This is a genomic window from Mycobacterium ahvazicum (assembly GCF_900176255.2).
Classification (GTDB): Bacteria; Actinomycetota; Actinomycetes; order Mycobacteriales; family Mycobacteriaceae; genus Mycobacterium; species Mycobacterium ahvazicum.
In genome coordinates, this window is record NZ_FXEG02000006.1 from 113,366 (window position 1) to 171,036 (window position 57,671).

The following is a 57,671-nucleotide window of genomic DNA, read 5'->3' on the forward strand; positions in this document are numbered from 1 at the left end:
CAGTGCCTTGACCTCGCGGTGTGGTGCCGCGGCGATCGTCAGGTCGAGCATGGCCTGGAAGCTGGGGAACTCGCGCTCGCCCTGTACCAGCGCGACGGTGCCTTGCTGCTCGGTGGTCAGCTCGGCGTAGCGGTGCAATGCCGACGGAGTGACGTCGACGAGAACGAGTTCCCGCACCAGTTCCGGTGCGATCGCGCCGACCCGGATCCCGGTCAGCCCGCCCAGCGACATGCCCACGACCAGTTCGGCATCGGGTGCGAAGTCGCGCAGTACCGGCGCCACGGCATCGGCGTTGTGCTGCGGCGAGTAGTCGCCGTCTTCGCGCCAGCCGGAATGGCCGTGGCCGGGCAGGTCGACCGCCAGCGCCGGCACCCCGAGCCCGACGATGACGGTGTCCCAGGTGTGGGCGTTCTGTCCGCCACCGTGCAGAAAGACGATCCGTGGCGGAGTTCCGCCCCAGCGCAGCGCGCTGATGGAGCCCTGCGGCGTTTCGGCCTCGATCCGTTCCACGTCCGGCAGCGGACCGGTGACGCCGGCTTGCTCGGCGTTCTCGGACAGCAACGAGAATTCGGACAGCCCGGCCAGTTCGTCTTCGGAGATCTCGGTCACGATCTTCGACACTAGAGGAAGTAACGGCGCCGGATGCCGTGGAATCGCTCCCACATTGCGGCGCTGCGCTGCGCGGCGCCCACGGTCGCGGTGTCCGGCGGGAGCACCCGCGCGATGTCGTGGTGTTTGACGACTTTGGTCTCCAGCGCGGCGGGTTCGCCCTCGAGCATGTGGCGATAGGTCAGGTTCCCGCGCTCGAAGCCCTGGGTGTCCAGCCAGTTGTGGACATTCGGATCACGATGCGCCATGACCAGGCGGATGCGCCCGTCGCCGTCGGTTGTGGTGCGGCTCGGGGTGTAACTCACCGGGCGGTAGAGGTAGTCCATGCTGTTGAAGAAGACACCCATGTTGGTGAACATCCACAGTCCGTCGTGGGCGTCGAATTCGATGATCAGCGCCTCGTCGGGCGCGAGCTCCCAGTACATGTTGGCGGCGGCGCGGCCACGCCTGCTGTCCGCTTCAGGTGTGCCGGCTTTGGAGAGGGTGGGAAACGCATTGGGATGCTCGGCGTCGACGCCGCCGTAGGTGAACGGGAACTCGGGCCAGTCCGACATCAGGCCGGTGACGAAATCACCGGCCCATTCCATCGCCTCGATCATGGCCTGTGGGCTGGGCAGCGGTTTGGGGTCGGCCATGTCGACCCGTTCGATCCGCAGCCGCGCGGGCAGCTCATCCCAGGCGTCGAATCCCTGGCGGATGAACAGCTTTCGCGATTGCCCAGTGGTGGGTAGCCAGTTGGGGCCGCGCTCGGGCCCACCGATGTAGATCTCGAATTCACCGTTGTGGCCGACATTGAGTTGACGACCGAACAGGTTGGTCTCGGGCGCGTCACCGAACGGCTCGTGCAGCACGCCTGGCCCGGCGACTCGCTCGCCCTGCACGGTGACGTTGAAAAATGGTGCGGTTCCCCGGTTTCCGTGTAAGCGGTAGGTCGAGTGCCCGTTGATCCACACCTGCTGGTAGATGAAATCGGCACAGTCGCCCCCGAGCTTGCGGGTTGGACTACAGAACGTGTGCAGCACCGGGTAGCCGGTGTCGCGGGTCTCGAGCGACAGATCGAAGGCCTGGCCCAGGTTCTGCGTCAGGAAGCGGAACGCATCGACCCGCTGCGCCCCCGACGTGGCGTTGGCGTCTTTGAAGACCTGGTCGCCTGCCCGCGCCAGCTGCGTGCAGAACTCGACCCACGCCGAGCGCAGCGCCGCATCGTCCACACCGTCGCCGAAAGCCATTGTCACGCAGTCACTCTGTTTAACATCGCCCCGACGACAGCGCAGGCGCGGCGGGCGGATTCGAGGCGGCCCTCCTGCTCGATTCGCGGTCCGATCAGTTCCAGGTCGAACCCGTGTGAGTACCCGTTCGCCAGCGCGTTGGCGACGAAACCTTCGATCGGAATAGCGCCGTCGCCGGGGACCGCCCGGCCCGGCAGCGCACGATCGCCGAGCACGTAGTCGCTGAGCTGGATGAGCTCGGTTCGCGGCAGGGCGCGCTGCACCATGGCGTCGAAATCGCCCTCCGCCCAGCAGTGAAACACGTCGATGCAGACTCCCAGCCCACTCATCTCGGCCAGCGTAACGGTGTCGCGCAGGGTATGGGCCAGATGCAAGTCGGCATACAGGCTGGAGGCGTTCTCGACGGCCAACGCCACACCGGCCTGCTGTGCGTGCGCGACGCAGGGGGCGATCATCATGCGGAACCGGTCGGCGGCCCGGTTCCACGTGAGGGTGTCCCGGCCCCCGGTCAGCAGGTAGATCATTCGCGCGCCGACGCCGGCTGCGGCGTCGATCACCGGCGCCAGCGCGTCCTGTGCGGTCCGCGGATCGGACGTCAAGCGGCCGCCGGCGAACAGATGATAGACCGCCTCGACGGTATAATTGTTGCGCTGCAGCAGCGTTGGGAATTCCGGGTCGAGTAGTTGGCTATCCAGGACGCTCAGCCGGGATACCCCCAACTCGGCCCAATGGGTCGCCAGCTCGGCCAGGTCAGCACCGTAGAACGTCACATTGTGTACGGACAGGCGTGGGTGGGCCGGCATCGCGTCAGCCACGATTCTCGATCTCGACGCCGAATCGCTCACGGAATGGCCGGAATTCCGCATGCAGCGCATCGAGGTCTTCGCCGATGTCGATCAACAGCGTCGTGGAGTAGTGGAACTTGCCGTAGCGGTCGCCGCGATTGTTGGCCAGGTAGTCGCGCATCGCCGACTCGGCTTCCGGTGTGACCCGGCGCCCGGCGAACGCGTAGTAACGCCGCACCGCCGCCACCTGATCGGCGATGAAGTCGGTGTAGCGGACGTGCAGGATGCGCGGATCGTCCACCATCGGATTGGTCATCGTGTTGGCGACGCCGGCGCGGGTCAACTCCAGATGCATCTTGGCCAGGGCGTGCAGGTCGACCGGACCGACCATCCCTTCGGCGATGTCGGCCATCATCATGGTGCGCGACGCCGCGACCTGCACCGGGTCGCGGTGCAGCCAGACCAGGGTCGCGTCGGGGTACGCCTCGAACATCTCCTTGAGCCGGAACCCGTGAAAGCCCTTAAGCACCCAGTACTTTCGCGGACGGTTGTATTGCAGCTGTTGCAGCATCGCCTTGTGCAGCCGGTACTGCGCGCTCGCATCGGTGGCCAGGCCGCCGACCAGTGACTGCATCGGCACCCGCCACCACGCCGTCGGGGTCATGACCCGGAAGTCGAAGGCCCAGGTGCGTTCGTCCTCGGGCAGGCCGTCGCCCAGCATGTCGTTGTATGGGTGGCTGTGTAACCACTTGGGCATCTTCGCGTTGATCTCGCGCCAGTCGGCGTCGGCCCGCGCGCGACGCGGTTCGTCGTCGGCGGCCAGGCCCGGTGGCGGCGACGGGTACATCACCTCCCAGAAGCGCAGCGCCCGCGCGTGCGGATCGACGGACATCAGCGCATGCATCAGCGTTGTCCCCGAACGTGGTTCGCCGGTCACGAACATCGGCGCCTCGATCGCTTCGTCGCCGATCGGGTAGCGGTTGCGGTCCTCGATGAATTCCAGCCGCGACGTCAGCAGCCAGTGGCACACCTGCGCGGCCGCGGCGGCGCCCGCGGCGTCCATGCCGAGGCTGTTGAGATGACCGGCGGCCACGGCGAAGCGTTCCGGCAACGTCGGGTCGCCGTAGTCGTGCAGTCCGGTCTCGGCCTGCGCGGAACGCAGCAACTCGGCGGCGTCCAGGTGTGCGCTCACGACAGATCTCCGCACAGCTGCATCAGTTCATCCTCTGCGGCAACGACATTCGCGGCCGACGTGGCGGCATACGTCAGGCCGGCCATGGCGCCGTAGTCGAGGATCTTGGGCACCCGCAGTCCCGCGTCCACATAGGTCTTGATGATCTTCGCGACCTCGCGTGCAGTGCCGTGCGGTACGACGGCGAGCAGCATCTCGGGTTGCGTGTTGTCCAGAAACGTCAGGATCCGTTCGCGGGTGAGCACCGCGGGATCGATGTCCTGGAAGCCGCGCCAGCTCGGGCCCATCGGGTGTTCGAATCCGAAGCCGCGCAATGTCTCGGCCGATACCTGTAGCAGGAACGCCTTGACCAGCGGTGCCTGCAGGATCTCGGCGAGAGCGTCTTCGTTCTCGCCGATGAGGCACACCTGCATGAAGCCCGGCGTGATCGCCATCGGATCGCGGCCGGCGCGCTCGGCGGATCTCCTTACCGCCGAGAGCATCTCGGCGTAATGTTCGGGGGTCCACGCCCCGGCGGGCCACCAACCGTCGGCGTGACGGCCGGCGATATCGAGCATGCGCGGGCCGCTCGCGCCGATCCAGATCTGGGGGAACCGTCCTTGATACGGCTCGGTGTCCAACCGCGCGTGGTGCAACGTATAGAACCGTCCCGCGAAGTCGACCGGGCCGTCGCTCTCCCAGAGCAGCCGGATGACCGTCAGGGCTTCCTCGAAACGGCCGACGGGGCGGGAGAAGTCGAAGCCGTACGGCAACGTGTTCTCGCTCTCGCCACTGCCCAGGCCGAGGATGAAGCGCCCCTTCGAGAGATGGCCGATGGTCAGCGCGGTCTGGGCGAGCAACGACGGGTGGCGCCGCACGGTGTCGACCACCGCGCTCACCAGCGGGACGCGCTCGGTCAGCACGGCGGCCGCGGCCGCTACCGAGAGGCCGTCGAGGTGGCGATGCGGCGACGGCGACGCGGTGGCGAGGTCGGTGAACTCTGGCGTCCAGATTGACTCCGGCCAAAAGCTGACCATGTGATCGGGCAGCCAGATCGAGTGGTAACGCCCGCCGTCGAGCTCGGCGAGCCGGGACATGTCCAGGGGCAGGGTCGTACGCAGGAACGCGGCGGGCTGAACTTTCATCCGTGACTACGCCTGACTCGTCGGGGGTGCTCCGCGTAATGCTAAGCGACTGCACAGCAAACTGTTCACGGAGTGTGCAATCTCGGCTTCGAGTGTGCGGCCAGGGCGCGGATATCGGATATTTCAGCGGTGAGCACACACCGAAAACCGCCAGCGCACACTAGGCACAAAAAAGAGTGTGCGGTGAGGTCGCAGTTTCGTTGTGAGACGCGACCTCACCGCACACCCGATGAGTGAATCGAACTGCCCGGTGCGTTCGATTCCGCAGCGCACCGCAGGGCGGCGCACCAGGTCGAACTAGTCGGCGCCGATGATGAACTCTTCGAGCTGGGCCCGCGCGACATCGTCGGGAAGCTGCTTCGGGGGGCTCTTCATCAGATAGGCCGATGCCGGCACGACCGGTCCGCCGATGCCACGGTCCTTGGCGATCTTCGCTGCCCGCACCGCGTCGATGATGACGCCGGCCGAGTTCGGCGAGTCCCACACCTCGAGCTTGTACTCCAGGTTCAGCGGCACATCACCGAACGCACGGCCTTCCAGCCGCACGTAGGCCCACTTGCGGTCGTCGAGCCAGCCGACGTGATCGGACGGGCCGATGTGCACGTCCTTGGTCTTGAACTCGCGCTGCAGGTTTGAGGTCACGGCCTGCGTCTTGGAGATCTTCTTGGACTCCAGCCGCTCACGCTCGAGCATGTTGAGGAAGTCCATGTTGCCGCCGACGTTGAGCTGCATGGTGCGGTCCAACTGCACACCGCGGTCCTCGAACAGCTTGGCCATCACGCGGTGCGTGATCGTCGCGCCGACCTGGCTCTTGATGTCGTCACCGACGATCGGCACACCGGCGTCGGTGAACTTCTTGGCCCACACCGGGTCGGAGGCGATGAACACCGGCAGCGCGTTGACGAATGCCACGCCGGCGTCGATCGCACACTGTGCGTAGAACTTGTCGGCCTCCTCGGAGCCCACCGGCAGGTAGGACACCAGGACGTCGACCTTGGCCTCCTTGAGCACTTGGACCACGTCGACAGCCTCGGCGTCGGACACCTCGATGGTGTCGGCGTAGTACTTACCGATGCCGTCGAGTGTCGGGCCGCGCTGCACCGTCACATTCGTCGGCGGCACGTCGGCGATCTTGATCGTGTTGTTCTCCGACGCGAAGATCGCCTCCGACAGGTCGAAGCCGACCTTCTTGGCGTCCACGTCGAACGCGGCCACGAACTTGACGTCGCGGACGTGGTAGCGGCCGAAAGTCACGTGCATCAGACCGGGCACGGTGCTGTTCGGGTCGGCGTCGTAGTAGTACTGGACGCCCTGAACCAGCGACGACGCGCAGTTACCGACGCCGACGATGGCGACTCGAACCTCCGTCTGCGCTCCCGGCGCCCGGACGGGCTGGTGCTCACTCATAGGGCGTTCTCCTTACCTTCACTTACCTATGTCTCGAATGCCGTGGGTTGTTATGCCTGCTCGGTGAGCCCGGGTGCCGCGCGCTCGGCGGCGATGAGCTCGTTGAGCCACTTGACCTCGCGCTCGCTGGACTCGAGCCCGAGTTGGTGGAGCTGACGGGTGTAGCGGTCGAGTGAGTTGCTGGCCCGCGCAACGGCTTCACGCAGACCCTCCCGGCGTTCCTCGACTTGACGGCGGCGACCTTCGAGGATCCGCATCCGGGCCTCTGCCGGAGTGCGGTTGAAGAAGGCCAGGTGTACCCCGAAGCCGTCGTCGGTGTAGTTGTGCGGACCGGTGTCGGCCACCAACTCGCCGAAACGCTGCCGACCCTTCTCGGTCAGCTCGTAGACCCGACGGGCCCGCCGTACCGGAGTACCGGCCGGCGCCGCGTTCTCGGCGATCAGCCCATCCGCCTGCATGCGCCGTAGCGCCGGATAGAGCGAACCGTACGAAAACGCACGAAACGCGCCGAGTAGGCCGGTCAGCCGCTTGCGCAGCTCATAGCCATGCATCGGCGATTCGATCAGGAGCCCAAGGATCGCAAGCTCGAGCAATCGAATCACCTCCCTGAAAAGATTTGCATAACTGGTTACGTCCTGCCGACGCGTCGCGTAATAGTATCGCCTCGATATATTTGCCACAACACTACCGAGTGTTGGCATGCAGTTTGTCCCCCGGACAGGCACGGAAACCGCGGCGTCGGGTGCAAGCGTCTAAGCACGCTCAATGCCGCCAGCGCGCGCCGCGGCCGATTCAGCTGGAGGGATAGTTAACCCGCTTGACGGTGCCGTCACCAGCGAAATCAATCGAACCGCTGCCGTAGTCGCTGGAGACGTACACCGACAGCGTGAGCGATCCGGGCGCGGTCGGATCCTTGGCCGGTTCGACGATCAAGTACGTCGACTTGACCTCGGACGGCTTGATGCCCAACGTCTCGGGGGCGCCGCGCATGATGCCGACCGCCGTCTTGACGTCGAACTTGGCCAGGTCGGCCGCGACGGCCTTGGCGTCGGTCCTGGGGGATACGGTCGGGTCGTCCCAGCCGCCGCGGTAGTCGTAGTCCAGCACCCGGCGGTCGTCGGCCGGATCCGGGCGATAGAAGCTGGCATAGGTGGGGTAGACGAGAAGCCGGTAACCGACGGTGTCCCCGAATTTCTTGCGGGCCTGTTCCAGCAGACCGGTGAGGCCGCCGAGGGATTGCAGTTGTTTGGGTGGGGTCAACACCACGGCCGCGACGCCGTCGGGCTTGGCGCCCGGGTCGGAGGTGAAGTCCAGCGGTGAGCTGGTGTTCCCGTACAGCCCCCAGCCCAGGCCCATGCCGAACAACACCGACACGACCAATGCGGCGATCGCGATGCCGCGCGAGCGGACGGCCGGTGAGGTGGTGGACTTTGCCGCGCGCAGTCGCGCCGGGGTGCTGCCCTGCAGATCCTGCACCAGAAGCTTCAGGTCGCCGAGTGTCACCGCGTTGGTGGCCTTGCTGACGCGCTCGCGATGTTCCTCGCCGGACAGCTCGCCGTCGGCCAGGGCGTTGTCGAGCACCGTACAGGTGTCTTGCCGGTCGGTGTCTTTGGCGCGGGTCGCGGTGGTCACTCCGCCGCCGAGTGGTGCGCCCAGCCATTTCGCCATGCGGATGATCGTAGAAGTCACCTGTTGTTACCGCGGCGCAGCGGTGCCGACAGCCTCGGTTGCGTATCGGCGGTGCCGACGGCGACGTACTCTGGTGAACGTGCGACTGCAGCGACAAGTGGTGGACTATGCGCTTCGGCGCCGCTCACTGCTGGCCGAGGTGTACTCGGGCCGCACGGGTGTGACCGAGGTCTGCGATGCGAATCCCTATTTGCTGCGCGCCGCGAAGTTTCACGGCAAGACCAGCCAGGTGATGTGCCCGATCTGCCGGAAGGAACAGCTCACGCTGGTGTCCTGGGTGTTCGGTGATCACCTGGGCGCGGTGTCGGGTTCGGCCCGCACCGCAGAGGAGCTGGTCTTGCTGGCGATGAAGTTCACGGAGTTCTCGGTTCATGTGGTCGAGGTGTGCCGAACCTGCAGCTGGAACCACCTAGTCAAGTCGTATGTGCTCGGCGCGGAACGCCCTCCCAAGGGAACCCGCGGTCCGCGGACGGCACGCAACGGCGCCAGCGCGGCCATTGAATAACGAAGGGCGCCACGACCAGTCGCCCGACGACCCGAGCAGGTCCGCGACTGAGCGTATGAGCAAGGAACCCAACGCCGATCGTCCGGACGAGTCCGATCGTTCGGCGCATCGCGGCGACGCCGGGACCCGTCGCCGCGTTCCTCCCGACGATCGGCAGACGACGATCCTGCCGGCGGTCGCCGACGACGGTTCTCTCCGCCGGTCCGGCCCGATCGACGAGGTCAAAGCCGCGCTGGGTGGTCCCGGATCCAGGCCCGCGCCCCGCGATGCGATCGAGGAAGTGAAGGCCGCGCTCGACGGCCGGTCGTCGAGCCCGCCGAGGCGCGAGCGCCCGATGTCGGGCCGGCCGCCGGAAGGCCCTCCGCCGCCGCCTCCACCGCGACGGCCCGGCGACGCTGGGGGCCCCGATGTGCCGAGCCACCGGGCCACGGCGCCGAGTTGGGCCGAGCAGATCAACTGGCGCTGGGTCCGCCGCGCGGCCTACCTCAGCGCGGCGGTGCTGATCCTGTTGCCGATCGTCACCTTCACGATGGCGTACTTCATCGTCGACATTCCCAAACCGGGCAACATCCGCACCAACCAGGTCTCGACCATCCTGGCCAGCGACGGCTCGGAGATCGCGAAAATCGTGCCGCCCGAGGGCAATCGGGTTGACGTCAACATCAACCAGGTGCCGGTGCACGTGCGCCAGGCCGTCATCGCCGCCGAGGACCGTAACTTCTATTCGAACCCGGGGTTCGACTTCACCGGCTTCGCGCGCGCGGTTGAGAACAACCTGTTCGGCAGCGGCGGCCTGCAGGGCGGGTCGACGATCACGCAGCAGTACGTGAAGAACGCGCTCGTCGGCTCCGCGCAGCACGGGTTCGCGGGCCTGCTGCGTAAGGCCAAGGAACTCGTCATCGCCACCAAGATGTCGGGGGAGTGGTCCAAAGACGAAGTGCTGCAGGCCTACCTGAACATCATCTACTTCGGGCGCGGCGCCTACGGCATCTCGGCGGCGTCCAAGGCCTACTTCGACAAACCCGTCGACCAGCTGACGGTTTCCGAGGGAGCGCTGTTGGCGGCGCTGATTCGCCGGCCGTCATCGCTCGACCCGGCCGTGGATCCCAAGGGTGCCGAGGCCCGCTGGAACTGGGTGCTCGACGGCATGGTGGAAACCAAGGCGTTATCGCCGAGCGATCGTGCGGCACAGCAATTCCCCCAGACCGTCCCGCCCGATCAGGCTCGCGCACAGAATCAGACCACCGGTCCCAACGGCCTGATCGAACGTCAGGTCACCAAAGAGCTGATGGAGCTGTTCAACATCGACGAGCAGACCCTGAACACTCAGGGATTGCAGATCACCACCACGATCGATCCCAAGGCTCAGCAGGCCGCGGAGAAGGCCGTCTCGAAATACCTTGACGGACAAGACCCCGATATGCGCTCGGCGGTGGTGTCCATCGACCCGCACACCGGCGCGATCCGCGCCTACTACGGCGGCTCGGACGCCAACGGCTTCGACTTCGCGCAGGCTGGGCTGCAGACCGGATCGTCGTTCAAGGTGTTCGCATTGGTGGCAGCCCTCCAGCAGGGCATCGGGTTGGGATACCAAGTCGACAGCTCACCGCTGACGGTCGACGGCATCAAGATCACCAATGTCGACGGTGAAAACTGCGGCACTTGCAATATCGCCGAGGCGCTGAAGATGTCGCTGAACACCGCCTACTACCGGCTGATGCTCAAACTCAAGAACGGACCGGCCGCCGTCGCCGACGCCGCACACGAGGCCGGCGTCGCCAAGAGTTTCCCCGGCGTCCCACACACGTTGTCCGAGGACGGCAAGGGTGGTCCGCCGAACAACGGAATTGTGCTGGGCCAGTACCAAACTCGACCGGTCGACATGGCCTCGGCGTACGCCACGCTGGCCGCGTCCGGCGTGTACCACCCGCCGCACCTGGTGCAAAAGGTCGTCAATGCCGACGGCCAAGTGCTTTTCGACGCCGGAACCTCCGACAAGGGCGCCGATCAACGCATCGACAAGGCGGTCGCGGACAACACCACCGCGGCGATGCAACCGATCGCCTCGTATTCGCGGGGCCATGCCCTATCGGGCGGCCGGGCGTCGGCGGCCAAGACCGGCACGGTGCAGCTGGGCGACACCCAGGCCAATAAGGACGCGTGGATGGTCGGATACACCCCGTCCCTGTCGACGGCGGTGTGGGTCGGGACGGTCCAGGACAATGTGCCGCTGGTAACCGCTTCGGGCGCAGAGGTTTACGGCTCGGGGCTGCCGTCGGACATCTGGAAGTCGACGATGGACGGTGCGCTGAAGGGCACTCCCAACGAGACCTTCCCCAAACCGACCGAGATCGGCGGCTATGCCGGGGTTCCTGCCCCGCCGCCTCCGCCGCCCCAGGTGACCGTCATCCAGCCCACGATCGAGGTCGCCCCGGGCATCACCATCCCGGTGGGCCCCCCGACGACGATCACCGGGGCGCCGCCACCGCCGCCGGGACAGGCACCACCGCCCGAACCGGCTCCCCCGCCATTCGGACAACCGCCACCGTGACCGGCGCTCAGCAGGAGAGCGCCACCATTTCCCCTCGCACGCTGGCCGATGATCTGCGTAGCGCGGACAATCGCGATTGCCCCAGCCGCACAGACTCTTTGGGTGCCGCCTTGGCCGATGCGGTCGGCGGCCCGGTGGGGCGGCACGCGCTGATCGGCCGGGCTCGGCTGATGACGCCGGTGCGGGTGATGTTCGTGTTCGCTCTGATCTTCCTGGCGCTGGGCTGGTCGACGAAGGCGGCGTGCCTGCAGAGTTCCGGCACCGGAACCGGTGATCAGCGCGTGGCCAACTGGGACAATCAGCGCGCCTATTACGAGTTGTGTTATTCGGATACGGTCCCGCTGTACGGCGCGGAGTTGTTGAACCAGGGCAAGTTTCCGTACAAGTCGAGCTGGATCGAAACCGATTCCAGCGGTGCACCGCAGACCCGCTATGACGGCAAGCCCGCTGTGCGCTACATGGAGTATCCGGTGCTGACCGGGGTCTACCAGTACGTGTCGATGGCGCTGGCCAAGACCTACACCGCATTGAGCAAGCTGGCCCCGATTCCGGTGATCGCCGAGGTGGTGGTGTTCTTCGACATCGCCGCGTTCGGGTTGGCGTTGGCCTGGCTGGCGACCGTGTGGGCCACTGCGGGCCTGTCCGGTCGCCGCATCTGGGATGCGGCTCTGGTGGCCGCCTCGCCGCTGCTGATCTTCCAGATATTCACTAATTTCGATGCGCTCGCAACGGGGTTCGCGATGAGCGGGCTGCTCGCCTGGGCGCGACGCAAACCGGTGCTGGCCGGTGTGCTGATCGGGTTGGGCGCCGCGGCAAAGTTGTATCCGCTGTTGTTCTTGGGACCGATGCTGGTGCTGGCTGTTCGTACCGGTCGTGTTCGTGCGCTGGTTCGTACGGTGTTGGCCACCGTGCTCACCTGGGCACTGGTGAATCTCCCCGTGCTGGTGCTCTTTCCGCGCGGCTGGTCGGAGTTCTTCCGGCTCAACGCCCGCCGGGGCGACGACATGGACTCGGTGTACAACGTCGTCAAGTCGTTCACCGGCTGGCCGGGCTTCGATCCGAAGCTGGGCTTCTGGGAGCCGCCCGCGGTGCTCAACGCCGTGGTCGCCGTCTCGTTCGTCGTGTGTTGTGCCGCAATCACTTACATCGCGCTCACCGCTGGGCAACGGCCCCGCGTGGTGCAGTTGCTGTTTCTCGTCGTGGCCGCGTTCCTGTTGACCAACAAGGTGTGGAGCCCGCAGTTCTCGCTGTGGTTGGTGCCGCTTGCGGTGCTGGCGTTACCACATCGGCGGGTGCTGCTGACGTGGATGACGATCGACGCGGTGGTGTGGGTGCCGCGGATGTACTACCTGTACGGGAACCCGAATCGTTCGCTGCCCGAGCAGTTTTTCACCACGACGGTGTTGCTGCGTGACATCGCCGTTGTTGTGTTGTGCGCGTTGGTGATCCGCCAGATCTACCACCCCGAGGAGGACTTGGTGCGGTGGAACGGGCGCGTGGACGACCCGGCCGGCGGCGCGTTCGACCGCGCTCCCGATGCACCGCCCGGCTGGTTGCCGGACTGGCTGCGTCCGCACCGGGCGCGACGGCCAGTCATATCCGCGCCCACGCTCGACACCGATACCGGACTCGAGACGACAACCGGTCAGAGGCAGGCGTGATGCTGGTCGCAATCCCGTTGTTCCCACGCGTCACCGCACTTGACGCGGTCGGACCGTATGAAGTGCTGCAACGCATTCCGTCGATCGACGTGACGTTCGTCGGGGACCGGCGCGGCGAGGTGCGTACGGAGAACGGCATGCTCGGCGTCGCTTGCGACGCCACCTTCGACGAGATCGACGCCCCCGATGTCGTCGTCGTGCCCGGCGGCGTCGGGACCCGCAAGCTGATCCACGACGAGACCATCTCCGGGTGGTTGCGGGCGGTGCACCCGAGAACAATCTTCACGACCTCGGTGTGTACGGGTGCGCTGCTGCTCGCCGGTGCCGGACTGCTCGACGGCCTGACCGCGACGACGCATTGGCGCGCCGCGGATCTGCTCAACGAGTTGGGCGCGCGCTACGTGCCAGACCGCGTCGTGGAGCACCTGCCGGAACGCATCATCACTGCGGCCGGGGTGTCCAGCGGGATCGACATGGCGCTGCGGCTCACCGAGCTTCTCGTCGACCGCGTCGCCGCGCAGGCCGCGCAGCTGATCATCGAATACGACCCGCAGCCGCCGTTCGGCGCCGGTTCGCTGGCCAAGGCTGACGAGGCGACGGTGGCCCGGGCAACCGAATACCTGCAGGCACGGCAGTAACCACCCCTGTTCGGCAGCGGCCGAGAGTTTCGAAGCGCGGATTTCGCTGGTTGGCTGGTCGTCCGGTACCCTGGGGCGGTTGCCGACGCAGGCGACTCTCCTGCCACGGATCGACCGTGGCCGCTTAGACCAGAGGAGGTGGTGAGGTTTCCATGCGTCCATACGAAATCATGGTCATTCTTGACCCCACACTTGACGAGCGCACCGTTGCTCCGTCCCTGGAGACGTTCCTGAACGTCGTCCGCAAGGACGGCGGAACCGTCGACAAGGTGGACATCTGGGGCAAGCGCCGGCTGGCCTACGAGATCGCCAAGCACGCCGAAGGCATCTACGTAGTCGTCGACCTCAAGGCGGCCCCCGCCACGGTGTCCGAGCTCGACCGTCAGCTCAGCCTCAACGAGTCGGTGTTGCGCACCAAGGTGATGCGCACCGACAAGCACTGAGTTCCGGCCGTCGGCACGGCTGCGTAGGCTCAGCGAAACCACCGAGAACCAGGACAGACCCAGGAGGCACCAGTGGCTGGTGACACCACTATCACCGTTGTCGGAAACCTGACTGCCGACCCTGAACTGCGGTTCACGCCGTCGGGTGCTGCCGTCGCGAATTTCACCGTGGCGTCCACACCCCGGATGTACGACCGCCAAAGCGGGGAATGGAAAGACGGCGAGGCGCTGTTCTTGCGGTGCAACATCTGGCGCGAAGCCGCGGAGAATGTCGCGGAAAGCCTCACCCGTGGATCACGGGTGATCGTCACCGGACGGCTCAAGCAACGCTCGTTCGAAACCCGCGAAGGTGAGAAGCGCACCGTCGTCGAGGTTGAGGTCGACGAGATCGGGCCCTCGCTGCGCTACGCGACCGCCAAGGTCAACAAGGCCAGCCGCAGTGGCGGCGGAGGCGGCGGATTCGGCAGCGGCGGTGGCGGATCCCGCCAGTCGGCTCCCGCCCAGTCGGGCGGCGGCGCACCGGCGGACGACCCGTGGGGCAGTGCCCCGGCATCGGGTTCCTTCGCCGGCGGCGACGAAGAACCTCCGTTCTGACGTCAAACACCTTCGAACCACACAAGACCAGTAGCAAACGGAAAGTAAAAACACATGCCCAAGTCCACGAAACGGCGCCCGGCCCCGGAAAAGCCGATCAAGACGCGTAAGTGCGTCTTTTGCTCGAAGAAGGGGCAATCGATCGACTACAAGGACACGACACTGCTGCGCACCTACATCAGTGAGCGCGGCAAAATCCGGGCTCGCCGGGTCACCGGTAACTGCGTGCAGCACCAGCGCGACATCGCGATCGCGGTGAAGAACGCCCGCGAGGTGGCTCTGCTGCCCTTCACGTCGTCGGCGCGATAACCGCCGGACCCAACCGAAAGTACGAATAACGATGAAGCTGATTCTGACGGCCGACGTCGACCATCTCGGTACCGTCGGCGAGACTGTCGAGGTCAAGGACGGGTACGGCCGTAACTTCCTCCTTCCGCGTGGCCTGGCGATCGTTGCCTCACGTGGCGCACAGAAGCAGGCCGACGAGATCCGCCGGGCCCGCGAGACCAAGGCCGTGCGCGATCTCGGCCACGCCAACGAGATCAAGACGGCGATCGAGGCGCTCGGTCCGGTCTCACTGCCGGTGAAGACGGCGGCCGATTCGGGCAAGTTGTTCGGCTCGGTGACGGCCGGGGATGTCGCCGCAGCAATCAAGAAGGCCGGCGGCCCTAATCTCGACAAGCGCATTATTCGGCTGCCCAAGTCGCATATCAAGGCGGTCGGCACCCATTCGGTGGCGGTGCATCTGCACCCCGAGATCAATGTCGACGTTGCGCTGAACGTCGTCGCGGATAGCTAACTCAGCACCGTTCGTTCATATCCGGCGGCTGTCGTTAATCGGCGGCCGCCGGATTTTGTCGTGCCCGCAGAGCGCCGCCGGGTTCCCCTGTGGATGGTCGGCCTGGCGAACTATTTGGGTGACGTCCCAGGGTGCACCCCTTAACCCCCTCGTAACGCGGCGAAAATATGGCCGAAAGCCAACACGCCCGGCACAGTAACCTGCGACGACACGCCGAGGAGATTCTTCTCCACACGAATTCACCACCTCTGTACGACCCTTATCTGCAGGGATGTCGCAGCGCCGCGTTTTGTTCCACAGGTTCTCCACACCCCACTCAACACAGGTGTCGATGGATATGCACACACGATGCACAGCCTTATGAACAGCGGCCCTTTCAACAGCAGGCCAGCAACGTTTACGGTCTTCCCGGCGCAAGGCTTTGCGGGCGCATGGGACCGGACTGGGAGTGCCCTGATCGACGTTGTTGAGTGTCGCCTATCGAATGTATGTTCGTATCATGGTTACCTGAGGGAGGTGTGAGTCCGTGGCTGTCGTAGATGACCTGGCGCCCGGGATGGACTCGTCGCCGCCCAGCGAGGAGTTCAGCCGTCAGCCGCCGCAGGATCTGGCCGCCGAGCAGTCGGTGTTGGGCGGGATGCTGCTGAGCAAGGACGCCATCGCCGATGTGCTCGAGCGGGTGCGGCCCGGCGACTTCTATCGTCCCGCCCACCAGAACGTCTACGACGCGATCCTGGACTTGTACGGCCGCGGGGAGCCCGCCGACGCCGTGACGGTGGCCGCCGAACTGGACCGCCGTGGAATGCTGCGCAGGATCGGTGGAGCGCCTTATCTGCACACCCTGATTTCGACGGTGCCGACCGCCGCCAATGCCGGGTACTACGCGGACATCGTGGCCGAGAAGGCGCTGCTGCGTCGGCTTGTGGAGGCCGGCACGCGGGTCGTGCAGTACGGCTACGCCGGTGCCGAGGGTGCCGATGTCGCCGAAGTGGTGGACCGGGCCCAGGCGGAAATCTACGAGGTCGCCGAGCGGCGAACCTCGGAGGATTTCGTCCCGCTCGAGGACCTGCTGCAGCCGACGATGGACGAGATCGACGCCATCGCCTCGAACGGTGGAGTAGCGCGCGGCGTGCCGACCGGTTTCACCGAACTCGACGAGGTGACCAACGGTCTGCACGCCGGGCAGATGATCATCGTGGCGGCGAGGCCTGGAGTCGGGAAGGCGCTCGGACTCGACACGCCGCTGCCCACGCCGACCGGTTGGACGACCATGCGTGACGTCGCGGTCGGCGACCAGTTGATCGGCGACGACGGGCTGCCCACGCGCGTGGTGGCCGCCACCGAAATCATGCTCGGGCGCCCGTGCTACGAGGTGGAGTTCTCCGACGGGACGGTGATCATCGCCGACGCCGAGCACCAGTGGTTGACCGATACCCGCGCCTCCAGGAAGTCAGCACAAGCGGCGGCGGTCGGCTACAACCGTTGCAAGAATCAGCGCACCTTCGCGGCGGTGCGCACGACGGCCGAGATCGCGGCAACTCTGCGTTGCGACACGCTAGATCGTCGACTGAACCACAGCGTGGTCAACGCGCGCGCACTTGACCTGCCGGATCGCGAATTATTAGTCCCCGCATACACTCTCGGCGCCTGGCTTGGCGACCGCACAAGTGCCGCCGCTCAGATCACCACGGCCGATGCCGAAATCATCATGCGCATCGAAGCCGACGGCTTCGTGGCGGTTCCGTCGTCCTCGGCTCGATACCGCTACCAGCTGCGGTTGCCTGCCGAGGCCGAGACGGCGCCCCGCGCGTGCGTGGTCTGCGGCAAGCCCTTCGTTCCCCAGACCAGCCAGGTGCGCACCTGCGGACGCTCCTGCGGTGGACGGGCCAGGTTTGTCTCTGCGCCGGTGCCGGCTCCGAGCTGCGTTCGCTGTGGGGGGCCGTCGTGCGGGTTGCGTTTGTGCCAGAACTGCCATTCAGCGGTGGGGACGTTGCAGGCGCGACTGCGGACCCTGGGAGTGCTTGGTAGCAAGCACATTCCGATGCAATACCTGCGGGGGTCCGAGACACAGCGGCGCGCTCTGCTTGCGGGCCTGCTCGACACTGACGGAACGGTGACGGCGGGCGGGGCCGTCCAATTCTCGGTCACTAACCAGCGGCTTGCATCCGATGTCGCCGAGCTGGTCGTGAGCCTTGGCTATCGCTGCCAAACCTCGACGAAGCGGGTGCTAGGCCGCTGCGAGTCATCCAGCATCGCTTACACGCTGACGTTCTCCACCGACGACACGGTGTTCGGGTTGCAGCGGAAAACCCTGCTGCACAAGGAGCGTCGGGCCGCCGTCAACACCCAGCGCTCTGGATCACGCTTCATTGTGGACGTCCGCCGGATCGAGTCGGTTCCCGTGCGGTGCGTCGAAGTGGACAACGACAGCCACATGTACCTGGCGAGCAACGCCATGGTTCCGACGCATAACTCCACGCTGGGTCTGGATTTTTTGCGGTCGTGCTCCATCAAGCACCGGATGGCCAGCGTTATCTTCTCGCTGGAGATGAGTAAGTCCGAGATCGTCATGCGGCTGCTGTCGGCGGAAGCGAAAATCAAGCTCGCCGACATGCGTTCGGGCCGGATGAACGACGACGACTGGACGCGGCTGGCGCGGCGAATGAGCGAAATCAGCGAGGCGCCACTGTATATCGACGACTCGCCGAACCTGACCATGATGGAGATCCGCGCCAAGGCGCGCCGGCTCAAGCAGAAGGCCGACCTGCGGCTGGTCGTGGTCGATTATCTGCAGCTGATGTCGTCGGGCAAGAAGGTCGAGTCCCGCCAGCTCGAGGTGTCCGAATTCTCAAGGCATCTCAAACTGTTGGCCAAGGAGCTCGAGGTTCCCGTCGTCGCGATCAGTCAGCTGAACCGTGGTCCCGAGCAGCGCACCGACAAGAAGCCGATGCTGTCCGACCTTCGCGAGTCTGGATCGCTGGAGCAGGACGCAGACATGGTAATCCTGCTGAACCGGCCTGACGCTTTTGAGCGTGACGATCCGCGTGGGGGAGAGGCCGACTTCATCCTGGCCAAGCACCGCAACGGCCCGACCAAGACGGTCACCGTTGCGCATCAGCTGCACCTGTCGCGCTTCGCCAACATGGCGCGGTAACGACCGCACGTGTCGAGATGCAATGAAGATTAACAAGCGTGCACTTGTTGTTAAACAACAGCGACAGCCGACCTGAGTGTCTGGCAGACATAAGTGCAGGTCATGCTGGTAACTGTCGACTCGGTCTCAAGACCTTGTCAAAGTAGCTGCTCGAAATGAGAGTCGCGCGACGCTGGCTTCCGCTTCAGGTGCAACCTCTTGAGGGTGAATCGATCGATTCGTGGTTGGAGGCCAGCGCACGTGCAATGGGTGGCACCGTCGGAACTCTTGCGGCGGCCGCGAAGCTTCCGGCTACCGCGAAGCCGCATTGGTTGACCTGGCTGCTGCCGGAGCAGGAACAGTTGCTCGAGGCGGCCACCGGTGTACCGGCGGAGTCGTTCGAAGCGATGACGCTGAGCAAGTACGACGGGACCGCCTTGCATATTGATGCGTACACTGAGCGTCTCAATCCAAAGTTTCCCTTCGGAGCTCTGCCGAGGTCCCGGTTCTGCCCTGCATGCTTATGCGAAACGGGCGGCCGGTGGCAATTGCGCTGGCGCCTCGGTTGGTCCTTCGCGTGCCTGGAACACAATTGCCTCCTTGTTGACCAATGTCCTGGCTGCGGAAGCTATCAGCGATCGACCCAGTACTACCGCCGCATCCAGCCTCCAGCCACCTGCCGTTGCGGTCTTCCACTGGGAACGGTTCCAACGTTGCGGTGGACCGATAGACACAATTTTTCGTGGGCGCAGGAGGCGGTCAATGAGGTTATTGACGACGGCTACGCTGATTTCGGAATCTTTGACACCCACGTACGGCTTTTGCAGGAGGTCCTGGAGGCTGTCAGAAGCCTTGCCAACAGGATCTTGAACTATTCGTCGACCCACGGCCTGACGATTGAGGACGTTGAGGATGACCTGACGGGTGAGCATACGGTAGGTTTCGCGTCCTCACAGGCGCGAGAAACACTGAATAACAAAGCGCCGCTTCGTGCTCTGGATGTTGCAGTCGGTACCACATTGGCCTTGAAGGTGTTGTGGGACGCAAGCGTGACCGACTGTGGGATGGCCGCCCGATGGTTCATTGCAGGGCAGAACGCCACCAGCGGCCCAGCGGAAATCCGCTCATGCGCGCGAGATAGCGACATCGCCGCTGCCATCGTGTTGAAGGCGCGTAACGCCGATATGGGTCCTGAACTCCAGCTGCGATACCGCTCTGCAACGACGCTGCCGTGCGCACCGAGCCCGGGGCAGAAGCGAATCCAGAAGAAGGCTGCCCGGCTGCCGGCGGCAATCTGGTCGCAATGGGCGTCTGTGTTGCTATCGGGACGTCGCAAGACTTTGGTACTTCGCGAGACATTGTCGTGCGCCACACTGCTCGTGGGTGCAACCATCAGACCCGTTGCGGCAGTGCGCCTCCTAGGCGTCGTCGAGAGCCACAGCATTTTGAATAACAGGCTGTGGGTTTTGTGCGACTCAAGCTACTGGGAGCCGATGCAGCAGGCGCTCGTCCGGTTAAGCGACTTCCTAGAGCAGGGCGACGGTGGCCGGATCAACTACGAGCGCCGCCGCCAGCTCGATTACTCCCTGTTGGTCAGCGATGACTTCTGGCAGCAACAGGTAGAAGGCGATGCTGGCTCGCTGCCGACGGTGAGCTCGGTTGTGGCCGCGCGTTGTTATTTGATTGAACGAATAAGTGGGTCCCCGCGTCTCGCCCTTCATTTCCACCCCGAGTTGGACTACTGGAGTTTGACGAAGCTCGTGGCCGCTTTCACGGCGCACCTGACCGAGCCGACGGTGGCGGCGCTGGATCAGCGTGCACGGAGCTTCCTTGCGGAGCAGGGAGTCAGTGAACCGGTGTACTGGCACCCGCCTCTTAAACTGCTTGAGGGACTTGACTTCTCGTAGGTGGCACACGGAACCGTGAGTGCACAGCAAATGCTGTGCACGAGTGAAAATGCACGTAAAAGTTTCGAAAATCGACCCAGTAGCTACCTCCAAACTGCATATCGTGGCGCACCTGACCCTACGTCGAAGGTGGAGGTAAATCCGATGAGTCGCAACAATGCACGGCAAAATGGTCAAGGCGGAGCAGATGGCGTCGTGCAGCTTGAGTGGACACTGCGTTTCCGCGACGGTGTGAAAACCGTATGGCTATGGCAAGTCCAAGGTGCTCCACCACTGGACCTGCTGGCTCCGATCCGGACGCCTAGGTCGTCGGCGAGTAATCGCCATATCCCAGTGTCGGCTTACACATTTACCAATTCTGGTGTCGTACATCTGGAATCAGGGCTTGAGCACGACCTGGTTCGCATGCTCGATCGTGACTCCACCGTCTTACGAATAATTTCCCAACCATTCCGGTTGTCATGGCATACCGAAGAACCGGTTACCCACTTCCCCGACCTATTGACCCAGCACATCGATGGCAGTGTCACCGTATGGGATGTCAGACCGCAAGAAAAGCAAGACGACGACTTTCAGGCCAAGAGCGTCGTCACCCGCCGTGCCTGCGAGCGGGTCGGATGGCGCTACACGGTGTTCGCCGGAACGACCGTAACGGAACGAATGAACATGTTGTGGCTGCACGGATTTCGCCACAGGCCTCCATGGGCAACGCATTTCGAGGAACAGATACAGCAGCTGGCTGAATGTGGCGACACGACGGTGGGCTCGCTTCTTTCGGCAGATGACGGGACCGGCGAACTCAAAACGGTGGTCTGGCACATGGTGTGGACGGGCGCATTGGACATCGACATGACCGTGCCGTGGACGCTGCACACACCCGTTGTAGTGAGCAAGGAGATGAGCCATGTCTAGCGGCCGTACCAGCCTTGTCGAAGGAACACGCGTACTGACTTATCGAGGGTTCGCGGTCATCGACAAAGTCGAAGCAGCCGGCGTCATCTTGCAGCATGCCTCCGGCGACACAACGAAAACCGGTTATGCGGAAATTGATTCAATCCGCACCCTTGACAACGGCGAAGTGTCAGCCCTCTGCGAACCGCTTCGCCCACGGTGGGACGCCCTCAGCGACGAAGCCCGCGAGTCGGCGCTGTTCAAGTTGGGAATTGTTCAAGAGATCTTGACCGGTTACCGAGACGGCCATCCCGCTCTGGCACGTCCTGGCGAGCCGAGACCGCCGTTCGGTCCGAGTGGGGCTTCGGAGAGCCAGCGCTGCACTGCGATGGCCATGGAATTGAATCTTGGAGCGCAACTCGATCGCAAACCGCCCCGCCGAATCCAGGACGAGGATTGCAGCACAGCGCATTACAGCCCGGTCACGATCAGAAGCTGGGTACGCGGGTTCAAAGAGCGTGGCCTGCTCGCGCTGATCGACGCACGAAGTACTCGCCAAAGCAAGTCTTGGGAGTTGATCGACGAGCGATACCGCCAGGTGGCCACCCAGATAGTCGACACCTTGGACGGGGACCGATCGACCATCTCCAACCAGGAGGTCGATCGCCGAACCAGAGTTCGACTGAAGGAAAACGGGATTGAGGACTTCCAGGCACCGCAGAGAATCACCCGCCAGTTCCTGGCTGCCCTCAAACGGGAGCGAGGAGCAACGACGCGTGCACAAAAGAGCCGGAAGCTCCGCAAGGTTTCAGGCGCAAAACACTACCCGGCGATTCGCCCGGGCCAGGTGGTCGCCATCGACGTCACCCGCGCCGACAATCTCGTCTACGACACACTGACCGGCCGCGCATGCAGCGTGGAAATCATCACCGCCATCGATGTCGCGACCCGCGTGGTTCTCGCGCTACGCGTCGTTCCCAGAAGCGCCAATGGTATCGAGGCAGGGCTGCTGCTCTACGACATCTGCCGCCCCTTCTCATTGCTGGTCGAGGGCACGTCCATCAGTCAATGGAGGTGGGCGGGCCTGCCTGGGCAGCTCGACCTCCGCGGCGTGGCCGTACGGGTGGGCAAGCGCCTGCTGGCACCGGACTTCAGCACTCTGCAGGGCGAGCACGGCGTTCCGTCCGTGCTACCGGATGCCATCCGATGCGACCACGGATCAATCTTCGTCTCTCAACATTTCCGGGCGCTGCTAGCGACCCTGGGAATCGATCTGATGCTCAATCGCGGCGGCAAGGCCAACGACAACCCACATGTGGAACGTTGGCACGAAACCATTCAGCGTGGGTTGCAGCAGATCCCGGGATACAAGGGCCGCAACACCTCTGAGCGCGGCAGACTGGTTAGCGATGAGCCCCTGTTGACCGCATCGCAGCTGCGGGATCACTTACGTCGTTTCGTCGCACTCGATTACCACCGCAGCGCGCATGAGGGCCTGATCCTGCCCGGTGAAGAGGAGGCAAGGATGTGCCCTCTCGAGATGTGGGATGCGATGACTGAACTCACTGGGCGAATCGATGTGCCGCAAAATCCGGATCTGATCTACCAGTTCCTCCCGGTTCGATGGGGGACCATCAGCCACGCCGGTGTGGAGTTCAAGAACCTGGTGTACGACTCGCTGAAAGTCTTTGAGCCCTATCGTTCGGTGCCAGTCGGGCAGTTCCGACCTGAAGACCGCGCGGCACCCTTCTTCTACGATCCGCAAGATCTCTCGCGGATCTGGTTTCGCGATCCCGCGACGAACCGAGTCGAACCCATTGAATGGCGCGGCTCTGACCACACCGTCGCGCCAATGACAGCGGCGATCGTCGACGCCGCGCGGCGACGGATACGCCACCGAGGCGGAAACCTGGTCTTGAATCGGAATTCCGCCACGCGCCAGATCCTCGACGAACTCACCCAGATCACCGAGGCACCTGCAAAACCGAAACTACGCAAGAAGCTCATCGCTGCCCGGTTGCGGGTGGAGCAGGCCAAGGCCGATCACGCCGAGGCGCAGCAGCATCAAGACCAGGTGCAGCCCCCGCGGTCACACCCACGGCGGCCATCGCCGGCGCACGACCTGTGGCCCGAGCTTCCGGAAGGTGCCTAAACGTGGATGCCCAGCTATGGCACGACTACTGCACGATGCAGCCACCAGCAGAGCCCCAACCGGTCACCGTGCGGCAGTGGAAGGTAATGACACGTCAGCAACGGGCAGGCCACATCGACCATTTGACCGAATGGCTACAGAGCCTGTTTCTGCCCACCGGCGACGTGGTGGCGATCTACGACGCTATCGACCACATTGTTCGAATCAACAAGTTGACTCCACCGGGCGCGAAGAGCTTGCCCGCGCTCTCAGGACCGAACTACGCCGGCAAGAGCACGATGATGATGCGTTGGGCGCGCGAGAAGTACTTAGCGTGGATCGCTGACGCCGAACTGGACCCCTACGGGCGGCCGATCATCCGCCCCGAACCGGGGTGGGAAGTCGACCTGGATCCCGTTGTATGGATCGACCTCGACGCCGCTGCCCAGATTAAGGACGTCGACGCAGCAATCCTGGGGTTCTTCCACCTTTCGGCCGAGGGAGCAAAACGCGACATATCGATGGCGGCGATGGACGCGGTTCGAAGACACCGAACACAGATCGTCATTATCGATGACGTTCACCTGCTCAAGACGAACTGGAAATCGGGACGCGACGTGCTCGACCACATCAAGCACCTCAATACACGCCTTGGCCAGATCGGCGTCACACTTGTTCTCATCGGTGCCGATCTCGAAGCCCGAGACCTAGTGCATGACCCACAAATCGCGGCCCGTCTCCGGCTGAATCGGTTCGGGCCGTACGAGATCGACGATCTCGACGCCGATCGGATCGGTTGGCAAGTGATCGTGCGCGATTTCGAGAGACTGCTGCTGCCTCATCTGCCGCGAAGTCGACCGAACGAGCTGCACACCAAGCTTGCGGCCGAGCTCTACCACCGCACGCACGGCTACCTCGGAGACCTCAAAGCGCTGCTCTGCGAGGCGACGATCGGGGCAATCACTGATGGCACCCACAGGATCCTGCTCCGGCATCTCAACGTCGTGACGTTGAGCAAACGTGCAGAGGAACAACGTCTGGTACCCAGCTGAAAAGCTGGGCAACGCCAGCACAAAGTCACGGCGATGGTCCAGTGACCGCTGCGCCGATCGCACCTCCTCGACCGGAATGACGCGCGATGGCTGGTCGCAGGGCGTGTGGTGCGTTTACCGGTGTGCGGACCCAGGTTGAACCTCGAACATCGCAATGTCAACGTGATTTGGCTCCGGTTTGACGGCTTGATTTGGCCCCGGTCGTGTTGGGGGGTTTCGCGTTTCGTGCGTGGGCGAGTCGGTAGGAGGTGCTGCCGGTTTCGATGATCTGTCCGGCGAAGGTGAGCCGGTCGACGATGGCGGCGCAGAGTCGGGGGTCGGTGAAGGTCTTCGTCCAGGAGGAGAACGGCTCATTGGAGGCAATGGCGATCGCGGAGCGTTCTTCTCGTTCGGTGAGGACTTGGAAGAGCAGCTCGGCGCCGCGGCGGTCCAGTTGCAGGTATCCCAGTTCATCGACCAGGAGCAGATCGACGCGGCCGTAGCGGGTGATGAGTTTGGTCAGGTGTTTGTCATCGGCGGCTTCGACGAGTTCATTGACCAGCTTGCTGGCCAGGGTGTAGCGGACGGTGTAGCCGGCTTCGGCGGCCAGGGTGCCCAGGGCGATGAGTAGGTGACTTTTCCCGGTGCCGGAGTCACCGATCAAACACAAGGGGTATCCGGCTTTGACCCAGTCGCAGCTGGCCAGCTGGCCGATGATCGCGGGGTTGATGGCGGGGTTGGCCTCATAAAAGAAGTCCTCCAAGCGTTTAGGGCGGGGGAAGCCGGCGTCGCGGATACGCCGGTCCGCGCGGCGGCGGGTGCGGTCGTCGCATTCTGCAATCACCAACTCGGAGAGGAACTCGAGATAGGTCAGATGTTCACGTTGCGCGGGGGTGGCGGCGATCTCGCTGAACCGGTCACGGATGGTGGGCAGTCGCAGCATGCGGCAGCCCTGCTCAATGGCCGCGGTGGCGGCCTGCTCGGTGACTGCGCGTCGGGCGGTCATGAGGTCTCCCTGCCGAGCAGGATGTCGTATTTGTCCATGCAGGGCAGCGGCTGCGCGTGGGGGCACCCCGGCGCGGTGGGCGGCCAGGACCAGCACCTGCGCGCCGGGCTGAACCACATCGCCTGCAGGAAGCGTGGTTCGGCGCTCGGTGGCCTTGCGGGCCTCCAGGGCGACCACATCGGGGTTGACCGAGCCGACCGCCAGGGCGGCGGTGATCCCGGCGAGCCCGGTCGAGGTGACGGTGCAGCAACAGGACTTCCACTAGGGCACGGGTGCCCGCCGCGTCGCCGTGGGCCCTGCGGGCGGCGGCCCGGAATCGCTCGTGCCCGGCAGTGAACACCTTGGCCGCACGGGCCTGTGACAACGCGGTCGCCCCGGATAGCGCGCCGGGCTTGCGCAACAAGATCTCCAGATAGTGATCCAGATCAAGGACTTTGGCGCACTTGCCGATCGCCCGCTGATGGCGGGCCACCACCACAGTGCGGTCATGACGGTCACCGTCGAGGCCGACAGCTTCACCCGCAGCCGATGGCCGATGAAACGGGCCGGCACCGAGTACTGGTTGCACCGCACCATCACCTGCGCGTAGCGGTCCACCCGCGGGGTCAGGGTCAGCGTAGTGTCGAACGCCTCGCTGGGCAGCGACCGCAGCAGGGTCTGCTCCATCGCCCAGTCCTGGGCCACGCTGGTGGCCCGGTTGCCGATCCGGCGGGCGTCATCAGCGTCATCGGCGGCTTCCAGCAGGGCGTTGAGTTCATCGATGGAGTTCACCACCGGCATCGGCACGCAGTGGTTGCGGCGAAACCGCCCGCCCTCGTGTCCGGGCTGGCAGTACCAGGCCTCAAATCCGTAATGGGAGCGAAAGGCGATCCAGCGGTCGTTCTCCTGCCGCGAGCGCCCGAACAGCACCTGTTTGACCGCGCTGTTGAGGTTGTCGTAGCGGATCTTGTCCACCGGGACACCGCCGAGCCGTTCGAATGCATGAACGTGGCCCTCCAAAAACGCTTCCTGACCGGCGGTCACAGACACCCGATGCGCTGCCCGGCCCGAGTAGGACAACCTCAGTGTCAGGGTGAGGTTGCCGCTTGTTGCGGTGGTTGGATCCTGATCGCCTGGTGTTTGGCTCGTAGGCTCGTTGCCGCCTTCGGGTTGGCGTTCATGCGTTTTGTCGGCATCAGGTGTGAAGGACCGGCCGGCGTGACTTGATAGGAGCGTGGCATCGCCCCCACTGAGATGTGTCCGCCGACCGGCCCAACCGTCACCTCACAGTGAAGGAGGCAACCTCCATGGTTGTTGTTGGAGCCGATGTCCACAAGCGCACGCATACGTTTGTCGCCGTGGATCAGGTGGGCCGCAAAATCGGCGAGAAGGTCGTCGAGGCCACTACGGTAGGTCATCACCAGGCGATCCGATGGGCTCGCACTCAGTTCGGTGTCGAGCTGGTGTGGGCGATTGAGGATTGCCGACACTTGTCAGCGCGTTTAGAGCGCGATTTGTTGTCCGCCGATCAGAAGGTGGTACGAGTCCCGTCGAAGTTGATGGCCCAGACCCGGGCCTCGGCTCGTACGCGGGGCAAGTCTGATCCGATTGACGCGTTGGCCGTCGCGCGGGCCTACCTGCGTGAGCCCGATCTTCCGGTGGCTTCCCACGATGAACTGTCGCGGGAGTTGAAGCTGCTGGTGGATCGGCGTGAAGACCTTGTGGGGCAACGCACTTCGACGATCAACCGGTTGTTGTGGAGAGTGCACGAATTAGATCCTGGCCAGGCGCCGAAACCGGCGTCGCTGGATCTGGCCAAGCACCGCAGGATGCTCGGTGATTGGTTGGCCGCCCAGCCCGGTCTGGTGGCCGAGTTGGCCCGCGAGGAGTTGGCCGACATCACCCGACTCACCGAGGCCATCAATGCTTTGGCGAAACGGATCGGCGAGCGTGTCCGCGCGATCGCTCCGGCGTTGCTCGCCATGCCCGGCTGCGGCGAGCTCACCGCCGCCAAGATCATCGGCGAAACCGCCGGGGTCGCCCGCTTCAAAAGCGAAGCGGCGTTCGCCCGGCACACCGGCGTGGCGCCTATCCCGGTGTGGTCAGGCAACACCGTCGGCCGGGTCCGGATGACCCGCACCGGCAACCGCCAACTCAACGCCGCTCTGCACCGCATCGCGGTCACCCAGATCCGTCTCGACGGCCTGGGACAGGCCTACTACCGCAGCCGTCTGGCCGCTGGCGACTCCAGCACCGAGGCCCTGCGCTGCCTCAAACGCCGCCTCGCCAGAGTGGTCTTCCATCACCTCCACACCGACCACAACATCCGAACAAAGCCTTGCCAACCGGCAGCGGCTTGACATAGGAGAAACGCATGGTGAACAGCGCCGTTTTCGTCTTCACCCCAGCAAGAATCACCCACAGGTCGTGGAAGTCGACTTCGCCCTGAGCGGCCGGCTCGTAAGTCTGTGGGACGTACCCCAACTCCAACGGCCGGCCTGCTTCAGCCAGAATCTGCGGGCGCCGCTTGCGGACATGATCACGCACCGTCGAGTACGACAACGCCTGCGCGCCATGCTCATCGACCAACCTGGCCAAGACCCGCCGCGCGGTGTGGCGCTGCTTCTTAGGGGCGTCCAGATCGCTGCGCAACATCTCATCAATCGCCGCCTTGAACGGCTCCAACCGCGGCGCTGTCCGCGCCGCCGTCTTGCGCGGCGCCGGCACCGCCGACTCGAGCGCCTGGCGCACCGTGCGCCGATGCACCCCGTGCTTATCGGCCAACGCCCGGATCGACAACCCCTCGACCCGGTGATCACGCCGAATCGCCGCGAACTGCTCCACCTTCGACCTCGCCCTCCGCACGCCTCACACCTCCATGACCGGCAATCCGGACTATCCGGACACCGATCACGCTGGGGTGGGGCCAAATCAAGCCGTCGCAACCATCACGGCGTGTCGAACAAGTGGGGCCAAATCAGACCGTCACAACAACACTCCGTCGCCACACAGATGGGGCCAAATCAAGCCGCCCCCTGGGGCCAATTCAGACTGTCACGGCCATCGAACAGACGGGCAGCAGCCGCCCACTGAGGCCCGAAGGCGAAGACGCTTACGCCACAGCGAGATTAACCCCGTCATCCGACAAGCTGATCCAGTGCCGACTGGTCGAGCACAAGGGAGCGCAGTGCCGCACGCGCCGGCTCCGGAAGGCGATCGCGGAACACGCGGTAGGTCGCCTTAATCTCCCGGGCAGGCGGCGCTGGCCAGGCAGGGCTGACATCGAGTAAGCCTTGAGCCACCTCGCACCACATCCAGGTGATCGCGTAGGGCGACGAAGTGGGCCGCCGATGCGGTGTCATCGTCGTCCGCCAAGTTTCGAACCAACCGCCGGGATCTCGGGTCAATGCGCGGACCCGAGCCTCATGGTCGCGGAAATTGCGGCTGCACGAGAGCATGCCCATCGCGGTGTTGACGGCGTCGGCGAATACTTTTGGAGAGACCCGCAATCGGGCGCTGGATGCGCGGGCGGCGCGGACACCGACCACCGGGGCCAGACCGATGCTCACTGCGGCATCCGACCAATTGGCCACGTCGGCCACGAGTCTGACCATGCACAGTGACACATACAATCTGCCCGTCCATTCGTATCCACCGAGCATCTCGTCAAAACATGCGTGGTAGATGTCGGGGTCGATCAGCTGTGGAATGGCCGAGTCTTGAAGCAATTCACTGCGACGAACATTCTGAAGACGCCGCCCGACGTGGTGGCGTTGCCCAGCTGCGGTACTGATGAGCCGCTCCATCGTCGGTGTGCGTGTCGTGCGATTCACTAACCACGCGCACGGGCCGTTTTTCGCCTCGGCAATCAGACCCAGCCAGGGGCACAGTCGGGTAGCGGCGTCTTCAACGTGTATCTGCTGAAGGATGTCGGCAGCATCGGTGAGAACGTGCCCTCGGACCACCGCACTCTGGGGTGGGCTGATCCCCCAGCGTGGCCCGCGAAGGTTTGTTGTGCGATCACGGGCTTCGGCGTGGAGGACCTCGGCCCAGTTCCTTACCAGTGGCCCGTCTGGCCGCGACAGCAGGTGAAGCAACAAGGTTGCGAGATGCCGGATTTCAGCTAAGAAGAGTCGAGGGTCAACGCGCCTGCCTAGCATCGGCACGGTCTCGCCGGCCAGCGCTTCCGCCAAGATCGTTGCGGTGCTGAGCACTTGTGGTGGAGCTGACTCTGGAACGTGTCTAAGCAGCGATTGCCTGCATGGATTGCGTAGGCCGACAGGGTTCGCGCATAACTGTTGCGGACCGGCCAGGGGACGCAACGGCGAATAGCGGTGAGTGCGAAATCGATGACCGCAACCAATGCAGTGTGTCGTCAGGAAGACCCCGTGGCGAGGACACGTCGCGGCAAGAGGCAGTCGCCATTCCAACGCCCAGATGCCGTCCTCGGCCAGGCACAGGGGGCACAACTGCGAGCCGAACTGGGGAAACCAGCCCTGTGTCACCACGTGTCGGAAGGTGTGCCGACGAAGGGGATCCAGCCCGTCGAGATACAGCGGCAACCCGTCGTCGAACCGCAGGAGCGTGGCATCGGCAACGGAAGCCCCATCGACGCCAGTCAAACGGGCGATCCTGCTGATGATCAAAGGATCCGGTTTGATCATCATGAAAGCCGCACCGGGGGAGCCGGAATGCTCAGCCGCGGTAAGAAGCCGCAGCACCTGAGGTGGCGATAATCCGTTGGCGATGGCGAGCCGTTCCAGGAAGCTGTCAAGAGATTCTCGCTCGTCCAATGCTGGTCGACTCGGCAGCAGGCCTCGTGTAGCCACAGCAGGCCCCGCCTATGGTTCCAGCCATGCGGCACCGCGTCGGCACGAAGACCCACGACGGCACAGTTCAGCGCCCTCACCGACGACTGGTGCGGTCAAAACGACAGCTGGAGGTCGGCATCGAGGAGTACCAGCCACCAACGCAATGTACTACTAGTAGGGCATTAGGGGTGGATCGAGTGTGTAGTCAATCTACGAGGACGGCCGCTGGCGCACCGGGTCGATCACAAGCGCAAGGCCACGTCAACCGCAAGTTGTTCGCCACCGCTAGCCGCCCAGATAGGGGTCGAGGGCCTCCAGGGGCGCAATGGCAACCCGGCTCGGCAGCCGCCCCCGCGGCCCGTAAGGGTCTGTCATCGCTAAGTGCTGCCGGCCGCGATCGCATCGCACACCTGCCGTTGCGGAACAACTTCGCCGTGTTCAACGGGACGGTGCTGCGAGGGCGGGAAACAGCTGATCGCCACAAAACGCACAGAAAGCACTACTAGTAGGGCTGACATCTAGGGTTTGAGCGTGAGTACTGGATTGCGTGCCGACGCGCCCCAGTCAAAACGACCCCAAGCGCGTCGTCGCATGGGAGCGCCGACGTCGGATGGTCGGGACACGGATCCAAAGCTTGCGTATTGAACGCGGCTTAACTCAGGAACAACTGGCGCAGCTATCGGGGGTATCCCGCAACGTGTTGATGGATGTCGAGCACGGCCGCCGGGGAATACTGCATGAGCGGCTCTTCGACATCGCCACGGCATTGGGCGTACCAGCCGTCGATCTTCTCGAAGGCATTCGCTGAGAATCGGTCCGGAATACGACCCGCCAGGCTCGGCGAATGGCAATTCAACGTGAACCGTCGGCCACGGACCAATACCACTCCTTCTAAGTCGGTCAGGATGCCGTGTAGCTCAGCCCCGCTCACCCCGCCCTTTGCCGCCTGGTCGCATCGCTTCCCCGCTCCGATGTGCAACCCTGGCCGCGGATGCGGGGTAGGTGCGTGATTCCGCGAAACGGTGTCTCGGCCAAATGCGCTTAGCGAGCGGTGTGGTTCTTGGGCCGGCCAGAACGACGCCTTCTCTTTGGCCAACGACGTCACTTCCGTCCGGCCGGGTTAAGCGCGAAATCGTCCTTCCAATGGCTATAGTGCAGCTACGCTTACTAGCCCTACTAGTAGGGTTTTACGACGACGTGTGGAGGATCTTCCTGTTGCGGAGTGGGGCTCGACTCGGGGAAGACACAGAAGGCGACGGTATGGGGTCGGCGGCGGACAGTAGATTGTGAAAACAGCGAATCGCCGACGCAAAGCCGCGCGGCGCAGAGCGCGCCAGCTCGGGCGGAATGGGGCGGGTTGCCAGGCTCACCCAAGGACTTGCGACGATCGCCGGGCCGTCGATGCAAACCTTGACAAACTGTTGATTGACCGTGGCTGGATGCTGGTCGAACGTGGTTGGGCAGGCGACGTCTATGACTGGCCGGCTTCTGCGGCGAATCGTGGCCACGAGGTGACCTATCTGATTGCTGCAGCGGACGACAACCTGGACAGCGGCGCGCCGTACCGGGTGGCACTAATCGATGGAGAGTTAAGGGCTTACGACCATAAAGACCGCCTCGCCGCGGATCTCGAAGATATTGAGGCGCGGCGGTTCGGCTACTGATCCCGCGAATCTGCCAAATGTGACCTCATCGCGGCGGTTTCGGCGCAGCGACACGTAGTCGCTTGCGACCCTGTCCGGCGGCCGCGCAGTCACCGGTTGGAAAGGCGCTTTCCACAGGCGGGACACCACTTGATCTCGGCGCCGAACAGTGCCTCGATCGATGACAGATCGTCTTTGTGCAGCGTGCATTGCTTGCGGGCGAGGTGGATTCGGATGGTGTCGACGATGAACTGTGCCCGCTCAACAAGTGTGGTGCCATAGGCGTCGTCATCGATGGTGCCGTGGGCGATGATGTCTCCCTCGTCTAGCTCTTTTTGCCCGTATTGGGGTGTGCCGTCGCTGTTGGTGCCGGCGAGCGTGCGGGCGAAGCGGCCGCTGGGCCGAAGGTCGAGCTCGATGCGCCATTCGCCGTGGCGCTCGCGGAAGTAGAAGCTGTGCCCGTCGACTTCTCCATCCCACTGCTCAGGGACCAAGCCGACTGGCTACCCACGGTGACACCCTGTTGGACCGCCAGCCAGGCCTGCAGGTCGGCTTCAGCGGCTTGCTCGTCGGCCCGGATCTCTTGTCCCTCCGGCAATTCCCAAAACGCTTTGATGTCGTTGAGCCATTCGTGCCAGGAGCGGCGGCGATCCTCGCGGGTGCGGGCACAGGTGCAGGCGAATCCGTAGTCGTGCAGGTCAGATTCGGGTAGCCGCGCGCGTGACACCCGCACCGGCAGCGCTCGCCGCTATCGACGTAGCGCCAGACGGTGAGCGCATCGAGGGCCACGTTGGCGAGCACTACGGGTTGAGGGCACCGTGCAGGTCGAACACCGTCGTCAGGTGATCGCGGTAACGGCGGCGCGCCTCGGTGCGGGCACGCTCGAGCGCCTCCCGGTACTCGTCGGCGCCGGGAACGTTGGAGAAGTCGGTGACATAGAGCTCCGCGGGTTCCTCATCCACGCCCTCGAGGATGGCATGAGCGCACCGTGGTGTCGCCTCAATTCTCTTGGTCAGTGCAGCGGACCGACCATCGCGGCAAGCTGACTCAGCGCTTGCTGAAAAACAATGTTGACTACAGACCCGGCAGGGTGCGATTCTGTTCGGCTGCTCTTTTCCCGATGATGACAAATGAGGCAATGAACCGAACAGAGGACGAACTGAGCGACCTGACCGCCGACCCGGCCTACCGCGCGGGGGCTCATCGGCGACCCCTTACCGATGTCAACACGTGGCTGGAGAGCGTCGACGGTGGTGTGCGGCCCGCGCTGCGTGCCCTGGGCGAGCTGCTGGTCGGCGTCGCCGAGCACCATGGCGCCGAGAAACCGGAGAACGCCGACCAGTTCACCGCCCGATGCCTGGGAGTGGCGGGCTGCGGGGAACTGGTCGATGAGGAACGCAGCCTTAACCCGTTGTCGTGGGTCACCTTCGCGCTGGCGCTGGCCGGGTGGATCGATAAGTATGCGCAGGCTTGCGAGGTCGGCCCCGGTGAGTACGCCGACCCGCCGAAGTGGACGCAGACCCGGATCGGAGGTCAGGATTACCGCCACCCGCTATGTTTGCGGGTGTATTTTCCCGCCGGGACGCTGCTCGACGACGTCGGGTGTGTGATCGCCCTGCAGGGACGGCAAAGCATGCTGCGGTCGGTCGGTGTGAGCGCCTACGTGGCGCCGGGCCACCAGGACCGCGCCCGCGTGCTGCTGGACCGGCTCGCTGAACGCGCCAACGATCTCAACCCCTACCGAGGCCACGCGGTGCGCGCCACCCACACCGCCGGACTGACCTTGACCGTCATCGACTTGCCCTCGACCGCAACCCGAGAGAACGTCATTGTCGCCGACCAGGTCTGGACTGAGATTGATCTCGGCGTCCGCGCGGTGCGCGACCGCCACGACCTGCTCAACGCCCACAGGCTGGGTGCGCGCCGTGGTGTGCTGCTGTGCGGCCCGCCAGGCGCCGGGAAGTCGGCCGTGAGCGCCGTCGTGGCCCAAGAGGTCGTCGGGCAATTCACTGTCATCTACGTCGACGCCAAAGCTGGTACCCAGCTGCTCAGCGCCGTCGTGGAGGAAGCCCAGCGCCTCGGCGGCCCGGTGCTGCTCGTGCTCGAAGACATTGACCTGTGGTGCAAAGACCGCAGTACCGGCGGTGCCGGGTTGTCGGAATTGTTGCAGGCCATGGACATCCAGCCCGACGCCCGCATCCTGGCGCTGGCGTCCACCAACGACGCAGCCACCTTGGACCAGGCGGCCATCCGCACCGGGCGGTTCGACTCCATCGTCGAAGTCGGCTACCCCAACTCCACCGATGCTGCCCGGATTCTGGCGGCCCTGATCCGCGATCTACCTGGCGGCCACGCGGTCGACTGTGCGGGCGTGGTGGCGGCGCTTCCCGAGCGCACCAGCGGCAGCGACATCCGCGAGATCGTGCGCCGTGCCGTGCTCGCGGGCCGCGACGGACGCGTCAGCACCGCAACGCTTTTGGCGGAGGTAGGCAACGGACGCTACCGTGCCGCGATACCGGAAGGGATGTACCTCTAGGGAAGCGAAGACCACATGTTCGCCGGATTTATTGACCCGCAGAAGCCACTGCGGCGGGTCGCGGTACCCGACACCCGAGCGAATCTGCGATGGCACTGCGGCCAGCGAGAACATGTATGCCACTGTTAACGGCGCCCAGGCGGGAGGAGCACGACGCCGCGCGACGTCTTGCCGAACGCAGCGGGGGCGGCGAGGTGCGAGACCACCGCAAAGACAATAACCAGATTCGGAATGCGGATACCGTCGGAAAAACACCCGTACCCCCCGAAGGGCTGAGTCTGGCGCCGGGGCAGCACGCCGGGCGGCCAACCCGCGAGCTGCTGCCTCAGGTCTAAAGAATCGGGGTCGATCAAATTCTGATTCGAAATCTCCTGCCGCCGTTGGTGTCACATGTCGTCCTTGGTGATCGCGCGCGTTATTCAAGCAGTTAGGAAAGAACCCTCAAGTCCGCGAATGGGACGAAGTGATTGCCACTCTGGGGACCGCCCGAAGGTGTCTTTCGGCCGCGCCGCTCACCGGCTGACATCAGCGATGGCGCTGGGCGGCTACTTCGCGCCTCATAAACCAGTTAGCCGCCAACCGTCCCGCGCTGCAGCGTGGTATCAGCCGCTGCCCTTACCCGACATAGGCCCGCGGCAGAACCAAATCGGGTAAAATATCGAAGGTGGACTCACCGAACAAGAGTCGGAAGGAGCCTGAGATGCGCCAGCGAAAATCGCGCTGCCGCATGCGTACTACTTCAGGCGTCCGTAGCTCAGTCGGCAGAGCAGCTTCCTTTTAAGTAGCGGGTCGGGGTTCGATTCCCTCCGGGCGCACCGGCCGGTAACCAGACCGGCGACGCGAGAGGGCTCCTGCCAATAGTGTTCAGCATGGGGCATGCCATTGAAGAGCTGTGGGCGATCTGTCATCGATCGAAGCGCTGCTCGGCGCCGAGATCAGCTGCTGTATGGCCTGTGGCACCCGCCAATCCACGGCGATGACCGAGGGAGCGCCGATGTGCGTTTCCCCTCAGGTTTCGTACCCTGTGGGCGGTGCGTCATCTTGAGGTTGTTCAACTGATTTGGACTGTACTGATGATTATTAACGACTGTGATCATCGACGTGGGCAAAAAGCGAACCCACGGTGGTCGCTTCGCGGAGACACGTCGAGGACGCACACAGACCGTTGGTTCGTAGGCGCAGGGCGATGATGTCGCCCTCGTCTAGCTCCTTTTCCCCGTATTGGGGTGTGCCGTCGCTGTTGGTGCCGGCGAGTGTGCGGGCGAAGTGGCCGCTGGGGCGAAGGTCAAGTTCGATGCGCCATTCGCCGTGGCGCTCGCGGAAGTAGAAGCTGTGCCCGTCTACTTCGCCGTCCCACTGTTCAGGGACCAAGCCGGCCATGGCTACTTACGATGGCACCCTGTTGGACCGCCAGCCAGGATTGCAGGTCAGCTTCCGCGGCTTGCTCCTCGGCCCTGATTCGTTGGTCCTCCGGCGATTCCCAAAACGCTTTGATGTCGTTGTGCCATTCGTGCCAGGTGCGGCGGCGGTCCTCGCGGGTGCGGGCACAGGGGCAGGCGAATCCGTGGTCGTGCAGGTCGGTTTCGGGTAGCCGCGGGTGACATGCGCACCGGCAGCGCTCGCCGCTGTCGACGTAGCGCCAGACGGTGAGCAGCCTGGACATGTAAATCCCAACGCGGGATTACGTACGAGGCTGTGACGGCTCAGGTAGGACCCGGACATGCATCGTCCGATCGCATCAACGTACATCCACGCATATCCCCGCATCGCCGCGCTACCCTGTGCAGGATGGATGGGTCGACGGGTCGCGTGCTTGGTGCGCTGTTGGCTAAACATCAGATTGATCTGACCGTCGACGAGGTCCTGGACGAGCTGGACTCCGCGTTTGCGGCCATCCCCTGGGCAACCACCCTGTCGGCGACAGAAGTGGATTTCCTGCGCATGCGCGTCGAACCCCAGGCAGCATCCGTGATCGACGCCTGGTCGGCCGATGACGAACGTCGGACCCGCGCCCGCATTGCGGTGCGCCAACTCAGCAGCGCGCTCTCAGGATCGGTCAGCATCAAGGAAGCCGCCGCGATGCTCGGCGTCGACCGCTCCCGGGTGGCGCGGCGCATCACTGGAAATGCGTTATGGGCCTTCGATCTTCAAGGAAGCCGACGCATCCCGCGCTGGCAGTTCCTAGGTGACGAACTGCTGCCAGGCTTGGACGCGATCGTGCGCGCGATACCACGGGGCATCACCCCCGTGGTTCTGGATATATTCATGCACACCCCGCAGCCCGACTTCGACGACCGCACCGCGATCGAGCACCTAGCCGGCGGCGGCGACCCGGCATTAGTTGCCGGATTCATCGCCGACCTCGGGCGCTGGTGAACCTACGGCCCACTGAAGGCGCCACGAATGGCCCCCCGAACACCTCAGCAGGGAACCCACCAAATTGCCGACTACACCGGCGCGCTATGGCGGGTCCACCGCACCGAAGGTGAGCGCCTCAGCCGTGGAACAAGCTGCGCACCTATTTAGGGGCCGCGGCCGCCCGCGCGGTGGCACCGACACCCGGGTCCTGCTAGTCGGGAAGTAGCGAATGACGAGGTCCGGTCGGCGACGTAGTTGGTCATTATCGGAGCTTCTCCGACGCGGGATAATCCCCGAACCATGCGAAGTGAAGGCTCGGACTGCCGCGCTGAACGGCTGTGACGAGTCGAGGTTTTGACCGCATCCGGTCCATCGCTAATCACAGTTCGTTGCATTAGCCATCGGCGCCCCAGGGCACGATTGTGGTGGACAGGCTTCGTCAAGGCGACGTGCGGCGCTGCGCTCCGGGGAAGAGTCGAGTAGCCGACAAGCTCCGATTACGCTGATGTCTGGGGTGTCGAACATCTTGCCGAGGTCGAGTTGACCGCACTGCACCGCGCCGAAGAATCCGCCACCGGTAACCAATGCTTCGCCGTTGATGTAGCTCGATCGGGGGCTGTTAAGGAAGATCAGAGCCACGCCTGTTCCTCGGCGGTTGAGCGCCGACGGATCGGCCTGACGAAGGCGTCAATGATGTTCTGCCCGGCGAATTCCACGAAATAGGGCAGCGCCGCGGTGTCGGTGGGGCCGGGGTTGATGCAGTTGAGCGGGATGCCATCGGTGATCAGCATGGCGGCCCGGGACGCAACCCAGGGCCTTGATCGACTTCTTGGAAAATAGGTATGCACCGACCGCTCCCATCTCGTCATTGGCCAGGCACCACCGCTTGCCCTCATCGAACCCGTCGGTGGACACCAGTTCCATCAGCTGCTTCAGCTCCTTTTGCCACCCAATGGCGGCATTGGACGCGACCACCGCGATCGCACCGCCGGCATGAATCTTGGCAGGACCAGGTCGTCGCCGTGGGTGAGGATCTGATTTGCTTGGGCTACACCGAGCCCCAGCGAACGGGACCCGTCCATCGCCGTGAGGCTGGCCGAGCTCGGTCCGGAGCGGGACTGCCCAAGGGCGTCTTCCAGGTGCTACACGGCGATAAGGAGGCCGTCGACGCCATCGTGAACCACTCGAGCATTAAGGTAGTCGGGTTCGTCGGCAGCTCCGACATCGCCCAGACATCTACTCGACCGCCGCCGCCAAGGGTAAGCGTGCACAGTGCTTCGGCGGAGCCGAGAATCACATGATCGTGATGCCCGACGCCGACCTCAACCAGGCCGTCGACGCACTGATCGGTGCCGGGTACGGCAGCGCGGGTGAGCGGTGCATGGCCATTAGCGTCGCCGTCCCGGTCGGCGAACAGGCCGCGGATCGGTTGCGCGCCAGGCTAGTCGAACGGATCAACAATCTGCGCGTCGGCCATAGCCTCGACCCAAAGGCCGATTACGGGCCACTGATCACGTCGGCGGCGTTAGCGCGGGTGAAGGACTACATCGGTCAAGGCATTGCGGCAGGCGCCGAAGCCGTGGTCGATGGACGCGAACGCGTCAGCGATGACCTGACTTTCGATGATGTCAGCCTGGAAGGCGGCTTCTTCATCGGCCCCACCCTGTTCGACCACGTCACCCCGGACATGTCGATCTACACCGACGAGATCTTCGGGCCGGTGTTGTGCATCGTGCGCGCGCACGACTACGAGGAGGCCCTGCGGCTGCCGTCCGAGCACGAATACGGCAAAGGCGTCGCGGTTTTCACCCGCGACGGCGACGCGGCCCGCGACTTCGTCTCCCGCGTGCAGGTCGGCATGGTCGGTGTCAACACGAAGACCGAGACCATCACCCAGCGATGGCCGTCGGTCATCAAAGACGGCGACGAGTTCAGCATCCCCACCATGAAATAGCCTTGACAGGCAACCACTTTCATACCATTCCAGCAGATTTCACACTCCAACGCAGGAGCAGCAGCGAGCGAACCGGTCATCATCGAGGGTGCGATCAACGGTGCGACGTCGAACACCGTGCATCCGAACGTGCCGGTGACAGGAGACGAGATCGTTGCCGACGCACTGTCCTGCTTCGGGGTTGGGGCTGCGATCGTTTCTGCATACCCACTACGACGGCCCAGGCGATCTGGCCGGATCGGCTCAACGCGTCGTTTTCACATGGAGTGACCGCCACGGTAGTAGGTAACTGCGGGCTGGGGTTCGCGCCGTGCCGCCCGGGCCGATCATGACGCGCTCGTCGACGTAATGGCTACATCGTTGAGCCCGCCTCGCCAATCGGGATCGCGACAGGCCTGAACAGCCGCCTAAATATATATTCATTTAAGTAATAAAACCTCTAGACGACTTCGCGGCGCCGTGGGTAGCCTACATCCATGTCAGACTCATTTCGGCCTTGCATTGACTAGGTTCCAGTCGATCCAACCGGCCAGGCCAGCCCTGTGGCAGAGCGTCCGCCGCCCGGCACCGCCGACCACCGTTTGGTGGCTAACAAGGAGAAGTTGGATATGCAGCATTGGCCGCAGCGTCTGCCCGCCTTCGTGGCTGTGGCCGGCGCTCTATTGAGCATTCCCGTCGCGCATGCGGATAATGACAACAACACGCTCATACCGAACAACAAGCGACTCAATGACGGTGTCGTCGCCAACGTCTTCACCGTGCAGCATCAAGCTGGCTGCATTAACGACGTGAGAATCAGCCCCCAACTGCAAGCCGCTGCGCAGCGGCACGCCGAGGATCTGCTGAACAACCGCGCCCTCGATGGTGATATCGGTTCGGACGGGTCTAGCCCGCAAGACCGCGCCAATGCGGCTGGTTTCCATGGCCCGGTGGCAGAGACGGTGGCGATCAACCGGTCAATCGCGATCAGCGGCAATGACTTGATCAACCGGTGGTATCACAACCCCGACTATTTCAAGATCATGTCCAGCTGTGCGAACAGCCAGATGGGGGTGTGGTCGTTGAACAGTCCGGATCGGACCGTTGTGGTTGCGCTATACGGACAGCCACAAGGCGATCCCTCGGGGCGGGGAGCAACACCACTAAATACCGACGGACAGAATATTCCGCTGGATCCCAGTCCCGACTATGACGCCAGCGACGAACTCGAGTTCGGTCTCAACTGGTTCCCGTGGATCCTCAGGGGGGTGTACCCGCCGCCGGGCAATCCTCCGGAGTAGAGCGGGATTCGTCCATCGTTAGCGAACCCGCATCAAAGGCCGCGCAGTCAACGTAGTTCGGCCAAAGATAGCTGGTCGCGTTAACAGGCGACTTTGATGGTGAAAGCGTCGGTTGACCTCAAGCTGGGGTTATCGGTGTTAAAGCCCTCGGCCCGTCCGCGGATCGTGTAGGTGTATCCGTGCAGGGTTACCTCGGCGGCGCCCTGGAGGTGTTCGGCGTAGCTGCCGGTGAACCCATCCAGATTGTTGATGTTGATCGTTTTGGCGGTCAAAAGACCCTCGTTGGACACGAACATGCTGGTGCCTGCCGCAGTGTCACCGGTAGTAGCCGTAGTTAGCGATCCCATCGGTACGCACTTCACCGCGTGGCTCTCTGGAAGCACATGGCCGTTGATCGTTACCTGCGCGGTTCCCGGGAGCAATGTACCGGGCGCAGGTTCGGCCGCGCGAGACGGTGAGCATGCCCCCACACTGGCTGCCACCAAAACGATCGCGGACGCATTGCGGAACCGCTTCTTCACGAGCTCACCTTCATTTCATCTCGCTGTCTTCCCGACTCCGCATTAAGAGCAGCTCGACCCTCGGCGGCAGCTTTGAGAGGGCCCCGGTTGGTGGTCCAGTCGCTATGCGGCTTGGGGTTGATGGGTCGTGGTCCACTGTAGGGCGTATTCGCTCGGGGTGAGTTCGCCGTGGGTGTGGGGTCGGTTGGTGTTGTAGTCGATCCTCCAGCCTTCGATGATGACTTGGGCTTCCAATAGGGAGTCGAAGCGCCAGGCGTTGAGCAGTTCGTCACGCAGGCGGGCGTTGAACGATTCGACCCAGGCGTTCTGCCGCGGTGAGCCGGGATCGATGAAAAGCGATCCAGCACTGTTGAATCGGCACCAGTCGCTCACAGCGTGGGCGACGAACTCGGGCCCGTTGTCGAAACGGACATACGCCGGTACCCCGCGGGCACCTGCGAGCCGGTCAAGCACAGCGACGACATCATCGGTGTTGATGCTGCGGTCGACCTCGATGGCCAGGGCTTCGCGGGTGAACTCGTCGATGATGTTGAGCAGCTTGAGAGTGCGCCCGTCAGCGGTGGTATCGAATTGGAAGTCCATCGCCCAGATCACGTTCGGGCGGATCGGTGACATCGCGCCCACCGCGACGCCGATACCGGTCAACCGCTTCTTGCGGCGCCGCTGCGGGACTCGCAGGCCTTCTTCGCGCCACAGTCGGCGGACGCGCTTGTCGTTGGCATGCCAGCCAGCACGGCGGGCCATCTTCGCTGCTCGGCGCCAACCCCACCGCGGCCGGTCGGTGGAGAACCGGCGCAGCCACCCCCGCAACTCGACCTCTTCGGTCGTCATCGGCGGCGACGTCAGCCGCATCGTGGAGCGGTGAATGCCCACCACCGTGCAGGCGCGGCGCTCAGACACCCCGAACCGCTCGCGCAGCATTACTGCTGCGCGGCGTTTGCGGTTCGGCGTCAGAAGTTTCCCGACCCGATCTCCTTGAGCATGTCGATGTCCAGGGCCTGATTGGCGACCATCTTCTTGAGGCGAGCGTTCTCGGCCTCGAGCTCCTTGAGCCGCTTAGCGTCGTTGGCCTTCATACCGCCGTACTGGGCCAACCAGCGATGCCAAGTCGACTCCGCGACTTCCAGATGCCGGCACACCTCAGCCAGTTCCTGGCCCGCGGCCAACAGCTTGTTGCCCTCGGCGAGCTTGCGGATGATCTGATCCGGCGTATGCCGCCGGCGCTTGTTCGATGCCATGTCGTCGGTGATTCTTCCTACCCGAATCCTCGGGCAACAGAGTCCCACAAACAACTGGATCACTTCAGAGGGCTCACCTCAGCTTACTCAGCACGGCGAGCGGCCAGCTAGGTAAAGCAACCGTATCCGACTTTGGTGTGGTCATGGTCGCCGGGTTCGTCGTCTTAACGAGGACAACAATGTTGAAGGGTTAGCCGCATTCCGTGACTTGATATCACCGAGGGCTATCGCCGAGGGGTGAGCGAGGCGACGAGCAAGTTTCGCAGCACGCCCTCGTCACCACCGTCGTCGGGCTCGGCGGGTTCAGCGGTGAGGCTGAAGGTGACGCGGACGATCCAGCGGGCGAGGGTGCCGGCCGGAACATCTCGGCGGATATCGCCAGCAGCGGCAGCAGCCTCGAGGCGCCGCACCAGCGCGTCGGCGAGTTTGGCTCGCCACAACTCGGAGCCTTCGGCGGCGTGATAGGCAGCACCGACGGCTTGGTGGTCGTCAACTAGTGATCGCATTACCGGTGAGTCACGGGCGATGTCGATTCCCCGCATGCATGCGGCGACGAGCTGAACCAGAAAGGGCTCGTCAGTCTGCCAACATTGTTCGACGGCGTGCAGGGTAACAGTGAGCACTCGCATGAAGGAGGCGGCCAGCAGAGCATCCTTGCTCGGGAAGTAGTAGTACACGGTCGACCGGTGCACGCCTGCGCGCCGGGCGATGTCGCCCATCCGGGTACGGACAGGCCCCTTATCCGAGTAGCAGGAGTCGGCCGCGGTCAGCAACCGTTCGCGCGCCTCATCGTCTGCCGGGGAGTCGGCTCCGGCCGGCCTCGCGCGACGGCCTCTGGAGTGGGCTCTCACACCAGCACACTACGGCCTCGGTGGTGTGCCGGTGACCCATGCGAACGGCCCGGCCAGGACTGGTGACGGATTAGCTGCGCCGCGAGAGGTCGGCGGTGACTCGCGGCGGCGCCGCCGCCGGTTCCTGGCAGGCGACGCTCACCGGCCTCGAGCGCCTGCCCGGGAATCCGGCGATGAGGGCAAGGCCGCATCAGCTGAGCGAGGCTATACCCGGTCAGTTAACCGGGTAGCAACTGTAGGCACCGCACCTGACTCACCGCGGCTCAGCAGTGCAGAGTCCGCTCGAGATTCTCCAGCAATGGCCTCTAAAATGCGTTAACGATACAAACCGATATATAGATAACTATTTAGCTTTACCCATCACTTCGGTCTGCCGCTTTTGTGCGCTGGCTCACCGTCCTCCGCGCGACAGAGTATTCCTCAGGCCTGAGGCCGCTTAGTCGTAATCAGCGATTAATTCTCACGGCTGCGGGGGGCGGTGTCGATCGATGGTGGTATGCCCCGCATGACCAGGTTTGGCGCACTAGGAGGAGTAAAGCTCGCGCTGTCGCTAGAAAGTCGTAGCCCACCGTTGTGCGTAAGCGCAGGTCAGGGCCCTGCCGATGGATCGGCGCACCCCGCGGGCGTCTCAGCGATAACGACGCTGGAGACGGGCCGGTGTGCACTCAATCCGGCTCAGCGGCGGGCTGTCACGGTGGAGATGCAAGGGATGCATCGCCGCTTCTCTGGCCTGATTTACGTCACGACCGCTATATTATTTCAACTATTTCGAGCTACGCGATAAGACCAGCGAGCGACGCATCTAGGCTCATTGCAAGAGCCCGTACTTAGCGTCCCGCTCATAAACCTGTGAGGGTGTTAATCACAAATATATTCGGGGATATCATAGTTCCACCTATGAAGCAGAATTTGTAATTAATACCGTAATTAGCCAGCCAATAGCAAACTTTCTGACGTCGGACTGGTCGCGATGCGCGTGCGCCTGGCACATCGGCCGCCCGGCCGGTTGGACGCGTACGATCAGCCATCTCGCACGATCACTACGGCATCTAGTAGGTACTATGCCGCTTGGCGAGGTGTGGCAACCCAGCCGGCGGCGGCGCTGCGAGCGCGGGTATTGCGACATCTCGGCAAAAATTGTCGGAAGTTGCAGCAAACCGCCACCGATGCACGGACGCCGCTAAGCGGGTTTGTCCGAAATGAATGTTTGTCGATGTTGCTTTGCCTTAATGTAATGGTGTAGCGTCCCGCTGTGCTCTGGGCCACACCGCTCGAAAGGCAAGCAGCACGTCATACCGCTGCGGGGAGGATTCATCGTCTAATGTCGGCTCTGACTGGTTACAAACGAGTGTGCTAGTGGTGGCGGCGGACACAGAACCTATTACTGCCTCTGTCGGCGTGCCGGCGCCAGCTGAGGCGTCCCCGGGCGCTCCTGCCTGGAAGGCCTCTGCTGGCAAGCCGTTGCGCGAGATCGGCAGCTTCTTCGCGTTGTCGCTCGAGATCTTGGCGCAGGTGGTCCGTCCACCCTTCGCCTGGCGTGAGTTCATCCATCAGGCGTGGTTCGTGGCCCGGGTGTCGAGCGCCCCCGCCGTCTTCTTGGCGATCCCGTTCAACACCCTCGCCGTGTTCATCATCAACGTCCTGCTCGTCGAAATCGGCGCTGCCGACGCCTCGGGAACTGGCTCTGCGCTGGCCGCCGTGGTCTACCTCGGTCCGATAACGGCGGTGTTGGTAGTCGCCGGTACCGGCGCTACCGCAATGTGTGCCGACCTAGGCGCTCGCACCATCCGCGAAGAAGTCGACGCCATGCGCGTGATGGGGATCAACCCGGTGCAACGGCTTCTGGTGCCCAGGGTGCTGGCGTTGGGGCTCAACGGGTTGGTATTGAACGCCATCATCACCATCGTGGGCTTGGTAACCGAATATTTGTTCTCGGTCTACTTTCAGCACATCAACCCGGGCTCTTACATGGCGAGTCTTACCCTGCTCGTTGGCCTGACCGACGTGGTCATCGCCTTCGCCAAGGCGCTGCTGTTCGGCCTAGTTGCCGGTTTCATTGCTTGCTACAAGGGCGTTAGCGTGGGCGGCGGTCCGCAAGGCGTCGGCAACGCGGTGAACGAAACCGTGGTGTACACCTTTATGGCGTTGTTCGTGATCAATGTGGTGCTGACCGCTGTTACAACGAAGGCGACGACGTGACCGCCATCCCAGCGGCACATCGGCTGCCGCGGCTGGCGAAGGGCGTGCGCGGTTTTGCTGACGGATGGAACCGGCTCGGAAGCCAGACCGCGTTCTACGTCAAAGCCCTCGGCTTGGTCTGGGAGGCTATGGCCCGCTACAAGGTGGAGACGCTGCGCCTGATCGCCAACATGAGTTTGGGCGTGGGCGCTCTGGCCATCATCGGCGGCACCGTGGTAATCGTCACCACCTTGACGATGTCAACTGGGGGACTCGTCGGCATCCAGCTATACCGATCGTTATCCGATGTCGGGGTGCAGGCATTGAGCGGTTTCGCGTCCGCCTACATCAACACCCGTATCAGCTCGCCGCTGATCGCCGATATCGGCTTGGCTGCCACAATTGGCGCCGGTGCCACCGCACAGCTGGGCGCCATGCGGATCAACGAGGAGATCGACGCGCTCGAGGTGATGGGCATCCGCACGATCGCCTACCTGGCCTCGACTCGGGTGTTGGCGGGCGTAGTTGTCGTCGTTCCGCTGTGGTGTATGGCGGCGCTGTCGGGATTTCTGGCCACGCGCATGCTAGTGATCTTAATCTACGGACAGCCTCCGGGCGTATATGACCACTATTTCCACACTTATCTGCAACCAACAGACCTCATTTGGTCGTTGATGCAAGTGATCGCCTCTGCGGTAACGATCATGCTGGTGCACACCTATTACGGTTTCAACGCCTCGGGCGGGCCGGCGGGCGTCGGTGAGGCGGTCGGTCGTGCTGTGCGCACGTCACTGATCGTGGCGGTGGCGGTGACGTTGGCGGTGGCGCTGGCCGCCTACGGTGTTTCCGGCAACTTCCACCTGTCCGGGTAGCGGCGATGAAGAGCAAACGGCGCGAGGCGGGCCTGCACCCGGCGATCTGGACATTTGTCCTCTTGGCGTCGATCGCCGCGCTGATCGCGCTGACGGTCGGCGCCTTCAACAGGGACTTCAGGCCCTACGCTCGGGTGACGCTGGCGTCTGACCGGGCGGGACTGGTGATGGAGCCCGGCGCCAAAGTGAAGATGCGTGGGGTCCAGGTCGGCCGGGTCGCGTCAATCCAGCCGGGCGATCCAGTGAAGTTGCAATTGGAGCTCTACCCGGAGCAACTCAAATACATTCCGGCCAACGTCACCGCCGAAATCACCGCCCCCACGGCGTTCGGCGCCAAGGACGTCGAACTGCTAGCGCCGGCCCAGCCGAGCGCGCGACGGCTGGCGGCCGGGGCAGTGGTGAAATCCGGAAATGTGAGTGTCGAGGTAAACACTGTGTTCCAGAACCTCGTTGCTGTGCTGAACCAGGTGGACGTCCCGAAATTGAACGCGGTGCTCACCGCGTTCGCCGACGGATTTCGCGGTAAGGGTGAAGCGATCGGCGAGGCCACCACCGATCTCAACCAGGTCCTGATGGCGATCAATCCGCGCAGTGAGACGATCCGTGCCGACTACCGCGCCCTCAAAGGCTTCAGTGACACTTACGGCGCGGCAGCAAGCAACATCGTGACGGTGCTGGGTGCCGTCAGCACCACCAGCACCACCATCACCGACAACGCAAAACAACTCGACTCATTGCTGCTCGACGTCAGCGGGCTCTCCCGCGCCGGGACCAATCTGATCGGGCCCAACAAAGACAACTTCGTGCATGGCATCAATCTGCTGGAGTCCACCACGCGCCTACTGATGAAGTACAACCCGGAGCTGACCTGCACGCTGGTCGGCGGGAAAAACGCCCTCGATTTCGGCGCACTGAATTCTTCCGGCGGCAGCAATGGATACTCGGAGATCCTGGATGTCGCGCTGCTGCTGGGCAAGGACGCATACCGCTATCCGGACAATCTGCCGGTCACCGACATCAAGGGCGGCCCCGGCGGCGAGCCGGGATGCGGCTCGCTGCCCGATGTTGCCAAGAACTGGCCGCAGCGCTACCTCGTCACGGATTCTGGGTGGGGCACCGGAGTAGATGTGCGACCCAACCCCGGTATCGGCTTCCCGGGTTACGTCGACTACTTCCCCGTCACCAGGGGAACCCCACAACCGCCCAGCATCCGCCATCCGGCGGGTCCGGCGCCTGGTCCCATCCCGTACCCGGGAGCACCCCCCTACGGTGCGCAGCTATACGCCCCGGACGGAACACCGCTGTATCCCGGTCTGCCGCCGGCGCCGCCGCCGGGCAGGCCGCGAGAACCCGGCCCTCCGCCGGCGGGTTCCGAACCGTTCGTGCCGCCAGTGCCGGCCGGCGTGCAAGCAACTTGCGGAGTACTCAATCAGCAATGCGTACCGCCGCCGCCAGCCCCCTGAGCCTTGACGGCCGAAGGCGAGAGGCAAGAGAAGCCATTAGAGGAAGGCAGATATGCGAGAGAATTTGGTAGGCGTCACGTGGCGCCTCGCCATCTACTTGGTCGTGTGCCTGGTCGGCGCGTTTGCGCTGGTCGCCGTCTTCGGCCAATTGCGCTTTCAGTCGGAACAGAGCTATCGGGCCGTTTTCGCGAACGTGTCCGGGCTAGAAGGTGGGAATTTCGTCCGCGTCGCCGGCGTCGAGGTCGGCAAGGTCAAAAACATCACCATCCAGCCCGATTCGACCGTGGTCGTGGAGTTCTCCGCCGCTAACTCGGTAATCCTCACCGAGGGCGCCAGGGCCGCCATCCGCTTCGCGGACCTCATCGGGGGCAGATACGTGGCACTTGAGGAGGGCGCCGGGGGAGTAAACAGACTTCATCCGGGAGGAACCATTCCACTGAGCCGCACCGAGCCGGCGCTGGACCTCGACGCGCTGATCGGTGGTTTCCGGCCGCTGTTCCGCGCGCTCGACCCTGACCAAGTGAACAAGCTGACCGGCCAACTGATCGCGGCCTTTCAGGGTCAGGGCGGCACGATTGGTTCATTTCTCACCCAGGCTGCGGCCCTCACAAACACGCTGGCCGACCGGGATCAACTGATCGGTCAAGTCGTCACCAACTTGAACTCCCTGCTCGGTTCGCTCAGCGGGCAGAGCAAGCAGTTCGCCAAGGCGGTCGACTCACTATCTGAACTGGTCGCAGGCCTCGAGGCCCGCAAGCAGGACATCAGCAACGGGGTGGCATACGCCAACGCGGCTGCAGGGTCGATCGCCGATCTGTTGTCGCAGGCCCGCCCGCCGCTGAAAAAGGTTGTGGCTGAGACGAATCGGACCGCCGAAACCGTGCTCGCCGATCGCGATTTCTTCGACAACTATCTCAACGCCTGGCCCGATGCATTCAAAATCCTCAATCGACAGGGCCTAACTGGTGACTGGTTCAGCTTCTATCTGTGCGATGTCGTGCTGAAGGTCAACGGCAAAGGGGGCCAACCGGTGTATATCAAGGTCGTCGGCCAGTCCACCGGGAGGTGCACGCCGCGATGAAATCCTTTTCCGAACGTAACCCGCTCCGCATTGGCGCCATCGGACTCGGCATCACCTTTGCTCTCATGCTGATATCGCTGAACTACGACAAGCTGCCGTTCTTCAACACAGGCAAGACCTACTCGGCGTATTTCGCCGAGGCCGGCGGCCTGGCGCCCGGCAACGCTGTTCAGGTGTCGGGTTTCCGGGTAGGTCAAGTCTCGAGCGTCGAGCTGGACGGACCGCGGGTGCTGGTTAAGTTCCATGTCGCCGGCGACGTGCGGCTCGGTGATCGCACCGAGGCAGCAATTAAATTGAAGACCTTACTCGGCAGCAAGGTCCTCGAGGTCACTCCACGCGGAGACGGAAAACTGACCGGTCCCATACCGCTCGACCGGACCAGGCCGGCCTATCAATTGCCTGACGCGCTGGGCGATCTCACGACAACCATCAGCGGGTTGAATACCGACCAACTATCCAACTCGCTGGCCGTGCTGTCCGACACCTTCGCCGATACCCCACCCGACCTGAAGGCGGCGGTGCAGGGGCTGGCGAGGTTCTCCCAGACACTGGACCAACGCGACGCCCAGCTGCGAAACCTGTTGAGTAACGCCAACAAAGCGACGAAGGTGCTCGCCGAACGCAGCGACGAAGTCGTCAACCTGGTCGCCAACACCAACGCCCTTTTGGCGCAACTGAAAAGCCAGAGCAGCGCACTGGACCAGATCTCCAGCAATCTCTCCGCGGTGGCCCGCCAGGTAAAGGGTTTCATCGCCGAGAACCGCGACACCCTCAAGCCGGCGCTGGACAGGCTCAACCAGGTATTAGGAATCGTCGACAACCGCAAAGAACGCGTGCAGAAGGCGCTCACGGGGCTGAACAGCTTTTCGTTGAGGCTTGGCGAAACGGTGTCGGCCGCCCCGTTCTACAAGGCTTACGTCGCTAACCTGTTGCCCGGGCAGTTCGTCCAACCGTTCATCGACGCGGCCTTCTCCGACCTGGGCCTGGATCCGAACGTGCTGCTGCCCACGCAGCGCGCCGACCCGGAGGTCGGCCAGCCGGGAACACCGCCGCTGCCGGTACCCTTCCCGCGGACCGGCCAGGGCGGGGAACCGCGCATGACCATCCCGGACGCCATCACGGGTAACCCCAGTGACCATCCGTGTGGTCTGCCCGGTGCGGCATTGCCCGGTCCCGGCTGCTACCCGTACCGGGAGCCACCACCGGCACCACCACCCGGCGGCCCGCCGCCAGGACCGCCCGCGCCTCCGAATCCGCAGCCGGTTCAGGGCGGTGGACAGTGAATTCACGCAACGCCAAGATCGGCTTGGCCTTCGCGCTGGTCCTGTTGCTGATCGGCGGCATCGTGACGGCGGTAAGGTCGGTCAGCGGTATTGGCCGCACCACTGTCACCGGCTACTTCGCGGATAGCACCGGGCTCTACAACGGGGATGACGTCGTTATTCTCGGCGTCCGCGTCGGCAAGATCGAGAAGATCGAACCACAGCCCAGCCGTGTCAAGATCACCTTCTGGTACCACGGCAAATACAAGGTGCCCGCCGACGCCAAGGCCGTGATCTTGTCACCGTCCCTGGTGACACCTCGATCCATCCAGTTGACACCCGCCTATACGGGTGGTCCGGTGATGGCCACCGGCGCGGTAATCCCGCAGGTTCGCACCGCTGTTCCGGTGGAATACGACGACTTGCGCCAGCAACTCGAGAAGCTGACGCAGACGCTGCAGCCCGCCGAACCGGGCGGCACCAGCACTTTGGGGGCATTTATCAACACCGCCGCCGACAACTTGCGTGGCCAAGGCCCAGATATCCGTGACACCCTCATCAAGCTGTCACAGGCGATATCGGCGATCGGCGACCACAGCAACGACCTGTTCTCCACCGTGAAGAACTTGTCGATCCTGGTCTCCGCGCTGCATGACAGCAGCGACCTGCTGCGTCACCTGAACCAGAATCTGGCCGCGGTGACCAACCTGTTCACCAACGACCCAAATGAGGTCGGAAATGCGGTTCGCGATCTCAACGAGGTGGCCGATGACGTCCGAAACTTTGTGGCCGATAACCGGGAGACCCTGGGTGACACCTCCGACAAGCTGGCGTCGGTGTCACAGGCGCTCAACGCGAGCCTCGACGACGTCAAACAAGTTCTGCATGTCGCGCCGACAGCCTTTCAAAACTTCCTTAACATCTATCAGCCCGCCCAGGGCGCGTTGACCGGTTCGCTGGCGGTGAACCAATTCGCCAACCCGATCCAATTCCTCTGCAGTGCGGTAGAGGCGGCCTCGCGGCGCGGTGGCAAAGAGTCAGCGAAACTCTGTGTGCAGTCCCTGGCGCCGATCATCAAGACCCGTCAATACAACTTCCCGCCGCTGGCCGAGAACCTTTTCGTCGGAACCACCGCGCGCCCCAACGAAATAACTTATAGCGAGGACTGGCTGCGGCCCGATTATGTTCCCCCGCGGGGCGGTGCCGCCGGCAAACACCCCACCGGGGTCCCCACCCTCGCCACCATCGCCGGCGGCACCGCCGGCGCCCGCCCAACCAGTAGCCACCAACCCGGCCGATGGCCTGCGCGGGATGATGGTGCCGTCCGGAGGTGGACAGTGATCCGATCAGGGCGCTTGTCGCGAGCAGCCGTAGGGCTGGCGGCGGCACTAGTGGTGGCGGCACTCTCCGGCTGCGGGTTCCGCGGGGCGAACTCGTTTCCGTTGCCGGGAACTCAGGGCGGTGGGCCGGGTTCGTACACCGTCCAAGCGCAGATGCCCGACGTGCAGAATCTGGAACGGAATTCCCGAGTCCGGGTCAACGATGTCACCGTCGGCAAGGTGACGAACATCGAGCTTCAGAACTGGCATGCACTGGTCACCATGACGATCAACGGTGATGTCAACCTGCCCGCCAACGCGACCGCCACGGTCGGGCAGACCAGCCTGCTGGGTTCGGTGCACGTCGAATTGGCGCCACCCGCTGGGGTCCCGCCTCAAGGCAAGCTCAAAAACGGGTCAATGATTCCGATGTCGTCAGCGGGCACCTATCCATCAACCGAAAGGACATTGGCCGCGGTTTCGTTGGTGCTCAACGGCGGCGGCCTAGGGCAGATCCAGGACATCACCAAGTCTTTAAGCACTGCTTTCACCGGCCGCGAGGCGGACCTGAGGAGCCTGCTCGGGCAACTCGATAAGTTCGTCGGGTACCTCAACGACCAAAAAGACGACATCATCGCCGCAACGGAAAGCTTGAACAACCTAACTGGTCAATTCGCCGACCAGAAGCCGGTGATCGACAAAGCGTTGAAGACCATACCGGGCGCATTGACCGTGCTGAAAGACGAGCGGACCGCCCTCGCCGATGCGCTCGGTGACGTCAGCAGATTCGGCGCACTTGCCGCTGACTCAGTCAACAAGACCAAGGAAAACCTGGTCAAGGAGCTGAGGGATCTCGGCCCGGTGCTGCAGTCACTGGCCGATGCCGGGCCGGCGCTGACCCGTGCGCTGGACTTCTACGGGACCTTCCCGTTCCCCACGAGCACACTCAGCAAATGGATGCGCGGCGACTATGCCAACCTGACAGCCGTCATCGACCTGACGCTGAGCCGGCTGGACGCGTCCTTTTTCACCGGTACCCGGTTCGAGTGCAATCTGACCGAGCTGGAACTGCAGTGGGGCCGCACCATCGGCCAGATGCCCAGCCCCTGTACTGGTGGCGGCCCATACAATCCCGGGAACCCACTGGTTGTTCCCTACCACTTCGACCAGGGGCGCTGACATCGTGCTCACTAGGCGAATCAAAATCCAGCTGATCGTTTTCGCGGTGGTCAGCCTGACCGCGGGCACCATCATGTTTTTCAACTACATGCAGATCCCGACGACGTTCTTTGGGGTCGACCGCTACACCGTGACGGTGCAGCTGCCCGAGGCTGGCGGCCTATATCCGGGCGGCAACGTCACCTACCGAGGCGTCGAAGTGGGCCGGGTGCGCGACGTGCGCCTAACCAGTAGCGGCGCCGAGGCGGAGCTCCAGTTGGACTCGGATGTCCACATCCCAGCCGACCTCAGCGCCCAGGTGCACAGCGTGTCCGCAGTCGGCGAGCAATATGTCGAACTGCTGCCACGCACCGGGAACGGCCCGTCGCTGAAAAACGGCGACGTGATCCCTGTGGACCGCACGTATGTTCCGCCGAACCTCAACTCGCTGCTGCAGGCGACCAATCGCGGGCTGAGCGTGATCCCGCGCGACAACCTCAAAACGGTGGTCGACGAATCCTATGCGGCGGTGGGCGGGCTCGGCCCCGAGCTTTCCCGGCTGGTGAATGGCACCTCGAAGCTCGCGATCGACAGCCGCAAGAACCTCGACGCACTCGTGACCTTGATTGACGGGTCAAAGCCACTGCTGGACAGCCAAATTCAGTCATCGGACGCCGTGCACGCCTGGGCCGCCCACCTGGCGACCATCACGTCGCAGCTTCGAGACAACGACTCCGCGGTCAGGGGCGTGCTTCACAAGGGCGGCCCAGCGGCCGCCGAGGCCCGGCAGCTGTTCGACCGGTTGAACCCCACGTTGCCGATCGTGCTGGCCAATCTGGTGAGTATCGGGCAGGTGGGGGTCACCTATCGGGACGACCTGGAAGCTGTCCTGGTGGAGCTGCCGCAGGGGGCGGCCGACGTCCAAGCGACCGGGGTTCCCAATAGGAACACCAAACAGCCTTACCTGGGTGGCTACCTCAGCTTCAATCTGAATCTCAACTGGCCGCCGCCGTGCACCACCGGGTTCCTGCCGCCCCAGCAGCAGCGGGCCGCCAGCTACGAGGACTACCCGGATCCGCCCAAAGGCGACCTATATTGCCGGGTACCGCAGGACTCGCTGCTCGACGTGCGCGGTGCGCGCAATCTGCCGTGCGAGACGCGTCCAGGCAAGCGCGCCCCGACCGTGAAGCTGTGCGAAAGCGACGAGACGTACGTTCCCCTGAACGACGGCTTCATTTGGAAGGGCGATCCCAACGCGACGTACACCGGTCAAGCTGTCCCCCAGCTTCGGCCGGGAGACGAGCCGCCCGGGCAGGCCCCGCCACCGTCGCCGCCCGGTCCGGCGCCACCGCCGATCGCGGCCGTCCAATACGACCCAGCCACCGGCATGTACGTTGGGCCAGACGGGCACATGTACAGCCAGACTGATCTGGCCCATGGGGCTACCAAGGAGAAAACATGGCAGAGCATGCTGATACCTCCCAAGAGGAACTGAGCGAAACGGGCCAGGCAGGGACAACCCCCGCATCCGTCCACACCGACGAGGGTTCATCGGATGTGCCTGACCGGGCCACCTCGAACGAGACGAGCGCCGAGTCGGCGCCTCCCTCGGTGGAGGCGGCGGAGGGTCTGACCGACGAGGCCGACGACTACGACGCCGCGGTTGATGACGGAGTCGCCGACGCCCCGGAAGACGCTGCACCGGAAAAGGAGCGGGCGTCGCCGTTAAGGCTGGCCGCCATATGGGGGTTGGTCACAGTTGCTTCTTTGGGGGGTTTGGCCGGTTGGTTCGGGTTTCGGCTGTATCAGTCGCACCAGGCCCAAGAACAACGTGCGCTATTGGTTCAGGTTGCAAGACAAGGGGCGCTGAACCTGACCACAATCGATTGGCAGCACGCCGACGGCGACATAAAGCGCATCCTGGACTCGGCGACAGGCACTTTCTACGACGATTTTTCCAATCGATCGAAACCCTTCATCGAGGTCGTCAAGAAAGCGCAATCGAAGTCGGTAGGAACAATCACCGAGTCGGGTTTGGAGTCGCAATCGGGCAGCGAAGCGCAAGTGCTGGTTGCCGTGTCCGTTAGAACATCGAACCTCGGTGCCGCCGATCAGGATCCGCGGCATTGGCGAATGCGAATCACCGTGCAAAAAGTTGGAAGCGATGCGAAAGTCTCCAACGTCTCATTCGTGCCATGAGGAATTTGCAGGTCGGCAAGCATCGAGTGCTAAGCCTACGAGCCAGAAGGGGAACCACCGCTGTGCCGGTCGAAATTGATTCCGCCACCGAGCAAGACGAAGCGATTGCCGCCGGCGAGACCACCGACCAGGCCGCAAGCGTAACAAGCGAACCTCAGGGGCTCGATGAGACCCACGACTCGGGCGAAACAGAAGACCTTCCTCAGTCAGGGGAAGCGTCGGTCAAGGATGAGGATACTGAAGCCGAAGACGCGAAAGACGTTGAGCTCCCAGTACGTAAGCGCAGAGTTAAATGGTCCCGAGTATTGGTATTCGGGGTGCTGCCCGTGTTGGCATTGCTGATCGCAGCGGCGGCCGGCTTCTTAAAGTGGCAGGATGCATGGGTCCGTAACTCTGGGGCCGCTGGCATCGAGTCCGTTGCAGCGGCAAAGGAATCCACCGTTGCGCTACTGTCCTACCAGCCCGACAGCGTCGAAAAGGACCTGGGGGCCGCCCGCGACCGGCTGACCGGAAAGTTCAAAGACTCCTACACACAATTGGTCCAGGACGTGGTGATACCGGGTGCCAAGAAAGACCACATCTCGGCGATTGCCACCGTTCCCGCCGCCGCCTCAGTGTCGGCGACACCAAACCACGCGGTCGCTCTGGTGTATGTAGACCAGACTGTGGCCGTCGGCAACGACGCGCCCACGGACACCTCATCGACCGTCCGGGTGACGATGGACAAGATCGGAAACCGGTGGCTGATTTCGTCATTCGACCCAGTTTGAGGCCGGTATGGGCCCAGGCAGATGTCTCCTGCGGGTCTGACTGGGTCATCCACCGTGACATGGTCGACGGATGACACTGCATAACAGTGGGTTTGAGCTGCGGCGGATCGATAAGTGCGGTGCCTCCGGAGCGGCGGGCGGCGGCGTGCTTAGCATGCCTACATGATCTCGACGCTCGAAGACGTGCTTCGTCTGCTGGACCTGCAACAGATCGATGACACAGCGTTCGTGGGCACTCAACCCGACACTCCCAACCACCACATCATCGGAAGCCAGGTCGCCGCACAGGCGTTGATGGCGGCCAGCCGGACGACACTCGGGCGACCGGCGCACAGTATGCACATGTACTTTCTGCGGCGAGGTGACGCAAGGCAGCCGATCCAGTTTGATGTGACCCCGCTACGTGACGGCGGCACCATCTCCTCACGTCGAGTGACCGCGAGCCAGTCGGGAGTCGTCCTCTTCGAGGCGCTCGCCTCGTTCACAATCATGGCCGACGACGTCGACTGGCAACAACGAATGCCGGACGTGGCGGGGCCGGACGCGGTCCATGGACTCGACGATCTATTGACGCCCTACGCCGAGGAATTCGGTGACTGGTGGCCGCAGCAAAGTCCCTTCACCATGCGGTACCTCGACGCACCTCCGCGGGTCGCCCTTGACCTCACCCACCCGCCGCCGCCGCGGCTTCGGATCTGGCTTCGTGCGAACGGCGAGGTCACCGACGATCCGTTGGTCAACAGTTGCGTGGCGGCCTATCTCAGCGCGCTCACACTGCTCGAGTGCGTGATGACGACGATGCGCACCACACCGATGGGGCCTCGACTCTCGGCGCTAGTCGACCACACCATCTGGTTTCACCGTGCTGCCGACTTTACTGACTGGCTGCTCTTCGACCAGTTCTCGCCGAGCATTGTGGGCCGCCGCGGTTTGGCGACCGGGACCCTGTACAACCGGTCGGGTGAGTTGGTGTGCAGCGCAACCCAGGAGGGTTACTTCGCTGAGCAGCGATAGTGACCGAATCAACGGCGTTGACAGCGCTGCGATTACGTGATCGCGCCGGCAATCTTGAGTTCAATAAGGCGGTCGTCGTCAATGCCCAGTTCGCGCAGTACTGCGTCGGTGTGCTCCGCGAATTGCGGCGCTCTGGTCAGGCTGGCTGGATCGTCGTCGAACTGCACCGGGCTGGCGACCAGCTTCTGCGAATGACCTTCGGCATCGACGATTTCGGCGATGCGACCGTTGGCGGTCAGTGCTTCGTCATTGGCGATTTCCCAGGCGTCCTGCACCGGGGGCCCACTGCCCTCTGCCCCTGCGTAGCAAGGCTTGGCATTCAGCGAAACTCAAGTTGCCGATCGGCGTCCGCAACGATTTGTTGAGCGGTTTCGCTGTGTTCGGTCATCGCCTCGAGCGTTGTGAACCGGGGATCTTCAGCGACATCGTGCAGATCCATCAGCCGGCAGAACTCCGGCCAGTACCGCGTCGGCTGCAACATTCACAAGGCCCCGGCATCCCGGTCGGGCCTTTTCAGTCCGAAGCCGCTGCCGACGAGATAGATGATGGCGGGGTTGATTCGGCGGACGTCGTCGACGTCGATCGACAGCTTCTTCCGCGTCGACGGCAGGTAGTTCGTCAGGAATACGTCGCTTCGCCGAATCAGTTCGTCGAGCAGGGGACGCGCCTCCGAATTGTCGAGGGCCAGCCCAACACTGCGCTTTCCGCGGTTGGGCGCCTCCATGATCGGTGCGAACGACGATCCGGGTACGGTTGCCGCGGCGCCCAACACTTTGACCAAGCCGCGCTGCGCGTCGCCGGTGACAGGATGCTCGATCTTCACCCCATCGGCGCCCTAGTCGGTGAGCACCGCGCCTGCCGAGGGAACAAAGGTGAACTGGGCGACCTCCAGCACGCGAACTCCGGTGAGCGGTTTACGCATCAGATGTCCTTCAAGTGAGGGTGGGCACGGGGCCCACTCAATGCATGATGTCTCGGACCTTCGTCTTCTCGTAGCCCTTGAGCAGCTCAGCGCTGGCGTTCTCCATGTGTCGCCGCCAATGCGCCTCGGCCTCGGCGCCGTCCCGGGCGGCCACCAAGTCGGCGAGTCGGGTGTAGGACCGCATCAGCTTGGTGTACTGAGCCTTGGGCACGACGTTCTCAACGCTGAGAAATGCGGCGGTCATATGCCTTTCGAAGATTTCGTGCAGCATGCCGACGATCACGGTCAGTGTCGCGTTGCCCGACAATTCGACCAGGCGGCGGTGCAATGCGGTGGACGCCGCGCCCAGCTTGCCCGTCTCCCACGCAGCGGGAACCTTCTCGATGAGTTCGCGTAACTCGCGGTGGGCCGCAGCGGTGCCGTCCTCTGCGAGCAGCCGGGCCGCATACGGTTCAATGCCCATCCGTGCCGTCATCACGTCGGCGAGCGTCGTTCCCGCCATCTCGAGCAGGAAGCCCGCCGGCCGCGCGACGATTTCGGGGCCCGGGACGCGAACCCGGGCGCCGGTGCGTGAGCCGCGCCGCACCTCCACGAGGCGGTCGGACTCCAAGACTCGCACCGCTTCTCGCAGTGACGGCCGGCTGACCTGAAAGTGATCCATGAGTTCGGCCTCGTAGGGGAGGAAGTCGCCGTCTTTGAGCTGTCCCTCGACGATCATCCGCCGCAACGTGTCCGCCACGATCTCGGCCGTCTTCGGCGACCGCACCGCGCCGTTATGTTGTGACGTGGTCATCGGCGCGAGCGGTTCCCGCTTGGCCATCGCGACCTCCTGAACTCGACATGTAGTACTCAGTACACCATGCAAGGCGCGCATCCGGTGCATTCGTGGCCGGCGTCAATGCAGTTGCGAAAGAACGCGCGTCGCGGCCGCACCATA

General features: G+C 63.7%; 53 protein-coding genes, 1 tRNA gene and 5 pseudogenes (2 of these 59 running past the window's edge). 35 read left to right on the forward strand and 24 right to left on the reverse strand.

Going from position 1 to position 57,671, the window contains the following annotated elements:
- The 8 genes from MAAFP003_RS27630 to MAAFP003_RS27665 all read right to left on the reverse strand — a co-directional run.
- Window positions 1–609 carry the 5' portion of an alpha/beta fold hydrolase gene (locus MAAFP003_RS27630; protein ID WP_096291463.1) on the reverse strand. Its footprint begins 306 nt before the window's first position, so the window shows 609 of its 915 coding nt (coding positions 1–609); it begins with the start codon at window positions 607–609; its stop codon lies off the left edge, out of view.
- 11 nt (window positions 610–620) lie between these two features.
- The gene (locus MAAFP003_RS27635) at window positions 621–1,838 is read right to left on the reverse strand and encodes a DUF1214 domain-containing protein (protein ID WP_096290750.1); all 1,218 of its coding nucleotides are present in this window, start codon (window positions 1,836–1,838) and stop codon (window positions 621–623) included.
- A 2-nt stretch (window positions 1,839–1,840) separates the two neighbouring features.
- Window positions 1,841–2,641 (reverse strand): sugar phosphate isomerase/epimerase family protein, encoded by an 801-nt coding sequence (locus MAAFP003_RS27640; RefSeq protein ID WP_096291464.1) that lies wholly within the window; start codon window positions 2,639–2,641, stop codon window positions 1,841–1,843.
- Between the two features lie 4 nt (window positions 2,642–2,645).
- Window positions 2,646–3,815: a sulfotransferase family protein gene (locus MAAFP003_RS27645; protein WP_096290751.1), complete on the reverse strand. Its 1,170-nt coding sequence runs from the start codon at window positions 3,813–3,815 to the stop codon at window positions 2,646–2,648.
- Window positions 3,812–4,939 carry an LLM class flavin-dependent oxidoreductase gene (locus MAAFP003_RS27650; protein WP_096290752.1) on the reverse strand — a complete coding sequence of 376 codons (1,128 nt, stop codon included), beginning with the start codon at window positions 4,937–4,939 and terminating at the stop codon, window positions 3,812–3,814. The genes MAAFP003_RS27645 and MAAFP003_RS27650 overlap by 4 nt, the downstream gene beginning before the upstream one ends.
- A 297-nt stretch (window positions 4,940–5,236) precedes the next feature.
- Window positions 5,237–6,346 carry an inositol-3-phosphate synthase gene (locus MAAFP003_RS27655; RefSeq protein WP_096290753.1) on the reverse strand — a complete coding sequence of 370 codons (1,110 nt, stop codon included), beginning with the start codon at window positions 6,344–6,346 and terminating at the stop codon, window positions 5,237–5,239.
- Between the two features lie 50 nt (window positions 6,347–6,396).
- Window positions 6,397–6,939, reverse strand: a complete 543-nt coding sequence (locus tag MAAFP003_RS27660) for a PadR family transcriptional regulator (protein ID WP_096291465.1) — start codon at window positions 6,937–6,939, stop codon at window positions 6,397–6,399.
- Window positions 6,940–7,138: 199 nt separating this feature from the next.
- The gene (locus MAAFP003_RS27665) at window positions 7,139–8,014 is read right to left on the reverse strand and encodes a DUF1707 SHOCT-like domain-containing protein (protein ID WP_096290754.1); all 876 of its coding nucleotides are present in this window, start codon (window positions 8,012–8,014) and stop codon (window positions 7,139–7,141) included.
- A gap of 100 nt (window positions 8,015–8,114) precedes the next feature.
- Here MAAFP003_RS27665 and MAAFP003_RS27670 point away from each other — a divergent pair, with 100 nt between their 5' ends.
- From MAAFP003_RS27670 to MAAFP003_RS27730, 13 genes are all read left to right on the forward strand, one after another.
- Complete coding sequence (locus MAAFP003_RS27670) at window positions 8,115–8,540, forward strand: DUF5318 domain-containing protein (protein ID WP_090608281.1); 426 nt, start codon at window positions 8,115–8,117, stop codon at window positions 8,538–8,540.
- Window positions 8,541–8,595: 55 nt separating this feature from the next.
- A complete protein-coding gene (locus MAAFP003_RS27675; RefSeq protein WP_096290755.1) occupies window positions 8,596–11,091 on the forward strand; it encodes a transglycosylase domain-containing protein in 2,496 nt (831 codons plus the stop codon).
- Entirely contained in the window at window positions 11,088–12,752 is a 1,665-nt protein-coding gene (locus tag MAAFP003_RS27680) for a glycosyltransferase family 87 protein (protein WP_096290756.1), read from the forward strand. Before MAAFP003_RS27675 ends, MAAFP003_RS27680 begins: the two co-directional genes overlap by 4 nt.
- Complete coding sequence (locus MAAFP003_RS27685; RefSeq protein WP_096290757.1) at window positions 12,752–13,390, forward strand: DJ-1/PfpI family protein; 639 nt, start codon at window positions 12,752–12,754, stop codon at window positions 13,388–13,390. Before MAAFP003_RS27680 ends, MAAFP003_RS27685 begins: the two co-directional genes overlap by 1 nt.
- A gap of 152 nt (window positions 13,391–13,542) precedes the next feature.
- On the forward strand, window positions 13,543–13,833 hold the full coding sequence (rpsF, locus tag MAAFP003_RS27690; RefSeq protein ID WP_036465644.1) for a 30S ribosomal protein S6: 291 nt from the start codon (window positions 13,543–13,545) through the stop codon (window positions 13,831–13,833).
- A 72-nt stretch (window positions 13,834–13,905) separates the two neighbouring features.
- Window positions 13,906–14,427, forward strand: a complete 522-nt coding sequence (locus MAAFP003_RS27695) for a single-stranded DNA-binding protein (RefSeq protein ID WP_096290758.1) — start codon at window positions 13,906–13,908, stop codon at window positions 14,425–14,427.
- A 54-nt stretch (window positions 14,428–14,481) separates the two neighbouring features.
- Window positions 14,482–14,736: a 30S ribosomal protein S18 gene (rpsR, locus tag MAAFP003_RS27700; protein ID WP_066819628.1), complete on the forward strand. Its 255-nt coding sequence runs from the start codon at window positions 14,482–14,484 to the stop codon at window positions 14,734–14,736.
- A gap of 31 nt (window positions 14,737–14,767) precedes the next feature.
- A complete protein-coding gene (gene rplI, locus MAAFP003_RS27705; protein ID WP_036465646.1) occupies window positions 14,768–15,226 on the forward strand; it encodes a 50S ribosomal protein L9 in 459 nt (152 codons plus the stop codon).
- A 526-nt stretch (window positions 15,227–15,752) separates the two neighbouring features.
- Complete coding sequence (gene dnaB, locus MAAFP003_RS27710; RefSeq protein WP_096290759.1) at window positions 15,753–18,380, forward strand: replicative DNA helicase; 2,628 nt, start codon at window positions 15,753–15,755, stop codon at window positions 18,378–18,380.
- A 155-nt stretch (window positions 18,381–18,535) separates the two neighbouring features.
- Window positions 18,536–20,266 (forward strand): TniQ family protein, encoded by a 1,731-nt coding sequence (locus tag MAAFP003_RS27715; protein WP_084163669.1) that lies wholly within the window; start codon window positions 18,536–18,538, stop codon window positions 20,264–20,266.
- Window positions 20,267–20,410: 144 nt separating this feature from the next.
- Window positions 20,411–21,178 carry a TnsA-like heteromeric transposase endonuclease subunit gene (locus MAAFP003_RS27720; protein WP_051641696.1) on the forward strand — a complete coding sequence of 256 codons (768 nt, stop codon included), beginning with the start codon at window positions 20,411–20,413 and terminating at the stop codon, window positions 21,176–21,178.
- Complete coding sequence (locus tag MAAFP003_RS27725; protein WP_051641697.1) at window positions 21,171–23,309, forward strand: DDE-type integrase/transposase/recombinase; 2,139 nt, start codon at window positions 21,171–21,173, stop codon at window positions 23,307–23,309. The genes MAAFP003_RS27720 and MAAFP003_RS27725 overlap by 8 nt, the downstream gene beginning before the upstream one ends.
- A 68-nt stretch (window positions 23,310–23,377) precedes the next feature.
- The gene (locus MAAFP003_RS27730; protein WP_243394243.1) at window positions 23,378–24,340 is read left to right on the forward strand and encodes a TniB family NTP-binding protein; all 963 of its coding nucleotides are present in this window, start codon (window positions 23,378–23,380) and stop codon (window positions 24,338–24,340) included.
- Between the two features lie 157 nt (window positions 24,341–24,497).
- Here MAAFP003_RS27730 and istB read toward each other — a convergent pair whose 3' ends face one another.
- The gene (gene istB, locus MAAFP003_RS27735) at window positions 24,498–25,325 is read right to left on the reverse strand and encodes an IS21-like element helper ATPase IstB (protein WP_036473627.1); all 828 of its coding nucleotides are present in this window, start codon (window positions 25,323–25,325) and stop codon (window positions 24,498–24,500) included.
- A gap of 133 nt (window positions 25,326–25,458) precedes the next feature.
- Between istB and MAAFP003_RS30195 the strand changes: the two genes are divergently transcribed.
- Complete coding sequence (locus MAAFP003_RS30195) at window positions 25,459–25,590, forward strand: hypothetical protein (protein WP_407067539.1); 132 nt, start codon at window positions 25,459–25,461, stop codon at window positions 25,588–25,590.
- Here MAAFP003_RS30195 and MAAFP003_RS27740 read toward each other — a convergent pair.
- Window positions 25,587–26,354, reverse strand: coding sequence for a Mu transposase domain-containing protein (locus MAAFP003_RS27740; RefSeq protein WP_407067538.1), 768 nt, complete (start codon window positions 26,352–26,354; stop codon window positions 25,587–25,589). The two genes, MAAFP003_RS30195 and MAAFP003_RS27740, sit on opposite strands and share 4 nt — an antisense overlap.
- A gap of 239 nt (window positions 26,355–26,593) precedes the next feature.
- Here MAAFP003_RS27740 and MAAFP003_RS27745 point away from each other — a divergent pair, with 239 nt between their 5' ends.
- Window positions 26,594–27,664 carry an IS110 family RNA-guided transposase gene (locus MAAFP003_RS27745; RefSeq protein WP_198049006.1) on the forward strand — a complete coding sequence of 357 codons (1,071 nt, stop codon included), beginning with the start codon at window positions 26,594–26,596 and terminating at the stop codon, window positions 27,662–27,664.
- Between the two features lies 1 nt (window position 27,665).
- Here the strand turns inward: MAAFP003_RS27745 and MAAFP003_RS27750 are convergent.
- Together MAAFP003_RS27750 and MAAFP003_RS27755 are read right to left on the reverse strand one after the other, a co-directional pair.
- Window positions 27,666–28,169: pseudogene (locus MAAFP003_RS27750) on the reverse strand (IS21 family transposase); the annotation flags it as partial.
- Window positions 28,170–28,441: 272 nt separating this feature from the next.
- A complete protein-coding gene (locus tag MAAFP003_RS27755) occupies window positions 28,442–30,133 on the reverse strand; it encodes a TniQ family protein (protein WP_036473629.1) in 1,692 nt (563 codons plus the stop codon).
- Window positions 30,134–30,662: 529 nt separating this feature from the next.
- Here MAAFP003_RS27755 and MAAFP003_RS27760 point away from each other — a divergent pair.
- Both MAAFP003_RS27760 and MAAFP003_RS27765 read left to right on the forward strand, forming a co-directional pair.
- Window positions 30,663–30,923, forward strand: coding sequence for a helix-turn-helix domain-containing protein (locus MAAFP003_RS27760; RefSeq protein WP_036473630.1), 261 nt, complete (start codon window positions 30,663–30,665; stop codon window positions 30,921–30,923).
- A 631-nt stretch (window positions 30,924–31,554) separates the two neighbouring features.
- Window positions 31,555–31,779: a hypothetical protein gene (locus tag MAAFP003_RS27765; RefSeq protein ID WP_036473632.1), complete on the forward strand. Its 225-nt coding sequence runs from the start codon at window positions 31,555–31,557 to the stop codon at window positions 31,777–31,779.
- Between the two features lie 89 nt (window positions 31,780–31,868).
- Here the strand turns inward: MAAFP003_RS27765 and MAAFP003_RS29810 are convergent, their stop codons facing one another.
- Window positions 31,869–32,252: a hypothetical protein gene (locus MAAFP003_RS29810; RefSeq protein ID WP_232232248.1), complete on the reverse strand. Its 384-nt coding sequence runs from the start codon at window positions 32,250–32,252 to the stop codon at window positions 31,869–31,871.
- A gap of 306 nt (window positions 32,253–32,558) precedes the next feature.
- Window positions 32,559–32,720, reverse strand: a complete 162-nt coding sequence (locus tag MAAFP003_RS29815) for a hypothetical protein (RefSeq protein WP_232232249.1) — start codon at window positions 32,718–32,720, stop codon at window positions 32,559–32,561.
- A 176-nt stretch (window positions 32,721–32,896) separates the two neighbouring features.
- Here MAAFP003_RS29815 and MAAFP003_RS27775 point away from each other — a divergent pair, with 176 nt between their 5' ends.
- The 3 genes from MAAFP003_RS27775 to MAAFP003_RS27785 all read left to right on the forward strand — a co-directional run bounded on the left by MAAFP003_RS27775 (window position 32,897) and on the right by MAAFP003_RS27785 (window position 35,109).
- Window positions 32,897–34,294 carry an AAA family ATPase gene (locus MAAFP003_RS27775; protein WP_096290760.1) on the forward strand — a complete coding sequence of 466 codons (1,398 nt, stop codon included), beginning with the start codon at window positions 32,897–32,899 and terminating at the stop codon, window positions 34,292–34,294.
- 116 nt (window positions 34,295–34,410) lie between these two features.
- Window positions 34,411–34,629 (forward strand): DUF2188 domain-containing protein, encoded by a 219-nt coding sequence (locus MAAFP003_RS27780; RefSeq protein ID WP_096290761.1) that lies wholly within the window; start codon window positions 34,411–34,413, stop codon window positions 34,627–34,629.
- 408 nt (window positions 34,630–35,037) lie between these two features.
- Window positions 35,038–35,109: transfer RNA gene (locus MAAFP003_RS27785), tRNA-Lys, on the forward strand.
- A gap of 265 nt (window positions 35,110–35,374) precedes the next feature.
- Here MAAFP003_RS27785 and MAAFP003_RS29440 read toward each other — a convergent pair.
- Window positions 35,375–35,674 carry a hypothetical protein gene (locus tag MAAFP003_RS29440; RefSeq protein ID WP_176234839.1) on the reverse strand — a complete coding sequence of 100 codons (300 nt, stop codon included), beginning with the start codon at window positions 35,672–35,674 and terminating at the stop codon, window positions 35,375–35,377.
- A complete protein-coding gene (locus MAAFP003_RS29445; protein ID WP_176234840.1) occupies window positions 35,655–35,957 on the reverse strand; it encodes a hypothetical protein in 303 nt (100 codons plus the stop codon). Before MAAFP003_RS29445 ends, MAAFP003_RS29440 begins: the two co-directional genes overlap by 20 nt.
- A gap of 125 nt (window positions 35,958–36,082) precedes the next feature.
- Between MAAFP003_RS29445 and MAAFP003_RS27795 the strand changes: the two genes are divergently transcribed.
- Window positions 36,083–36,670: a helix-turn-helix domain-containing protein gene (locus tag MAAFP003_RS27795; RefSeq protein ID WP_036473638.1), complete on the forward strand. Its 588-nt coding sequence runs from the start codon at window positions 36,083–36,085 to the stop codon at window positions 36,668–36,670.
- Window positions 36,671–37,027: 357 nt separating this feature from the next.
- Here MAAFP003_RS27795 and MAAFP003_RS29820 read toward each other — a convergent pair whose 3' ends face one another.
- Together MAAFP003_RS29820 and MAAFP003_RS29825 are read right to left on the reverse strand one after the other, a co-directional pair.
- Window positions 37,028–37,291, reverse strand: a complete 264-nt coding sequence (locus tag MAAFP003_RS29820) for a hypothetical protein (protein ID WP_232232251.1) — start codon at window positions 37,289–37,291, stop codon at window positions 37,028–37,030.
- Window positions 37,282–37,443, reverse strand: a complete 162-nt coding sequence (locus tag MAAFP003_RS29825) for a hypothetical protein (protein WP_232232252.1) — start codon at window positions 37,441–37,443, stop codon at window positions 37,282–37,284. Before MAAFP003_RS29825 ends, MAAFP003_RS29820 begins: the two co-directional genes overlap by 10 nt.
- A gap of 268 nt (window positions 37,444–37,711) precedes the next feature.
- On the opposite strand from MAAFP003_RS29825, the pseudogene MAAFP003_RS27805 reads away from it, so the two are divergent.
- The 3 genes and pseudogenes from MAAFP003_RS27805 to MAAFP003_RS27815 all read left to right on the forward strand — a co-directional run.
- Window positions 37,712–38,606 (forward strand): annotated as a pseudogene (locus tag MAAFP003_RS27805) (aldehyde dehydrogenase family protein); the annotation flags it as partial.
- 81 nt (window positions 38,607–38,687) lie between these two features.
- A pseudogene (locus MAAFP003_RS30200) lies at window positions 38,688–38,792 on the forward strand (hypothetical protein); the annotation flags it as partial.
- Window positions 38,793–39,214: 422 nt separating this feature from the next.
- The gene (locus tag MAAFP003_RS27815; protein WP_036474105.1) at window positions 39,215–39,886 is read left to right on the forward strand and encodes a CAP domain-containing protein; all 672 of its coding nucleotides are present in this window, start codon (window positions 39,215–39,217) and stop codon (window positions 39,884–39,886) included.
- An 80-nt stretch (window positions 39,887–39,966) separates the two neighbouring features.
- Here the strand turns inward: MAAFP003_RS27815 and MAAFP003_RS27820 are convergent, their stop codons facing one another.
- The 3 genes from MAAFP003_RS27820 to MAAFP003_RS27830 all read right to left on the reverse strand — a co-directional run bounded on the left by MAAFP003_RS27820 (window position 39,967) and on the right by MAAFP003_RS27830 (window position 42,496).
- Window positions 39,967–40,407 (reverse strand): lipoprotein LpqH, encoded by a 441-nt coding sequence (locus MAAFP003_RS27820; RefSeq protein ID WP_036473641.1) that lies wholly within the window; start codon window positions 40,405–40,407, stop codon window positions 39,967–39,969.
- Window positions 40,408–40,509: 102 nt separating this feature from the next.
- Window positions 40,510–41,645 (reverse strand): IS3 family transposase gene (locus tag MAAFP003_RS27825; protein ID WP_096290763.1). Its coding sequence is split into 2 segments (ribosomal slippage): window positions 40,510–41,375 and window positions 41,375–41,645, totalling 1,137 coding nucleotides; the frame shifts between segments, so codons are not numbered across the junction.
- A 224-nt stretch (window positions 41,646–41,869) separates the two neighbouring features.
- Window positions 41,870–42,496, reverse strand: a complete 627-nt coding sequence (locus MAAFP003_RS27830; RefSeq protein WP_243394244.1) for a TetR/AcrR family transcriptional regulator — start codon at window positions 42,494–42,496, stop codon at window positions 41,870–41,872.
- Between the two features lie 1,398 nt (window positions 42,497–43,894).
- On the opposite strand from MAAFP003_RS27830, the gene MAAFP003_RS27835 reads away from it, so the two are divergent.
- The 11 genes and pseudogenes from MAAFP003_RS27835 (at window position 43,895) to MAAFP003_RS27885 (ending at window position 55,812) form a co-directional block, all read left to right on the forward strand.
- Window positions 43,895–44,695, forward strand: coding sequence for an MlaE family ABC transporter permease (locus tag MAAFP003_RS27835; protein WP_051641700.1), 801 nt, complete (start codon window positions 43,895–43,897; stop codon window positions 44,693–44,695).
- Window positions 44,692–45,546 (forward strand): ABC transporter permease, encoded by an 855-nt coding sequence (locus MAAFP003_RS27840; RefSeq protein WP_036473646.1) that lies wholly within the window; start codon window positions 44,692–44,694, stop codon window positions 45,544–45,546. The genes MAAFP003_RS27835 and MAAFP003_RS27840 overlap by 4 nt, the downstream gene beginning before the upstream one ends.
- A 5-nt stretch (window positions 45,547–45,551) precedes the next feature.
- A complete protein-coding gene (locus MAAFP003_RS27845; RefSeq protein ID WP_036473648.1) occupies window positions 45,552–47,009 on the forward strand; it encodes an MCE family protein in 1,458 nt (485 codons plus the stop codon).
- Between the two features lie 52 nt (window positions 47,010–47,061).
- On the forward strand, window positions 47,062–48,090 hold the full coding sequence (locus tag MAAFP003_RS27850; protein WP_036473651.1) for an MCE family protein: 1,029 nt from the start codon (window positions 47,062–47,064) through the stop codon (window positions 48,088–48,090).
- A complete protein-coding gene (locus tag MAAFP003_RS27855) occupies window positions 48,087–49,373 on the forward strand; it encodes an MCE family protein (RefSeq protein WP_051641726.1) in 1,287 nt (428 codons plus the stop codon). The genes MAAFP003_RS27850 and MAAFP003_RS27855 overlap by 4 nt, the downstream gene beginning before the upstream one ends.
- A pseudogene (locus tag MAAFP003_RS27860) lies at window positions 49,370–50,693 on the forward strand (virulence factor Mce family protein). The gene MAAFP003_RS27855 and the pseudogene MAAFP003_RS27860 overlap by 4 nt, the downstream one beginning before the upstream one ends.
- A 14-nt stretch (window positions 50,694–50,707) precedes the next feature.
- Entirely contained in the window at window positions 50,708–51,850 is a 1,143-nt protein-coding gene (locus MAAFP003_RS27865; RefSeq protein WP_036473653.1) for a virulence factor Mce family protein, read from the forward strand.
- A gap of 1 nt (window position 51,851) precedes the next feature.
- A complete protein-coding gene (locus MAAFP003_RS27870; protein ID WP_036474118.1) occupies window positions 51,852–53,324 on the forward strand; it encodes an MCE family protein in 1,473 nt (490 codons plus the stop codon).
- On the forward strand, window positions 53,288–54,028 hold the full coding sequence (locus MAAFP003_RS27875; RefSeq protein WP_036474120.1) for a tetratricopeptide repeat protein: 741 nt from the start codon (window positions 53,288–53,290) through the stop codon (window positions 54,026–54,028). The genes MAAFP003_RS27870 and MAAFP003_RS27875 overlap by 37 nt, the downstream gene beginning before the upstream one ends.
- A 62-nt stretch (window positions 54,029–54,090) precedes the next feature.
- Window positions 54,091–54,798, forward strand: coding sequence for a hypothetical protein (locus MAAFP003_RS27880; RefSeq protein WP_036473655.1), 708 nt, complete (start codon window positions 54,091–54,093; stop codon window positions 54,796–54,798).
- Between the two features lie 162 nt (window positions 54,799–54,960).
- Window positions 54,961–55,812, forward strand: a complete 852-nt coding sequence (locus MAAFP003_RS27885) for an acyl-CoA thioesterase (protein ID WP_036473658.1) — start codon at window positions 54,961–54,963, stop codon at window positions 55,810–55,812.
- 32 nt (window positions 55,813–55,844) lie between these two features.
- Here the strand turns inward: MAAFP003_RS27885 and MAAFP003_RS27890 are convergent.
- The 3 genes and pseudogenes from MAAFP003_RS27890 to MAAFP003_RS27900 form a co-directional block, all read right to left on the reverse strand.
- A pseudogene (locus MAAFP003_RS27890) lies at window positions 55,845–56,734 on the reverse strand (CoA transferase).
- A gap of 37 nt (window positions 56,735–56,771) precedes the next feature.
- Entirely contained in the window at window positions 56,772–57,554 is a 783-nt protein-coding gene (locus MAAFP003_RS27895; RefSeq protein ID WP_023862278.1) for a FadR/GntR family transcriptional regulator, read from the reverse strand.
- Window positions 57,555–57,629: 75 nt separating this feature from the next.
- On the reverse strand, window positions 57,630–57,671 hold the 3' end of the coding sequence (locus MAAFP003_RS27900; RefSeq protein ID WP_036473664.1) for an LLM class flavin-dependent oxidoreductase. It continues 954 nt past the right edge of the window; only the last 42 of its 996 coding nucleotides appear in the window; the start codon falls outside the window, past its right edge — the gene reads right to left on this strand; it ends in the stop codon at window positions 57,630–57,632.

Coding starts and splice junctions, on each gene's coding strand:
- MAAFP003_RS27635 (WP_096290750.1), bottom strand. CDS start 1,838: ATGGCTTTCGGCGACGGTGTGGACGATGCGGCGCTGCGCTCGGCGTGG.
- MAAFP003_RS27640 (WP_096291464.1), bottom strand. CDS start 2,641: ATGCCGGCCCACCCACGCCTGTCCGTACACAATGTGACGTTCTACGGT.
- MAAFP003_RS27650 (WP_096290752.1), bottom strand. CDS start 4,939: ATGAAAGTTCAGCCCGCCGCGTTCCTGCGTACGACCCTGCCCCTGGAC.
- MAAFP003_RS27655 (WP_096290753.1), bottom strand. CDS start 6,346: ATGAGTGAGCACCAGCCCGTCCGGGCGCCGGGAGCGCAGACGGAGGTT.
- MAAFP003_RS27665 (WP_096290754.1), bottom strand. CDS start 8,014: ATGGCGAAATGGCTGGGCGCACCACTCGGCGGCGGAGTGACCACCGCG.
- MAAFP003_RS27675 (WP_096290755.1), top strand. CDS start 8,596: ATGAGCAAGGAACCCAACGCCGATCGTCCGGACGAGTCCGATCGTTCG.
- MAAFP003_RS27685 (WP_096290757.1), top strand. CDS start 12,752: ATGCTGGTCGCAATCCCGTTGTTCCCACGCGTCACCGCACTTGACGCG.
- rpsF (WP_036465644.1), top strand. CDS start 13,543: ATGCGTCCATACGAAATCATGGTCATTCTTGACCCCACACTTGACGAG.
- rpsR (WP_066819628.1), top strand. CDS start 14,482: ATGCCCAAGTCCACGAAACGGCGCCCGGCCCCGGAAAAGCCGATCAAG.
- rplI (WP_036465646.1), top strand. CDS start 14,768: ATGAAGCTGATTCTGACGGCCGACGTCGACCATCTCGGTACCGTCGGC.
- MAAFP003_RS27715 (WP_084163669.1), top strand. CDS start 18,536: ATGAGAGTCGCGCGACGCTGGCTTCCGCTTCAGGTGCAACCTCTTGAG.
- MAAFP003_RS27720 (WP_051641696.1), top strand. CDS start 20,411: ATGAGTCGCAACAATGCACGGCAAAATGGTCAAGGCGGAGCAGATGGC.
- MAAFP003_RS27725 (WP_051641697.1), top strand. CDS start 21,171: ATGTCTAGCGGCCGTACCAGCCTTGTCGAAGGAACACGCGTACTGACT.
- istB (WP_036473627.1), bottom strand. CDS start 25,325: ATGACCGCCCGACGCGCAGTCACCGAGCAGGCCGCCACCGCGGCCATT.
- MAAFP003_RS27765 (WP_036473632.1), top strand. CDS start 31,555: ATGCTGGTCGAACGTGGTTGGGCAGGCGACGTCTATGACTGGCCGGCT.
- MAAFP003_RS27775 (WP_096290760.1), top strand. CDS start 32,897: ATGAACCGAACAGAGGACGAACTGAGCGACCTGACCGCCGACCCGGCC.
- MAAFP003_RS27780 (WP_096290761.1), top strand. CDS start 34,411: ATGCCACTGTTAACGGCGCCCAGGCGGGAGGAGCACGACGCCGCGCGA.
- MAAFP003_RS29440 (WP_176234839.1), bottom strand. CDS start 35,674: ATGGCCGGCTTGGTCCCTGAACAGTGGGACGGCGAAGTAGACGGGCAC.
- MAAFP003_RS29445 (WP_176234840.1), bottom strand. CDS start 35,957: ATGTCCAGGCTGCTCACCGTCTGGCGCTACGTCGACAGCGGCGAGCGC.
- MAAFP003_RS27795 (WP_036473638.1), top strand. CDS start 36,083: ATGGATGGGTCGACGGGTCGCGTGCTTGGTGCGCTGTTGGCTAAACAT.
- MAAFP003_RS29825 (WP_232232252.1), bottom strand. CDS start 37,443: ATGCTGATCACCGATGGCATCCCGCTCAACTGCATCAACCCCGGCCCC.
- MAAFP003_RS27815 (WP_036474105.1), top strand. CDS start 39,215: ATGCAGCATTGGCCGCAGCGTCTGCCCGCCTTCGTGGCTGTGGCCGGC.
- MAAFP003_RS27845 (WP_036473648.1), top strand. CDS start 45,552: ATGAAGAGCAAACGGCGCGAGGCGGGCCTGCACCCGGCGATCTGGACA.
- MAAFP003_RS27850 (WP_036473651.1), top strand. CDS start 47,062: ATGCGAGAGAATTTGGTAGGCGTCACGTGGCGCCTCGCCATCTACTTG.
- MAAFP003_RS27855 (WP_051641726.1), top strand. CDS start 48,087: ATGAAATCCTTTTCCGAACGTAACCCGCTCCGCATTGGCGCCATCGGA.
- MAAFP003_RS27875 (WP_036474120.1), top strand. CDS start 53,288: ATGGCAGAGCATGCTGATACCTCCCAAGAGGAACTGAGCGAAACGGGC.
- MAAFP003_RS27885 (WP_036473658.1), top strand. CDS start 54,961: ATGATCTCGACGCTCGAAGACGTGCTTCGTCTGCTGGACCTGCAACAG.
- MAAFP003_RS27895 (WP_023862278.1), bottom strand. CDS start 57,554: ATGGCCAAGCGGGAACCGCTCGCGCCGATGACCACGTCACAACATAAC.